The sequence below is a fragment of the Microvirga zambiensis WSM3693 genome (assembly GCF_016735695.1).
GTDB lineage: Bacteria > Pseudomonadota > Alphaproteobacteria > Rhizobiales > Beijerinckiaceae > Microvirga > Microvirga zambiensis.
This window is the reverse complement of record NZ_JAERQD010000017.1, coordinates 1-57,147: the sequence shown is the minus strand read 5'-3', so window position 1 is coordinate 57,147 and position 57,147 is coordinate 1. Positions and strand designations below refer to the sequence as shown.

General features: G+C 64.8%; 54 protein-coding genes and 1 tRNA gene (1 of these 55 only partly in view). 20 read left to right on the top strand and 35 right to left on the bottom strand.

From position 1 onward, the window contains the following. From nuoF to JKL46_RS14690, 13 genes are all read right to left on the bottom strand, one after another. On the bottom strand, positions 1–1,235 hold the 5' portion of the coding sequence (gene nuoF, locus JKL46_RS14750; RefSeq protein ID WP_201834056.1) for an NADH-quinone oxidoreductase subunit NuoF. Its footprint begins 67 nt before the window's first position; the window shows 1,235 of its 1,302 coding nt (coding positions 1–1,235); the start codon lies at positions 1,233–1,235; its stop codon lies beyond the left edge, outside the window. Between the two features lie 14 nt (positions 1,236–1,249). Beyond that, positions 1,250–2,302: an NADH-quinone oxidoreductase subunit NuoE gene (nuoE, locus tag JKL46_RS14745; protein ID WP_201834054.1), complete on the bottom strand. Its 1,053-nt coding sequence runs from the start codon at positions 2,300–2,302 to the stop codon at positions 1,250–1,252. A 114-nt stretch (positions 2,303–2,416) separates the two neighbouring features. Further along, complete coding sequence (locus tag JKL46_RS14740) at positions 2,417–3,607, bottom strand: NADH-quinone oxidoreductase subunit D (protein ID WP_201834052.1); 1,191 nt, start codon at positions 3,605–3,607, stop codon at positions 2,417–2,419. Between the two features lie 18 nt (positions 3,608–3,625). Beyond that, on the bottom strand, positions 3,626–4,228 hold the full coding sequence (locus JKL46_RS14735; RefSeq protein ID WP_201834050.1) for an NADH-quinone oxidoreductase subunit C: 603 nt from the start codon (positions 4,226–4,228) through the stop codon (positions 3,626–3,628). A 14-nt stretch (positions 4,229–4,242) separates the two neighbouring features. Next, positions 4,243–4,827, bottom strand: a complete 585-nt coding sequence (locus JKL46_RS14730) for a NuoB/complex I 20 kDa subunit family protein (protein ID WP_201834048.1) — start codon at positions 4,825–4,827, stop codon at positions 4,243–4,245. Further along, on the bottom strand, positions 4,818–5,183 hold the full coding sequence (locus JKL46_RS14725) for an NADH-quinone oxidoreductase subunit A (RefSeq protein WP_201834046.1): 366 nt from the start codon (positions 5,181–5,183) through the stop codon (positions 4,818–4,820). Before JKL46_RS14725 ends, JKL46_RS14730 begins: the two co-directional genes overlap by 10 nt. Before the next feature lie 437 nt (positions 5,184–5,620). Continuing rightward, a tRNA-Asp gene (locus JKL46_RS14720) sits at positions 5,621–5,697 on the bottom strand. 158 nt (positions 5,698–5,855) lie between these two features. Next, positions 5,856–6,359, bottom strand: coding sequence for a MerR family transcriptional regulator (locus tag JKL46_RS14715; protein WP_201834043.1), 504 nt, complete (start codon positions 6,357–6,359; stop codon positions 5,856–5,858). A gap of 22 nt (positions 6,360–6,381) precedes the next feature. Then, entirely contained in the window at positions 6,382–6,693 is a 312-nt protein-coding gene (locus tag JKL46_RS14710; protein ID WP_009491113.1) for an integration host factor subunit alpha, read from the bottom strand. 121 nt (positions 6,694–6,814) lie between these two features. Then, positions 6,815–7,792, bottom strand: coding sequence for a beta-ketoacyl-ACP synthase III (locus JKL46_RS14705; RefSeq protein ID WP_201834041.1), 978 nt, complete (start codon positions 7,790–7,792; stop codon positions 6,815–6,817). Between the two features lie 12 nt (positions 7,793–7,804). Then, positions 7,805–8,839 carry a phosphate acyltransferase PlsX gene (plsX, locus tag JKL46_RS14700; protein WP_201834039.1) on the bottom strand — a complete coding sequence of 345 codons (1,035 nt, stop codon included), beginning with the start codon at positions 8,837–8,839 and terminating at the stop codon, positions 7,805–7,807. 138 nt (positions 8,840–8,977) lie between these two features. Next, on the bottom strand, positions 8,978–9,493 hold the full coding sequence (locus tag JKL46_RS14695) for a YceD family protein (protein WP_201834037.1): 516 nt from the start codon (positions 9,491–9,493) through the stop codon (positions 8,978–8,980). Then, positions 9,490–10,035, bottom strand: a complete 546-nt coding sequence (locus tag JKL46_RS14690; protein ID WP_201834035.1) for a ubiquinol-cytochrome C chaperone family protein — start codon at positions 10,033–10,035, stop codon at positions 9,490–9,492. Before JKL46_RS14690 ends, JKL46_RS14695 begins: the two co-directional genes overlap by 4 nt. Positions 10,036–10,137: 102 nt before the next feature. Here JKL46_RS14690 and JKL46_RS14685 point away from each other — a divergent pair, with 102 nt between their 5' ends. Continuing rightward, on the top strand, positions 10,138–10,593 hold the full coding sequence (locus JKL46_RS14685; RefSeq protein WP_201834033.1) for an outer membrane protein assembly factor BamE: 456 nt from the start codon (positions 10,138–10,140) through the stop codon (positions 10,591–10,593). 123 nt (positions 10,594–10,716) lie between these two features. Here JKL46_RS14685 and JKL46_RS14680 read toward each other — a convergent pair whose 3' ends face one another. The 12 genes from JKL46_RS14680 to JKL46_RS14625 form a co-directional block, all read right to left on the bottom strand. After that, entirely contained in the window at positions 10,717–12,843 is a 2,127-nt protein-coding gene (locus JKL46_RS14680; RefSeq protein WP_201834166.1) for a sodium-translocating pyrophosphatase, read from the bottom strand. Positions 12,844–12,998: 155 nt separating this feature from the next. Continuing rightward, positions 12,999–14,231: an MFS transporter gene (locus JKL46_RS14675; RefSeq protein ID WP_201834031.1), complete on the bottom strand. Its 1,233-nt coding sequence runs from the start codon at positions 14,229–14,231 to the stop codon at positions 12,999–13,001. Next, positions 14,206–15,192, bottom strand: a complete 987-nt coding sequence (thiL, locus tag JKL46_RS14670; RefSeq protein WP_201834029.1) for a thiamine-phosphate kinase — start codon at positions 15,190–15,192, stop codon at positions 14,206–14,208. The genes JKL46_RS14675 and thiL overlap by 26 nt, the downstream gene beginning before the upstream one ends. A 311-nt stretch (positions 15,193–15,503) precedes the next feature. Continuing rightward, positions 15,504–15,986 carry a transcription antitermination factor NusB gene (nusB, locus tag JKL46_RS14665; protein ID WP_201834027.1) on the bottom strand — a complete coding sequence of 161 codons (483 nt, stop codon included), beginning with the start codon at positions 15,984–15,986 and terminating at the stop codon, positions 15,504–15,506. A gap of 2 nt (positions 15,987–15,988) precedes the next feature. Continuing rightward, a complete protein-coding gene (gene ribH, locus JKL46_RS14660) occupies positions 15,989–16,477 on the bottom strand; it encodes a 6,7-dimethyl-8-ribityllumazine synthase (RefSeq protein WP_201834025.1) in 489 nt (162 codons plus the stop codon). Positions 16,478–16,639: 162 nt separating this feature from the next. Next, entirely contained in the window at positions 16,640–17,275 is a 636-nt protein-coding gene (locus JKL46_RS14655; protein ID WP_201834023.1) for a riboflavin synthase, read from the bottom strand. Continuing rightward, positions 17,275–18,423 (bottom strand): bifunctional diaminohydroxyphosphoribosylaminopyrimidine deaminase/5-amino-6-(5-phosphoribosylamino)uracil reductase RibD, encoded by a 1,149-nt coding sequence (gene ribD / locus JKL46_RS14650; RefSeq protein ID WP_201834021.1) that lies wholly within the window; start codon positions 18,421–18,423, stop codon positions 17,275–17,277. Before ribD ends, JKL46_RS14655 begins: the two co-directional genes overlap by 1 nt. Further along, complete coding sequence (gene nrdR, locus JKL46_RS14645; RefSeq protein WP_201834019.1) at positions 18,420–18,929, bottom strand: transcriptional regulator NrdR; 510 nt, start codon at positions 18,927–18,929, stop codon at positions 18,420–18,422. The genes ribD and nrdR overlap by 4 nt, the downstream gene beginning before the upstream one ends. A 16-nt stretch (positions 18,930–18,945) precedes the next feature. Continuing rightward, positions 18,946–20,250: a serine hydroxymethyltransferase gene (glyA, locus tag JKL46_RS14640; RefSeq protein ID WP_201834017.1), complete on the bottom strand. Its 1,305-nt coding sequence runs from the start codon at positions 20,248–20,250 to the stop codon at positions 18,946–18,948. 434 nt (positions 20,251–20,684) lie between these two features. Further along, positions 20,685–21,950 carry a L,D-transpeptidase family protein gene (locus JKL46_RS14635; protein WP_201834015.1) on the bottom strand — a complete coding sequence of 422 codons (1,266 nt, stop codon included), beginning with the start codon at positions 21,948–21,950 and terminating at the stop codon, positions 20,685–20,687. 252 nt (positions 21,951–22,202) lie between these two features. Next, the gene (locus JKL46_RS14630; RefSeq protein WP_201834013.1) at positions 22,203–22,664 is read right to left on the bottom strand and encodes a DUF6163 family protein; all 462 of its coding nucleotides are present in this window, start codon (positions 22,662–22,664) and stop codon (positions 22,203–22,205) included. Next, a complete protein-coding gene (locus tag JKL46_RS14625) occupies positions 22,664–23,713 on the bottom strand; it encodes an enoyl-CoA hydratase/isomerase family protein (protein ID WP_201834011.1) in 1,050 nt (349 codons plus the stop codon). The genes JKL46_RS14630 and JKL46_RS14625 overlap by 1 nt, the downstream gene beginning before the upstream one ends. A gap of 363 nt (positions 23,714–24,076) precedes the next feature. On the opposite strand from JKL46_RS14625, the gene hemB reads away from it, so the two are divergent. The 5 genes from hemB to JKL46_RS14600 all read left to right on the top strand — a co-directional run bounded on the left by hemB (position 24,077) and on the right by JKL46_RS14600 (position 29,547). Further along, a complete protein-coding gene (gene hemB / locus JKL46_RS14620; protein ID WP_201834009.1) occupies positions 24,077–25,117 on the top strand; it encodes a porphobilinogen synthase in 1,041 nt (346 codons plus the stop codon). Positions 25,118–25,372: 255 nt separating this feature from the next. Further along, entirely contained in the window at positions 25,373–26,722 is a 1,350-nt protein-coding gene (locus JKL46_RS14615; protein ID WP_201834007.1) for a branched-chain amino acid ABC transporter permease, read from the top strand. A 9-nt stretch (positions 26,723–26,731) separates the two neighbouring features. Beyond that, on the top strand, positions 26,732–27,994 hold the full coding sequence (locus tag JKL46_RS14610) for a threonine ammonia-lyase (protein WP_201834005.1): 1,263 nt from the start codon (positions 26,732–26,734) through the stop codon (positions 27,992–27,994). Positions 27,995–28,004: 10 nt separating this feature from the next. Then, on the top strand, positions 28,005–28,487 hold the full coding sequence (locus JKL46_RS14605; RefSeq protein ID WP_201834003.1) for an RDD family protein: 483 nt from the start codon (positions 28,005–28,007) through the stop codon (positions 28,485–28,487). A gap of 313 nt (positions 28,488–28,800) precedes the next feature. Next, positions 28,801–29,547, top strand: coding sequence for an arginyltransferase (locus JKL46_RS14600; RefSeq protein WP_201834001.1), 747 nt, complete (start codon positions 28,801–28,803; stop codon positions 29,545–29,547). A gap of 246 nt (positions 29,548–29,793) precedes the next feature. Here JKL46_RS14600 and parC read toward each other — a convergent pair whose 3' ends face one another. Together parC and recO are read right to left on the bottom strand one after the other, a co-directional pair. Further along, the gene (parC, locus tag JKL46_RS14595) at positions 29,794–32,040 is read right to left on the bottom strand and encodes a DNA topoisomerase IV subunit A (protein ID WP_201833999.1); all 2,247 of its coding nucleotides are present in this window, start codon (positions 32,038–32,040) and stop codon (positions 29,794–29,796) included. Between the two features lie 81 nt (positions 32,041–32,121). Beyond that, the gene (gene recO / locus JKL46_RS14590) at positions 32,122–32,853 is read right to left on the bottom strand and encodes a DNA repair protein RecO (protein WP_201833998.1); all 732 of its coding nucleotides are present in this window, start codon (positions 32,851–32,853) and stop codon (positions 32,122–32,124) included. Between the two features lie 199 nt (positions 32,854–33,052). On the opposite strand from recO, the gene JKL46_RS35510 reads away from it, so the two are divergent. Then, positions 33,053–34,843, top strand: coding sequence for an OmpA family protein (locus JKL46_RS35510; protein WP_246529328.1), 1,791 nt, complete (start codon positions 33,053–33,055; stop codon positions 34,841–34,843). Between the two features lie 39 nt (positions 34,844–34,882). Here the strand turns inward: JKL46_RS35510 and JKL46_RS14580 are convergent, their stop codons facing one another. Further along, complete coding sequence (locus JKL46_RS14580) at positions 34,883–36,655, bottom strand: adenylate/guanylate cyclase domain-containing protein (protein ID WP_201833997.1); 1,773 nt, start codon at positions 36,653–36,655, stop codon at positions 34,883–34,885. Between the two features lie 202 nt (positions 36,656–36,857). Here JKL46_RS14580 and JKL46_RS14575 point away from each other — a divergent pair, with 202 nt between their 5' ends. Beyond that, a complete protein-coding gene (locus JKL46_RS14575) occupies positions 36,858–38,606 on the top strand; it encodes a methyl-accepting chemotaxis protein (RefSeq protein WP_201833995.1) in 1,749 nt (582 codons plus the stop codon). On the opposite strand, the gene era is transcribed toward JKL46_RS14575, so the two are convergent. From era to JKL46_RS14550, 5 genes are all read right to left on the bottom strand, one after another. Beyond that, positions 38,603–39,520: a GTPase Era gene (gene era, locus JKL46_RS14570; protein WP_201833985.1), complete on the bottom strand. Its 918-nt coding sequence runs from the start codon at positions 39,518–39,520 to the stop codon at positions 38,603–38,605. The genes JKL46_RS14575 and era overlap by 4 nt on opposite strands. Next, positions 39,507–40,217: a ribonuclease III gene (rnc, locus tag JKL46_RS14565; protein ID WP_201833983.1), complete on the bottom strand. Its 711-nt coding sequence runs from the start codon at positions 40,215–40,217 to the stop codon at positions 39,507–39,509. The genes era and rnc overlap by 14 nt, the downstream gene beginning before the upstream one ends. A 4-nt stretch (positions 40,218–40,221) precedes the next feature. Further along, positions 40,222–40,998, bottom strand: coding sequence for a signal peptidase I (gene lepB / locus JKL46_RS14560; protein WP_425493272.1), 777 nt, complete (start codon positions 40,996–40,998; stop codon positions 40,222–40,224). Positions 40,999–41,159: 161 nt separating this feature from the next. Next, entirely contained in the window at positions 41,160–41,558 is a 399-nt protein-coding gene (gene acpS / locus JKL46_RS14555) for a holo-ACP synthase (RefSeq protein ID WP_201833981.1), read from the bottom strand. Continuing rightward, positions 41,555–42,313 (bottom strand): pyridoxine 5'-phosphate synthase, encoded by a 759-nt coding sequence (locus JKL46_RS14550; protein ID WP_201833979.1) that lies wholly within the window; start codon positions 42,311–42,313, stop codon positions 41,555–41,557. Before JKL46_RS14550 ends, acpS begins: the two co-directional genes overlap by 4 nt. Positions 42,314–42,870: 557 nt before the next feature. Between JKL46_RS14550 and rpsF the strand changes: the two genes are divergently transcribed. The 12 genes from rpsF (at position 42,871) to JKL46_RS14490 (ending at position 55,351) form a co-directional block, all read left to right on the top strand. Beyond that, entirely contained in the window at positions 42,871–43,278 is a 408-nt protein-coding gene (rpsF, locus tag JKL46_RS14545; RefSeq protein ID WP_201833977.1) for a 30S ribosomal protein S6, read from the top strand. 2 nt (positions 43,279–43,280) lie between these two features. Further along, entirely contained in the window at positions 43,281–43,541 is a 261-nt protein-coding gene (rpsR, locus tag JKL46_RS14540) for a 30S ribosomal protein S18 (protein WP_036353512.1), read from the top strand. Between the two features lie 256 nt (positions 43,542–43,797). After that, complete coding sequence (locus tag JKL46_RS14535) at positions 43,798–44,760, top strand: DUF2232 domain-containing protein (RefSeq protein ID WP_201833975.1); 963 nt, start codon at positions 43,798–43,800, stop codon at positions 44,758–44,760. Between the two features lie 23 nt (positions 44,761–44,783). Further along, on the top strand, positions 44,784–45,350 hold the full coding sequence (gene rplI, locus JKL46_RS14530; protein WP_201833973.1) for a 50S ribosomal protein L9: 567 nt from the start codon (positions 44,784–44,786) through the stop codon (positions 45,348–45,350). Between the two features lie 433 nt (positions 45,351–45,783). Then, positions 45,784–47,277, top strand: a complete 1,494-nt coding sequence (locus JKL46_RS14525) for a replicative DNA helicase (protein WP_201833971.1) — start codon at positions 45,784–45,786, stop codon at positions 47,275–47,277. Beyond that, on the top strand, positions 47,274–48,440 hold the full coding sequence (gene alr, locus JKL46_RS14520) for an alanine racemase (protein ID WP_210381361.1): 1,167 nt from the start codon (positions 47,274–47,276) through the stop codon (positions 48,438–48,440). The genes JKL46_RS14525 and alr overlap by 4 nt, the downstream gene beginning before the upstream one ends. Then, positions 48,440–49,852: a DNA repair protein RadA gene (gene radA, locus JKL46_RS14515; protein ID WP_201833969.1), complete on the top strand. Its 1,413-nt coding sequence runs from the start codon at positions 48,440–48,442 to the stop codon at positions 49,850–49,852. Before alr ends, radA begins: the two co-directional genes overlap by 1 nt. Before the next feature lie 145 nt (positions 49,853–49,997). Next, positions 49,998–51,224, top strand: a complete 1,227-nt coding sequence (locus JKL46_RS36305) for a cadherin domain-containing protein (protein ID WP_201833968.1) — start codon at positions 49,998–50,000, stop codon at positions 51,222–51,224. Positions 51,225–51,520: 296 nt separating this feature from the next. After that, positions 51,521–52,132: a CvpA family protein gene (locus JKL46_RS14505; RefSeq protein ID WP_201833966.1), complete on the top strand. Its 612-nt coding sequence runs from the start codon at positions 51,521–51,523 to the stop codon at positions 52,130–52,132. Positions 52,133–52,242: 110 nt separating this feature from the next. Further along, on the top strand, positions 52,243–53,730 hold the full coding sequence (purF, locus tag JKL46_RS14500; protein WP_201833963.1) for an amidophosphoribosyltransferase: 1,488 nt from the start codon (positions 52,243–52,245) through the stop codon (positions 53,728–53,730). A gap of 8 nt (positions 53,731–53,738) precedes the next feature. Further along, on the top strand, positions 53,739–54,482 hold the full coding sequence (locus JKL46_RS14495) for an SDR family NAD(P)-dependent oxidoreductase (RefSeq protein ID WP_201833961.1): 744 nt from the start codon (positions 53,739–53,741) through the stop codon (positions 54,480–54,482). Between the two features lie 248 nt (positions 54,483–54,730). Continuing rightward, positions 54,731–55,351, top strand: a complete 621-nt coding sequence (locus JKL46_RS14490; protein WP_201833959.1) for a LysE family translocator — start codon at positions 54,731–54,733, stop codon at positions 55,349–55,351. A 62-nt stretch (positions 55,352–55,413) separates the two neighbouring features. Here JKL46_RS14490 and JKL46_RS14485 read toward each other — a convergent pair whose 3' ends face one another. Continuing rightward, complete coding sequence (locus tag JKL46_RS14485; RefSeq protein WP_201833957.1) at positions 55,414–56,613, bottom strand: helix-turn-helix transcriptional regulator; 1,200 nt, start codon at positions 56,611–56,613, stop codon at positions 55,414–55,416. A 315-nt stretch (positions 56,614–56,928) separates the two neighbouring features. Further along, positions 56,929–57,147: hypothetical protein (locus JKL46_RS14480; protein ID WP_201833955.1), on the bottom strand; the 219-nt coding region annotated here is incomplete at its 5' end.

Sequence of the window (57,147 nt, the reverse complement as noted above, 5' to 3'; positions counted from 1 at the left end):
ATCTCGTGACGGAAGTGGCGGATCAGACCCTGGACCGGCCAAGCCGCCGCGTCGCCGAGCGCGCAGATGGTGTGGCCTTCGATCTGGGTCGAAACTTCGAGAAGCATGTCGATTTCGCGCTTCTGGGCGCGGCCCTCGGCCATGCGGTTGAGCACGCGCCACATCCAGCCCGTGCCCTCGCGGCAGGGCGTGCACTGGCCACAGCTCTCGTGCTTGTAGAAGTACGAGATGCGGGCGATGGCGCGCACGATGTCGGTCGACTTGTCCATCACGATCACGGCGGCGGTGCCGAGACCGGACTTCAGATTCCGCAGGGTGTCGAAATCCATGTAGGCGTCGGCGATCTCATGAGCCGGAACGATCGGCACCGAGGAGCCGCCGGGAATGACGCCGAGCAGGTTGTCCCAGCCGCCGCGGATGCCGCCGCAATGGCCGTCGATCAGCTCGCGGAAGGTCAGGCCCATAGCCTCTTCCACGTTGCAGGGCTTGTTCACGTGGCCCGAGACGCAGAACAGCTTGGTGCCGACGTTGTTGGGACGCCCGATGCCGGAGAACCACGCAGCGCCGCGACGCAGGATCGTACCGGCAACAGCGATGGACTCGACATTGTTGACCGTCGTCGGGCAGCCGTAGAGGCCCATATTGGCCGGGAATGGCGGCTTCAGGCGCGGCATGCCCTTCTTGCCCTCCATGCTCTCGATGAGAGCCGTCTCCTCGCCGCAGATGTAAGCGCCTGCGCCGTGGTGAACGTAGAGATCGAAGGGATAGCCGTGGATGTTGTCCTTGCCGATGAGCTTGGCCTCGTAGGCCTCGTCCACCGCCCGCTGGAGCGCGAGACGCTCCGCCACGTACTCGCCGCGGATATAGATGTAGGCGGCATGCGCGCCCATGGCGAAGGAGGCGATGAGGCAGCCTTCGACGAGAAGATGCGGATCGTTCCGCATGATCTCGCGATCCTTACAGGTGCCCGGCTCCGACTCGTCCGCGTTCACGACGAGGTAGTGCGGGCGGCCGTCCGACGCCTTGGGCATGAAGGACCATTTCAGGCCCGTGGGGAAGCCCGCGCCGCCGCGGCCGCGCAGGCCCGATGCCTTCATCTCGTTGACGATCCAATCGCGGCCCTGCTCGAGCAGGAACTTGGTCCCGTCCCAGTTGCCGCGCATCTTGGCGGCCTTAAGGTCAGGCGACTGGAAGCCGTAGAGATTGGTGAAGATACGATCTTTGTCCTGAAGCATTCCCGATCACTCCATCAGGACGACTTGTTGTCTTTGTCGACGGTAACGCCCGGCTTGCTCTCGCTGCCGTCGCGTCGGCCCTTGGCCTTCGAAGGCGGCTTGCCGGCCTCGGGCGTCGTAGGGCTGGCAGGCACTGCCTCGCCTTCCTTCTTCGGCGTCGCCACATAGGACTTGCCGCTCTGGGGGGCCGGCTGCGCACCCGCCTCCTTCGGCTCGACCTTGGTCGCCTTGGACGGATCCGCGGCTTCCTTCTGATCCGTGTGGCTGATCGGCCGCTCGCCTTCCTTGGCGCGCTTCGCCGGCGTGTCGGCGGCATCGGTCTCGGTGGCGCGGCCTGATGGCGGCTTGGCAGCCTTCCCGTCCTGCGGAACGCTGGCGACCGCAGCAGCGGCCTCACCGGTTTCGGCCTTCGCCTGTTCCTCGAAGCGCTTGCGCCAGGCTCCGACGACCGAACCGTCGTAGAGAGCCGGATCCAGCAGGGTGTTCACGCCCTCGAAGGGTTCGGACCGGTTGCGGCCGATCTGGGAACCGACATGAACGGGACGTCCGGCGGCGAGATCGTCGAGAAGCGTCTCGAAGTTCTCGGTCGTCAGGTCCTCGTAATAATCGTCGTTGATCTGCACCATCGGCGCGTTGGAGCATGCGCCGAGGCATTCGACTTCGAGCCACGAGAACGTGCCGTCCGGGGTGACGTGGTTCTGATCGCCGATACGGCGCTCGAGTACGCGTTTGATGTCACCCGCGCCACGCAGGACGCAGGGCGTCGTGCCGCAGAACTGGATGAAGTATTTTCCGACCGGCTCGAGGTTGAACATCGTGTAGAAGGTCGCCACTTCCATCACGCGGATGTCGGGCATGTCGAGCTTTGCCGCGACCGCCTCGATCGCCTTGCGCGGCAGCCAGCCGCCGGCCTGCTCCTGAGCCTTGGTCAGCAGGGCGATGACGGCCGAGGCCTGGCGGCCCGGCGGATACTTGGCGATTTCCTTGTCCGCGAAAGCTTCGGTCTCAGGGGAGAGAACGAAGCTTCCGGGCTGCATGTTTTCAGGCGCGAGCTTGCGAACGGCCATACACTCTTCTCCTCATCGTCATGGCCGGGCGAAGAGCCCGGCCACACGACTTGAACCAGTTCAGCACGCTTCAAAGAGCGTGACTTCCTGCTCCGGCTTCGGGGCAGGTATTCGTTAGCGGTCGACCTCGCCGAACACGATGTCGATGGAACCGAGAATTCCCGCAACGTCGGCCAGCATGTGGCCGCGGCACATGAAATCCATGCCCTGAAGGTGGGCGAATCCCGGGGCGCGGATCTTGCAGCGATACGGCTTGTTGGTGCCGTCCGACACGAGATACACGCCGAACTCGCCCTTCGGAGCCTCGACAGGCACGTAGACCTCGCCGGCCGGCACGTGGAAGCCCTCGGTGTAGAGCTTGAAGTGGTGGATCAGCGCTTCCATGGAGCGCTTCATGTCCTTGCGCGAAGGCGGCGCAACCTTACCGTCAAGCGTCGATACGGGCCCTTGCCCGTCCGGCGCCCGCAGTTTGTCGAGGCACTGGCGCATGATCCGCACGCTCTGGCGCATCTCTTCCATGCGGATGACCTGGCGGTCGTAATTGTCGCCGTTCAGGCCCACGGGGATGTCGAAATCCATCTCCTCGTAGAGCGAGTACGGCTGCGACTTGCGCAGGTCCCAGGCCACGCCGCAGCTGCGGACGATGGCGCCGGAAAAGCCCCATTTCCAGCAATCGTCCAGCGTGAGAACGCCGATATCAACATTGCGCTGCTTGAAGATGCGGTTGCCGATGACCAGGGTGTCGAGGTCGTCGAGCACCTGCATGAACGGATCGCAGAAGGCCTCGATATCGTCGATCAGGTCCGGCGGCAGATCCATGCTCACGCCGCCGGGACGGATGTAGTTGGCGTGCATGCGGGCGCCGGAGGCGCGCTCGTAGAAGATCATCAGCTTCTCGCGCTCCTCGAAGCCCCAGAGGGGCGGCGTGAGCGCGCCGACGTCCATCGCCTGCGTGGTCACGTTGAGGAGGTGCGAGAGAAGGCGTCCGATCTCGGAATAGAGCACGCGGATCAGCTCGGCGCGGCGGGGCACCTCGATGCCCAGCAGCTTCTCGACCGCCATGCAGAAGGCATGTTCCTGGTTCATCGGCGCGACATAGTCGAGCCGATCGAAATAGGGATTGGCCTGAACGTAGGTCTTGTATTCGATCAGCTTCTCGGTGCCGCGGTGCAGCAGGCCGATATGCGGATCGACGCGCTCGACCACCTCGCCGTCCAGCTCCAGCACGAGACGCAGAACGCCGTGTGCCGCAGGATGCTGCGGGCCGAAATTGATCGTGAAGTTGCGGATATTATGCTCGCCCATGGGTCGCCTTCCGCTCCTTTAAGTCTTGGCTTTCTCGTCGCCCGGCAGCACGTAATCCGTGCCTTCCCAAGGCGAGAGGAAATCGAAGTTGCGGAACTCCTGATTGAGCTTCACGGGCTCGTAGACCACGCGGCCCTGGCCGTCGTCGTAGCGGACCTCGACATAGCCGGTGAGCGGGAAGTCCTTGCGAAGCGGATGCCCTTCAAAACCGTAATCGGTCAGCATGCGGCGCAGGTCCGGATGGCCCGAGAACAGGATGCCGTAAAGATCGTAAGCCTCGCGCTCGAACCAGTTCGCCGCCGGCCACAGGCCGATGAGCGAGGGAACCGGGGTCACCTCGTCGGTCTCCACCTTGACGCGGATGCGCTGGTTATGATGCGGCGCAAGCAGGTGGTAGACCACGTCGAAGCGCTTCTCGCGGGCCGGATAATCGGCGCCGCAGATATCGATGAAGCAGACGAACCGGCAGAGCGGGTCGTCCCGCAGAAATGTCGCCGCCCGGACGATATCCTCGCGGCGGACGACGATCGTCAGCTCGTCAAAGGCGATGGCCCTGTCCTCGACCGCCTCGCCGAGGGACGAGGCGATGTGATCGCTCAGGGCTTGGAGATCAGCACTCATGCAATGACCTTTGCTCAGCGCTCGATGGTGCCGGTGCGGCGGATCTTCTTCTGCAGAAGCAGCACCCCGTAAAGGAGCGCCTCAGCCGTCGGAGGGCAACCCGGCACGTAGATGTCAACCGGCACGACGCGGTCGCAGCCGCGAACCACCGCATAGGAATAATGATAGTAGCCGCCGCCATTGGCGCAGGAGCCCATGGAGATGACGTAGCGCGGCTCCGGCATCTGGTCATAGACCTTGCGCAGCGCGGGGGCCATCTTGTTGGTCAGCGTGCCGGCAACGATCATCACATCGGATTGGCGCGGCGAGGCGCGCGGGGCGAAGCCGAAGCGCTCGACGTCGTAGCGCGGCATCGACAGCTGCATCATCTCCACCGCGCAGCATGCCAGGCCGAAGGTCATCCACATGAGCGAACCGGTGCGCGCCCAGGTGATGAGATCCTCGGTCGAGGTCACGAGGAAGCCCTTGTCGGACAATTCCTCGTTGAGCGAGAGGAAATAGGGGTCCGTCGCGCCGACCGGCTTGCCGGTATTCGGGTCGATGATGCCGCGAGGAGCGGGAGCGACCAGGGTCGACTGGTTATCGGAGATCAATCCCATTCGAGGGCTCCCTTCTTCCACTCGTAAATGAAGCCGATCGTCAGGACGCCGAGGAAGATCATCATGGAGATGAAGCCGAACCATCCCAGGTTCCCGAAGGTGATGGCCCAGGGGAACAGGAAGGCCACTTCCAGGTCGAAGATGATGAACAGAATGGCGACGAGGTAGAACCGCACATCGAACTTCATGCGGGCATCGTCGAAGGCATTGAACCCGCACTCGTAGGCGGACAGCTTCTCCGTATCGGGGCGGCTATAGGCGACGATGAACGGCGCCACGAGCAGCGCCACTCCGATCAGGAGCGATACGCCAATGAAGATTACGAGAGGCAGGTAGTCGGCGAGAAGATTCGTCATACGACACCTAGAAGGAACAGAGCTCGGGCCGAAGCCGGCAACAGAACGCATTTAAGCCGCAGAAAGGCCGGACAAAAGCCCCTGCGACAACGCGCTGATTGCGCGGGAGGCTTAGCCGAGTTCCCCTTCCGTGACAAGTGTTTGCACTGCCGCAAAAAGAACCATTCCAAACTGGTTTCTGGCCCCTTCTACCGCTTTCGCCGCCGTCCAATTGGCTGCTCCGCCCTCTCGGCCGGCAGCGATTCTCAAATCCAGGCCTCGTCCTTGCAACCCATCCCGATGAGTCGCTCCGATCACGCCGAGCTTGGCCGAGGACCGGGAACCGATGGGAAAATGCACATGCCGTCGAAAAGTGCCGCTTCCACGCGGCTATGCCGGCTGCCGACGGGCACCGAGACCCTCGAAGCAGTCGTCGAACTTTGACTTTTAGGGGAAAGTGGCGCGGGCGACGGGGCTCGAACCCGCGACCTCCGGCGTGACAGGCCGGCACTCTAACCGACTGAGCTACGCCCGCGCATCGGACCGCCGAAGCGGTGTGGGTGCGGTTTAAGGTTCACCCCGACCCCTGTCAAGGGTCCAACGCGCTCATTTTCCAAACCCTCTCGGAAACCCGATCTTCCAAGGCGAAAAAGGGTCGGCCGACAAGGGTGAATCCCTTGCGATATTGAGGTTTCATTCGGCCAGCGGCGGCCCGCTTGCGCCCTTCAAGGAGGTGAGCACCCGATCGCATTCATAGAGTTCGTCGAGCGCGGCCTGAAGACCCCGGAGGGCCTCCGGAGACAGGCTGCGCTCGAATGAGACACCCGCTACCTTGCTCTCATCCGCGAAGCGATCATCCTCGGGCGGTCCCACGGCCTCCGGCTCTGCATCGATGGTTTCCGGGTGAAGTGCGGCGACGCTCTGCTCACCGCGACCGATCGCATGAACGAAGCGGACGCCCTCCTCCTTCAGGATGCGCTGAACGCCCTTGATCGTGTAGCCTTCGCCATAGAGAAGATGACGGATCCCCTTGAGCAGGTCGACGTCGTCGGGACGGTAATAACGCCGTCCGCCGCCGCGCTTCAGCGGCTTGATATGGCTGAAACGGGTTTCCCAGAAGCGCAAAACATGCTGCGGGACGTCGAGATCCTCGGCGACCTCGCTGATGGTGCGGAAGGCATCGGGGCTCTTGTCCATGGCGCCGCTCGCCATAACGGGATCAATCCTCGCCTTCGAAGGTCTCACCGTTGATATGGGCCTTCAAGACATTCGAGGGCTTGAAGACCATAACCCGGCGGGGATCGATCGGGACCTCGACGCCGGTCTTGGGGTTGCGGCCGACACGCTCGCCCTTGCTGCGCACGATGAACGAGCCGAAAGAGGACAGCTTCACTGTCTCGCCCGCAGCCAGGCTATCGCAGATCTCGGCGAGAACGCGCTCCACCAGTTCGGCCGATTCGGTCCGCGAGAGACCTACCTTCTGGTATACGGCCTCGCTCAAATCCGCTCTCGTTATCGTCTTGCCAGCCATTGAGCTCCCCAGCGCGAATGAGTTCGTTGGTCGTCGTCGATAGACGCTATGCAGATGACCTCCAACGGTCAACCGCCAAGGTAGAACCGTTGGTTACCACCTGAGTCGAATTGCCTTTATCCTACCAGCGGATCAAGGCACTTCCCCAGGTGAAGCCGCCGCCGATGGCCTCGATCATCACGAGGTCGCCATCCTTGATCCGCCCGTCCTTGCGCGCAACGTCCAATGCCAGCGGAATCGAGGCGGCTGAGGTGTTGCCATGTCTGTTGACGGTGATGACGACCTTGTCCTGGGCGATACCGAGCTTGTCGGCGCTCGCGGTGATGATCCGCTTGTTTGCCTGATGGGGCACGAACCAGTCCAGCTCCTCGGCGCTCGTGCCCGTGGCAGCAAAGGCATCCTGCACCACATCCGCAACCATGCCGACGGCGAACTTGAAGACCTCGCGGCCTTCCATCTTCAGGACACCCGTGGTCTTGGTCGAGCCGGGGCCGCCGTCGACATAAAGCTTGTCCCGGTAGCGACCATCGGAGCGCAGATGGGAGGTCAGCACGCCGCGATCGGCAGAGGTTCCCTCCCCCTCCTGAGCTTCAAGGACGATCGCTCCGGCGCCATCGCCGAAGAGCACGCAGGTGGTGCGGTCGTTCCAGTCGAGGATGCGGGAGAAGGTTTCGGCGCCGACCACGAGGGCGCGCTTGTGCGAACCGGATTGCAGGAACTTGTCGGCGGTCGCCACCGCATAGACGAACCCGGTGCAGACGGCCTGCAGATCGAAGGCCGCACCGTGCGTCATGCCGATGCCGGTCTGGATCATCGTCGCGGTCGACGGAAATGTGTAGTCCGGCGTGGAAGTGGCGCAGATGACGAGGTCGATATCGCTGGCCGTCAGCCCGGCATCGGCAAGGGCCGCCTCCGCCGCCTTTATGCCGAGAACCGAAGTGGTTTCATCATCGTCAGCAATATGGCGCGCCTCGATGCCGGTGCGCTGCACGATCCATTCGTGCGAGGTTTCCACCTGCTTTTCGAGGTCCTGGTTCGTCAGCCTGCGCCTCGGCAGATAAGAGCCGATGCCGCGTACGATGGAACGGGTGCGTTTCAAGATGCGTCTTCCTCAGGCCGTCTGGCCAACCGGGTCCTGCTCAAGCATGGCCCGGATCGTGTTCATCAATTCAAAATGCGCCATGTCGTAAGCGACATCGATGGCGCTGGCGAAGCCGAGATCGTCCGTCCCGCCGTGGCTTTTCACGACCACCCCTTCGAGACCGAGAAAAACGCCGCCATTGACCTTGCGCGGGTCCATCTTGTCCCGAAGAGCGTTAAAAGCCTGTTTCGCGAACAGATAGCCGATCTTGGCCATCAGCGTGCGGCTCATGGCGGAGCGCAGATACTGGGCGATCTGCTTGGCCGTTCCCTCGGCGGTCTTCAGGGCGATATTGCCCGTAAAGCCTTCGGTCACCACCACGTCGACGGTCCCCTTGCCGAGGTCGTCGCCTTCGACGAAGCCGCGGTAATCGAGGTGCGGCAGGTTCGATTCCTTGAGAATGCGCCCCGCTTCCTTGACCGCCTCGATGCCCTTGATCTCCTCCGTGCCGACATTGAGAAGCCCGACGGTCGGGCGTTCCAGGTCGAACACGATATGGGCCATGGCAGAGCCCATGATTGCCATATCCACCAGATGACCGGCATCCGCGCCGATGGTCGCACCGACGTCGAGCACGATGCTCTCGCCCCGCATGGTCGGCCACATGCAGGCGATGGCAGGGCGCTCGATATGGGCCATGGTCTTCAGGCAGATCTTGGCTGTCGCCATCAGGGCACCGGTATTCCCGGCCGAGACCGCGGCATCCGCTTCCCCGTCCCGGACCGCCTGCACGGCGCGCCACATGGACGACTTGCCGCGCCCCATCCGAATGGCCTGGCTCGGCTTCTCATCCATGGAAATGGCAATATCAGTATGGCGCAGCTCGGTTGCCTCCTTCAGCTTCGGATGAGCATTCAGAAGAGGCGCAACGATCGCCTCGTTGCCGAACATCAGGAAGCGGAGGCCGGGATGGCGCTCCAAGGCCAAGGCCGCCCCCGGGACCACGACGGAGGGACCATGGTCGCCCCCCATCGCATCGAGCGAAATGCGCACCGGCTTCGGCATGAACGATTGTTCTTTCTTTTAAGTCATTCAACGGGGGCGGAAAATAGCGGTTTGCGAAGGCTCCGCAACTGAATTCTATGGCCCCGGAATCCGCCTCCGCATGCCTCACATATGCCCTATGGGCCGCCCCCGCCAGCCTTATTCGGTCCCCTTCAGCTTGCCCAGGGCTGCAAAGGGCGAGTCCTTCTCGTCCGAGGGTTCCTGATAGCTGAAGTCGATGCCCGGCTTGCGGGGATAGGGATCGAGCCCGAGGGCCAGGAATTCGGACGTCAGAGCCCCCAGGTCGATCTGGCCGTTTACGATCTCGTCGGGCGGATCGTATTCGTTGATGTCGGTCGGAGACTCGGCGGGCATGCCGGAGGGTTCGGCGAAATCCACCTCGACCTCCTCCTCGATGAGGGAATCGAAGGGTTCCAGGGTCATGACGCAGATCTGGGTGATCGACGCCTTGACCAGCCCTGTGACATTGATGCCCTTGGCCGAGGTCTTGAGCTGGTAATCGCCGGAAAGAGCCTGAATGGCGGGAAGACCGAAATCCCTGGCGAGAGCGGCACATTCCTCCGGCGTTGCGACGATCTGCACCTCCTGCCCACGCGGGGGAACTCTTCCCACGTCGACGAGCCGCGACAAGGGGCCTACGGTTTCGGGGGTCATCGGGTGCCTCCTTGCGCAAAGGTCTCGGGATCGGGGAATGTTGGCCCGGCCGTCAGCAGGCTGTCCAGATCGCCCGTCCGGAAGCCTTGAGCGGCTGCGAAAGCATAACGCGCCAGGGATGTGGCGGGTGCCTCGCCGCCATAGACATTGCGGCCGAGAGCAACAGCAAGCTCGGCTTCATCCTGGCCGTTAAGCGGCCCGTCATAGGCGTGAGCACGGCCGTAGAAGGACTCTGCGATCTTCTTCATCCGCTTCGGCACCACCGTATCGCCCACCCCCATCTCCCGTAAGGACGCATCCATGTCCCGGAAGAAAGCGTCAGTCAGGTCCTTGGCGACCTCATCGGCGGGTGCCGGCAGTTCGCGCAGCGCCCGCAGTGCCAGGACCATATGCAGGGAAAGGGCTTCGAAACGCCCTTCCAGGGTATCGGGAACGCCGAGGACCGCATAGAGACCGGGGGCACGCGACGCAGTGGCGATTCTCTTATAGAGAGACGCGATGGCGACGCGGCGGGGATCCTTGCGGAAGAGACTGAAGATCAAAGCTCTGCCCTTCCAAGCTTGTCAAAATCGTAGCCTCGGGTTACGCCATCACCATCGAAAGGCGCAAGCTCGTCAGCGCCGCATTTCTGGAAGAACCGTACGATGCGTCGATATCAAAGCCTCTTGGTGCGCCTGGCGTCCGCCGCCGCTCTCGCCTCGTCCGTCGCGGCCTGCAACGGCGTGGGCGAGGAGTTCCGTCGCGGCTATGTCGTAGATGAGCGGGCCATCGCTCAGGTCAAGAAGGGCATGAGCGCCGACCAGGTCCTGCAGACCCTCGGTACGCCTTCCACCGTATCCACGGTCGGTAATCGCAACTGGTACTACATCAGCCAGAAGTCCCGCCGCACGCTTCAGTTCATGGGCGAGCAGGTGGTGGACCAGCAGGTCACCGCCGTCTATTTCGACCCGGGCCTCAGGGTGGAGCGCGTGGCGCTCTACGGCCTGCAGGACGGCAAGGTCTTCGACTTCATCAGCCGCACCACGCCGGCCGGCGGTGAGGAATCCAGCTTCATCGGCCAGATTTTCAAGGGCGTGACGAGCTTCAATCCGTTCAGCTGATCGATCCGCTGACTGAATTCAAAAATGGCCGGGCCTGCCCCGGCCATTTTTCTTTCAAGTCATCGCACCAACGAAAAACCCGCGGCTTTCGCCGCGGGTTCGGATTGCTCTGAGCTGCCGCCCCTATGAATGGGCCAGAATCGCCAGAAGCAGAAGCGCGATGATGTTGGTGATCTTGATCGCCGGATTCACGGCAGGGCCTGCCGTGTCCTTGTAGGGATCGCCGACGGTATCGCCGGTCACGGAGGCCTTGTGGGCTTCCGAACCCTTGTGGTGGGTCGTGCCGGAGGCATCCGTGAAGCCGTCCTCGAAGGACTTCTTCGCATTGTCCCAGGCGCCGCCGCCCGAGGTCATCGAGATGGCGACGAACAGGCCCGTGACGATCACGCCGAGCAGCATGGCGCCCACGGCCGAGAAAGCCTCGGATTTGCCGGCCACCCAATAGACCACGAAGTAGGTCACGATCGGCGCCAGCACCGGCAGCAGCGAAGGAACGATCATTTCCTTGATCGCGGCGCGGGTCAGCATGTCGACCGCGCGGCCGTAATCGGGACGGTCCGTGCCGGCCATGATGCCCGGACGCTCGCGGAACTGCCGGCGCACTTCCTCAACCACCGACCCCGCCGCACGGCCCACCGCCGTCATGGCGATGCCGCCGAAGAGGAACGGGATGAGACCGCCGAACAGCAGGCCGACCACCACATAGGGATTTGTCAGCGAGAAATTCGGCGCCACACCCTGGAAGTACGGATATTGCGCCGCGTTCTGGGTGAAGTAGTTCAGGTCCGAGGTATAGGCTGCGAACAGCACCAGGGCACCGAGACCGGCGGAGCCGATGGCGTAACCCTTCGTCACGGCCTTCGTGGTGTTTCCGACCGCGTCGAGGGCATCAGTCGACTTGCGGACCTCCTTGGGAAGGCCGGCCATCTCCGCGATGCCACCGGCATTATCCGTCACCGGGCCGAAGGCATCGAGCGCCACGATCATGCCCGCGACACCCAGCATGGCCGTCACGGCGATGGCGATGCCGAAGAGGCCGGCGAGCTTGAAGGCGACGATGATGCCCGCGATGATGACGACGGTCGGCAGCGCGGTGGATTCCAGTGAAACCGCGAGGCCCTGGATCACGTTCGTGCCGTGGCCCGTCACGGAGGACTGGGCGATGGATCGCACGGGGCGGAACCCGACGCCGGTGTAGAACTCGGTGATCACCACGATCAGCGCCGTCACCGCAAGGCCGATGACCGCGCACCAGAACAGGGCCTGGCCCGTGAACTGGGCGCCGGCGACCGGCCCGAAGCCGATCATCTGCCATGTCACGAGACCGATGGCGACGGCCGAGAGAACGCCCGTCACGATCAGACCCTTGTAGAGCGCGCCCATGATGGACTCGTTCTGCCCGAGCTTCACGAAGAAGGTGCCGATGATCGATGTGACGATGCAGGCGGCGCCGATGGCGAGCGGATACATCATCATGGTGGTGAGGGTAGCCTGACCGGCGAAGAAGATCGCTGCGAGCACCATGGTGGCAACGATCGTCACCGCGTAGGTCTCGAAAAGGTCGGCCGCCATGCCGGCGCAGTCGCCGACATTGTCGCCTACGTTGTCGGCGATGGTGGCCGGGTTGCGCGGGTCGTCTTCCGGAATACCGGCCTCGACCTTGCCGACGAGATCGCCGCCCACGTCGGCCCCCTTGGTGAAGATGCCGCCGCCGAGACGGGCGAAGATCGAGATCAGCGAAGCGCCGAAGCCGAGGGCCACGAGGCTGTCGATGACCACGCGGTCGGAGGATGCCAGGCCGCCGATGCGGGTGAGATAGCCGTAATAGAGCGACACGCCGAGAAGGGCGAGGCCCGCCACCAGCATGCCGGTGACCGCGCCGGCCTTGAAGGCGACGTCGAGGCCGCCGCCGAGGGATTGGGTGGCGGCCTGGGCGGTACGAACATTGGCCCGGACCGACACGTTCATGCCGATGAAGCCGGCAACGCCGGAAAGGACCGCGCCGATGGCGAAACCGATGGCGACCCGGAGGCCGAGGAAATAGGCGATGACGACAAAGAGAACGACACCGACAATCGAGATCGTGAAATATTGCCTGCGGAGATAGGCCTTCGCGCCTTCGGCAATCGCCCCTGCGATTTCCTGCATGCGCTGAGAACCGGCGTCCCGCTTCATCACGTCGCTAATGGCCCAGAAGCCATAGGCGATCGAAAGAAGGCCGCCCAGGATAATTAGGGTAAGTGCCATCATGCCATCCTTGTTATGGGAAAGCAGAAAGCCGCTCATCAAGGCTGTTTCCCAGCCTTGATCGGCCCTACCCTCCAGCGAACGTCATATTTGGTGGCAAAAAACTAGGCAGTTCGCAATCATCCCCCAGGCCAAACTCACAGGAAGGCCTTAATACTTTAAGCGGGTACGATCCCCTTGGTCCTCTGCTGCCACGCTAGCAGAACTAGCGCGACCAGGACGGGCGGGAAGACCATCCAGGTCACGGTTTCCCAGCCGCCCGCATTCAGGAGCTTTCCCGAGGAAAACGAGGCCAGGGCGACCGAACCGAAGATCAGAAAGTCATTCGCCGCCTGGACCTTGGCGCGCTCTTCCGGGCGGTAGCAGTCGGTCACCATGGCGGTCGCGCCGATGAAGCCGAGGTTCCAGCCGAGCCCGAGAAGCACCAGCGAGATCCAGAAATGAGCGATGGTGATTCCCGACAGGCCGACGATCGCGGAGAGGGCGATCAGCACAAGGCCGGTCGCCGTTACACGTGCCTTGCCGTACCGGGAGATCAGGCGTCCGGTGAAGAAGCTTGGGCCGAACATGGCGAGGATATGCCATTGAATTCCCAGCGCCGCTGCGCCCACCGGATGGCCGCAGCCGATCATCGCCAGAGGCGCCGCCGTCATCATGAAGGTCATGAGGCTGTACGAGACCAACCCGGTGACGGCCGCAACGATGAAGCGGGGCTGCCGGAGGATCTGGCCAAGCGGCCTTCCGCCGCAGCTCGTCGAGGCCACGCTGACTGGGGCTGGTCTCAGGAATGAAACCACGATCATCGACAGGAAGGCGAGTGTCGCCTGCCCGAGGAAGGCACCGGCGAAGGGGGCCGCCGGCACGGCATCCCGGGTCCAGATCACGGTCTGAGGTCCAATGATTCCGGCCACCAGCCCCCCGGTCATCACCCAGGAAATTGCCTTCGCCTTGAAGGCGTTGGAGGCTGAATCCGTCGCGGCGAAGCGGTAGCTCTGGTTGAAGGAGCCATAGCTGCCGATGATCAGGGTGCCGAGGCAAAAGAGAACGAAGCTGTAGGAGGCGATCCCGAAGGCTGCAAGGCAGCCCCCTGAAAGGCCGATCCCGGCTCCGACCATATAGCCGATGCGCCGCCCTGCCTTGCGCATCAGCATGGCGGCCGGAACGGTGCCGAGGGCGAGGCCGAGATTCAGCAGGCTGACCGGGAGCGTCGCCAGTTCCTTGTTGGTCGCGAGAGCCTGCCCCACCAGGCCACCGAGAGAGACGACGATGGCGGGGCTCGAGCCGCCGAGCGCCATGGCGGCAGCGAGAACCACGGCGTTGTGCCTGGCGACCGCGTCGTTGCTGGCAGATGGCTGGAACGAGGTATCAGAAATGCTGGTAGGAGCCGACATCGAAGCGTCTTTCGCGACCGTTCATCCGAAAGACGGGCAAGTCGTGCCCTTCGACGACTCGACCGATGACGGACAGGGGGATGCCGACGCTATCGGCCTGTTCGCGAAATCTGTCGAGGTTCTTTTCCGGCACGGAACAGATAATCTCGTAATCGTCGCCGCCCGTCAGGACCAGGTCCAGAAGGTCCGGCGAGGCTCGAACCGCCTCGACCGCCGCCGCCGAGAGCGGAATCCGATCGGCCTCGATCTGCGCCGTGACGCCGCTCCCCCGCATCATCTTGGCGAGATCGCCGGCGAGGCCATCGGAGACGTCCATGGCGGCGCTGGCGTGATTTCGCAGCGCTTCTGCAAGCCGGTGACGGGGCCTCGGGTGGAGATAGCGGTCGGCGAGATGCGCTCGGTCTGCCGGCGAAAGGCCCTGCGCCCAGGCCGGGTCGTTTCGTAGCTTCAGGCCGAGCGCCGCGTCGCCGATGGTGCCGGTGACGCAGATCAGATCGCAGGCCTGGGCGGTGGTGCGCAGGACCATGCGGCCCGTCGGTACCTCGCCGACGGCAGTGACCGAGAGCGTCAGCGGCCCCTTCGTCTTGACGGTGTCGCCGCCGAGGAGCGGACAGGCGAAATCCCGCGCCGCCTCGCCGAGGCCGGCGGCGAAATCGGCGAGCCAGCCTTCGGTCCAGGTCTCGGGCAAGGCGAGGCTCAGCAGGAAGCCGGCCGGATCGGCGCCCTTCGCGGCGAGGTCAGAGACGTTCACGCCCAGCGCTTTCCGGGCGACGGAGCCTGGAGCGTCTTCGGGCAGGAAGTGGATGCCCTCGACCAGCGCATCGACGGTGAGGACGAGGTCGTGGCCTGGTTTGGGGGTGAGGCGGGCCGCATCGTCCTTGAGTCCGAGACCGCCCTCGCCGGCGATGGGCGCGAAGAAGCGGGCGATCAGGCTGTCTTCGGAGGGTCTTTGCACCTTCATGGACAAGCGCTGCTCCCACCCTCTCCCTTGTGGTGAGGGATCGAGCGCGGGGGTACGAGCACTAGAGCATGAGGATGTGGCGCTGTCTCACCTCTCCTTGAGGGAGAGGTCGCGCCGGAGGCGCGGGTGAGGGGTTGCGCCCTCTCCGGATAAACCTGTGCCCCCTCACCCTCGCTTTCGCTCGACCTCTCCCCACCGGGGAGAGGTGTAGCTGCGGGAGCCTCATTGCTGAACTGGAAAAGCGCAGCGCTCACACCCTCTCCTCCAACTCCTCCCCACAGGGGCGAGAGATCTCGACTACCGCGATTGTCTTACCGCTTGCCCTGCCCGGCTGATTTCTTCTCCAGCTCACCCGGACGGACCTCCCGGGCGAGCTTGTCGAGGACGGCGTTGACGAGACCGGGCTCGTCGTCGCCGTAGAAACCGTGGGTGACATCCACATATTCGGTGATCACGACGCGGGCGGGCACGTCCTTTCGGAACATCAGCTCGTAGCCGCCGGCGCGCAGGATGGCGCGCAAAACCGCCTCGACGCGCTTCAGCGGCCAGTCGGTCGCGAGCGCGTTGTCGATCTTCACGTCGATCTCGCGCTGGTTCTTGACCACGCCCGAGAGGATATCGCGGAAGAAGGTGTTGTCCGAGGGTTGGAACGCGATGCCCTCGACCTCGCGGCCGATCCAGAAGGTCTCGAACTCGGCGAGCGCGTCGAGGACGCTCTTGCCGGAAATGTCCATCTGGTAGAGAGCCTGGACGGCAGCGAGACGAGCGGCCGAGCGCTCTGCTGGCTTCGTCATGATCAGGCCTCCAGCTTCTGTTTGATGCGCAAAACGGCGAGCGCCGCTTCCACCGCGCCCCCGCCCTTATTCAATTCATTCACGCGCGCGCGGGTCCAGGCCTGCTCGTCGTTCTCGACGGTGAGGATGCCGTTGGCCAGCGGAATGCGACGCGCGATCGACAGGTCCATGAGGGCGCGGGCGCTCTCGCCGGCGACGATGTCGTAATGGCCCGTCTCGCCGCGGATCACGCAGCCGAGCGCGACGACGGCATCGTAGGGCTTGCCCGCCTTCTCGGCCGCATCGAGCGCAATTGCGATAGTGCCGGGGATTTCGAGCGCACCGTCGAGGGTCAGCACGTCCATGCTGGCCTGCGCCGCCTCGACGGCGGCCCGAACGCCGCGCAGGAGCTCATCGGCGATATCGTCGTAGAACCGGGCCTCGACGACCAGGATGCGGGCGCCGGGAACCGGCGGACGGGGAGTTTTGGGCTTATCGGAAGGCGCGACCATGGGGACCGTTCTGATTCAAAATGCCTCCGCCCTCATCCTGAGGAGCCGCGCAGCGGCGTCTCGAAGGAGGTTCCAGAGAGCACTGGAAACGCCCTCGTCCTTCGAGACGGACCTTACGGTCCTCCTCAGGATGAGGGCTTTGTTGAGGAAAGTTGAAAGTCCCTACTCCCCCCGGCGCGCATCCGCAAGCCGCGCGGCGTAGCGGGCCATGAGATCGACTTCGAGGTTGAGCTTGTCGCCGACCTGCCGCTCACCCCAGGTGGTGACGGACAACGTGTGCGGGATGATCAGCACGGAGAACATGTCGTCGTTGACCGAATTCACGGTGAGCGAGGTGCCGTCGAGGCAGACGGAGCCCTTCTCGGCGATGAACTGCGCCAGGGCCTGGGGCGCCTTGAGGACGAAACGGGCGGTCGGGCCCCATGGGTCGTCGCCGGCCGTGATCGCCTCCTTGGCGACGATGGTGGCGATGCCGTCCACGTGCCCGGTCACGATATGCCCGCCGAGCTCGTCGCCGATCTTGAGCGAGCGCTCGAGATTGATCTTCGTGCCTGCCTTCCAATCGCCGACCGTGGTCCGCTCCAGGGTTTCGGCGGCGGCGTCGACGTCGAACCAGCAGCCGCCCTCCCGCGGACCGACGGCGACGACGGTGAGGCAAGGCCCGCCGCAGGCGATGGACGCGCCGAGCGCGATGCCGGCGGGGTCGTAGGAAGCATGGATGCGCAGCCGCTTGAGCGTCCCCTGGGAGCCCTCCGCCGTCGCAATCTCACCGACATCGGTGACGATACCCGTAAACATCAGGGTCTCTCCCAGAACATGAAAAGATCGGGGCCGATCTGCTCTTCGGCCCGCACATTGAGAGCATCCATGCGGTCCTGCAGCGCCGGCCCGAGGGCGGGCATGTCGCCCTGCCCGCGCGCGGACCGTCCGGTGATCAGGACCAGCTCGTCGATGAGATCGGCATTGGCAAGCGCATCCGCCAGAGCGGGACCGCCCTCGCAGAACACGGTCGTGATGCCGCGCGTGCCGAGAAGCCGGAGCGCTTCGTCGAGATTCACCTGTCCGCTCTCGTTCGCCGAAACGCGCATCACCTCGACGCCCCGTGCTACGAGCGCCCGCTCCGGCTCGACCGGCGCATCGATCGTGGTCACGATCCAGGTCGGGACCTCGCGGGCACCGGCGACGAGACGCGCCCCGGCAGGCGTGCGCAGATGGGAATCGACGACGATGCGAACCGGAGAGCGGTCTTCCAGGCCGGCCAGGCGCACGTTGAGCAGCGGATCGTCGGCGAGCACGGTTCCGGCGCCGACCATGATCGCGTCCGCATGGGCGCGCATCAGGTGGACTCTCGCATTGGCCACCTCGCCCGTGAGCATCAGCCGAGGCCCTTGGCGCGAACTGGCGAAGCCCTCGGTGCTGCGCGCGAGCTTGACGGTTACCGCAGGCCGCCCCTTCGAGACGCGGGTGATGTGGCCGCGATGAAGCCGCGCGCCGTCTTCGGCGAGGCAGCCGCCGCTCATCGGAATGCCGGCACGAAGAAAACGCTCCGGTCCCTGCCCGGCCGCATGGGGGCTGGGATCCTCGACGCTGACCACGAGCCGGCCGATACCGGCCGCCACGATGAGATCGGTGCAGGACGGGCCATGATCACGGCTGCTGCGTGTGGCGCAGGGCTCGAGGGTCACATAGAGGGCAGCGCCCCTGGCGCGCTCACCTGCCGCCTCCAGCGCCATGCGCTCCGCATGCGGCCTGCCGCCGGGCTGGGTCATGCCCTGTGCGACGACGACCGGAGCCGCGCCGCTCTCGTCCACCACCACGGCACCGACGGACGGGTTCGGCCAAGTCAGGCCGAGGTGGCGCGAGCCAAGAGCGATCGCCAGGCGCATGAAGCGCTCGTCCTGAAAGATCCGCTCGGATTGCTGCCCTGTTGCCCCCGAGGAGTTCATTGCTCGCTCGGGGCACGCTTCTTCTTGGGCGGAGGCAGAAGATTCTCCTCGCTCTCGCCTTCAGCCAGCTTGCCAAGAATCTCTTCGAAGTCTTTGGCCTCACGAAAATTTTTGTAGACGGAGGCGAAGCGCACATAGGCCACGTCGTCGAGGCCCTTGAGGCCTTCCATGACGAGTTCGCCGACCGTCTCGCTCGGCACCTCGCCTTCGCCCATGCTCTCGAGCTGGCGGACGATGCCGTTGATCATCCGCTCGACGCGCTCGGGATCGACCGGACGCTTGCGCAGCGCCACATCGACCGATTGCTGGAGCTTGTCGCGGTCGAACGGCACGCGCCGCCCCGAGCGCTTCATGACCGTCAGCTCGCGCAGCTGTACGCGCTCGAAAGTCGTGAAGCGGCCGCCGCAATCCGGGCAGATGCGGCGGCGGCGGATGGACGAGGAATCGTCCGTGGGGCGGGAATCCTTCACCTGGGTGTCCAGGCTCCCGCAATAGGGGCAGCGCATGGGTTCGGCCTAAACCTCAGGCATAGATCGGGAAGCGACGGGTCAGCTCGTGGACGCGCGTCTTCACCGATGCCTCGACCGACGCATTGCCCTCCTCGCCGTTCTTCGCGAGGCCGTCGAGGGTCTCGACGATCAGCTCGCCCACCTTCCTGAACTCGGCGATTCCGAAGCCGCGCGAGGTGGCGGCGGGGGTGCCGAGGCGGATGCCGGAGGTGACCATCGGCTTTTCCGGATCGAAGGGAACGCCGTTCTTGTTGCAGGTGATGTGGGCGCGGCCGAGAGCGGCCTCCGCCGCCTTGCCGGTGAGCTTCTTCGGGCGCAGGTCGACCAGCATCAGGTGGTTATCGGTGCCGCCGGCCACGATCGCGTAGCCGCCGTCCAGCATTGTGTCGGCGAGCACCTTGGCGTTGTCGACCACAGAGCGGGCATAGAGCTTGAACTCGGGGCGCAGGGCCTCGCCGAAGGCCACGGCCTTGGCCGCGATCACATGCATCAGCGGGCCGCCCTGAAGGCCGGGGAAGATCGCGGAATTCACCTTCTTGGCGATGTCCTCCTCGTTGGTGAGGATCATGCCGCCGCGCGGGCCACGCAGGGTCTTGTGGGTGGTGGTGGTGACCACATGGGCGTGCGGGAACGGCGAGGGATGGGCACCGCCGGCGACGAGGCCCGCGAAATGGGCGATGTCGACCATGAAGAAGGCGCCGACCTCGTCCGCGATCTCGCGGAAGCGGGCGAAGTCCCAGAATCGGGAATAGGCCGAGCCGCCGGCGACGATCACCTTCGGCTTGTGCTCGCGGGCAAGGCGGGCAACCTCGTCCATGTCGATGATCTGGTCGCTCTCGCGCACCTTGTAGCTCACCACGTTGAACCACTTGCCGGACATGTTCACGGGCGAACCGTGAGTCAGGTGGCCGCCGCAGGCGAGATCGAGGCCCATGAAGGTGTCGCCGGGCTTCATCAGCGCCATGAACACGGCCTGGTTGGCCTGGGAGCCGGAATTGGCCTGGACGTTGGCGAACTTGCAGTCGAACAGGCGCTTGGCGCGCTCGATTGCGAGCTCCTCGGCGATGTCGACGAACTGGCAGCCGCCGTAATAGCGGCGGCCCGGATAGCCCTCCGCATACTTGTTGGTCATCACCGAGCCCTGCGCTTCCAGCACGGCGCGGGAGACGATGTTCTCGGAGGCGATCAGCTCGATCTCGTCGCGCTGGCGACCGAGCTCGAGCCCGATGGCGCGGGCGATCTCGGGATCGCTGTCGGCGAGGCTTGCCGAGAAAAAGCTGTTGGAGAGATGGCTTCGTGCCGCTTCACTCGCGCTCATGGGTAACCTCGCCTGCTGTGAGCCCGGCAGGAGCCGGCCGCTCGGTCCGAATTTGCCAGGGCTTTATCATGGCTGGCTCAAGGGCGCCAACCCACGCTTGAGACATGCCCACGCTGCTTTGGAAATGCAACGGTCTGCGGGAGGGCTAGCGCATCTTCCCTCCCCCTTGCGGGGAGGGATCGAGGGTGGGGGTCGAAAAGTCGGAACGGTGCGCTGAATCGATCTGGAGACACTCTTCCTACTACGTCATCACCGGCCTTGTGCCGGTGATCCCGATCCGAAAAATGCCGCGGTTCACCGTATCGGGATGGCCGGGACAAGCCCGGCCATGACGTAAGTATGCGAGGGCGGTCTCACCTATTCGCGCCACCCGAAAACGAAATCACCGGCACAAGGCCGGTGATGACGTGGGGATTGATGTAAACCGAAGAACCTCAGTTCTGCAGGAACATCTCCGCATCCGGCTCGGTCGGAGTGCGGCTTGCAACCGGGATGGCGCTGCCGAGGCCGTCCTTGTTGTAGATGTCGTCGCGGAACTGCACGAGACCGTCCGGCGTCGCCCAGGCGGTGACGTAGACCCAGTGGATCGGAACCGGCTGGGTCAGGCGCGCGTCGATGCGCTCTCCTGACTTGAAGGCGGCGTCGATCTGCTCGCGGCTCCAGCCGGGGGTGTCCTTCAGCAGGAACTCGATATAGTCGCGCACATTCTGCACGCGGATGCAGCCCGAGGAGACGAAGCGGAAATCGTCGCCGAAGATGCCCTTGGACGGCGTGTCGTGCATGTAGACCCCGTGCTGGTTCGGGATGTTGATGCGCACGAAGCCCATGGAGTTCAGATCGCCGCCCGGATCCTGGCGGAAGCGATAGCGGGTCGCCTCGTCCGAGAACCAGTTCACCTGCGACGGCGACAGCTCGGTGTTGCCGTTGAAGATACGGATCTTGTTGTCCGTCAGGTAGTTCGGCTCCTTCTGCATCTTCGGGATCAGATCCTTCTTGATGATCGAAGCGGGCACGGTCCAGAACGGGTTGAAGTTGACCTCGACCACCTTGGAGTTCAGCAGCGGCGACTGACGGTCGATCTTGCCGACGCCGGCAGCGTGGCGGGTGTGGACGACGCCGCCTTCGATCGTCTCGACGAGGGCAGCCGGGATGTTGGCGACCACGTATTTGTTGCCGAGCCCGCCGACGAGGCTGCGCAGGCGGCTCACGTTGATCTCGAGCTGGCGGATGCGCATCTCGACCGGCACGTTCATGGCCTGGACCGTCGGAGCGGTCACGGTGCCGGTGGAGCTGATGCCGTGGCGGGCCTGGAAGCGGCGCACGCCGGCCTCGACGTAGGAATCGTAGATCGGCGATTCGCCGGCACTCTGGTCGAGATCGCCCGTGATGATGAGGCGCTGGCGAAGCGCGATGACCGCCGGGCTCTTCGAGCCGACGCGCAGGCCCTGGACGCCCTGGACGGGCTGCCAGCCGCCGCGGGCGGCGATGTTCCGGTAATACTCGATCATCTGCTCGGTCGCGGCGAGCGCGTCCGGGGACAGCATCGGGGTCGCGGTCCGCTGCACGCGGGTGCGGGAGACGGCCTCGTAGTTCTGCGACCACTCGGCCTGGCTCTGGGCGAATTGCTGGGCCAGGGCGCCGGTAGCGGGCGTGAAGATCAGGGCAAGCGATCCGGTCAGAAGGGTACGGCGAGAGAACATGAGCGCAGGCTCTTCCCGGTTAGATGTTGTCGACTTAAGGAGCCGGCGGACGAGCGCCCGCATCTGCCCCTCTCCCAGCGATAAGTGCCGGGATAGGATTAAAGAACGGTATCGAAAACGAGGAACATCGGGGCCGTTTTATGGCAAACGGCCTGACACCGCGCACCTTGCGCCTCGGAACCGCCTTCTGAGCCTATGTAACTTTGAACTGTGGTGTTGAGGATACACTTCTGCGTGAGCAGCTTGGCCGGTTCAATGCCCCTCCCGCGCAGCGAGCCACGCGACGGCGAGATAGACGGCGATCAGCGTGAGGAAGAAAGCCACGGTGACGAGACCGCCGGAGACGATTCCCGGGAAGAAGGCGGCGAGAATCAGGTGGCTCATGATGGCGAGGAGCCACATGATTCCGCCCCAGGTGCTCGCCATCCACAGGCCCACGGCCGCGATCAGATCGATGAGCGCGAAATAGATCACGGTGGCCTGATAGCCGGTCGACCGGGCCTCGAACTGGCCGACGGGGGTCCAGATCCCGAGGATCACCGCCCAGGAGCTCAACCCCTTCATGATCCAAAGAATTGCCAGAATCCGCATGAACCCGGTGAGGACCAGGCTCCAGCGCAGGCCGGAGGGCGCCGAGGGGCGCTCCTCGATGCGGTCCGAAAGGTACTCCCGGGCCGAGTGGCCGGTGGCGCTCTGAGAGCCGCTGCGTGCCATCAGATGGCCTCCAGTTCCTGCGGCCCGAGGCTCGCGAAGTGGTGTTCGATCACGGCCGGGTCGATAGCCTCGATCGAGGCCGGCCGCCATTGCGGCCGGTTGTCCTTGTCGATCAGCACGGCGCGGACGCCCTCGTGGAAATCATGCCCCTCGCCGATGCGCGAGACGATGCGGAACTCGGTCTTCATCGCCTCTTCGAACTCCATGGCCACGCCGCGCCGCACCTGCTCGAAGGCGAGGCTCATGCTCGTCGGCGACTTGGCGCGCATGCCGGCCGCCGTCTTTTCTGCAAATGCAGAGCCTTTCGCCGCAGCCTCGTCCAGACGATCGAGGATCGCGGCGACGCTGTCGGCCGAGAAACAGGCATCGATCACCGCCCGTTCCGCCTCCAGCGGGGCGGGGCCGGGATCGGCCGAGAACCGGGCCAGAGCCGCGTCGACCGGCTCGCCGGCGAGCAAAGCCTCACGCAGAGCGGGAATGCTTTCGCTCGCGGCCGAGTGGGTGGCAAGGCCGAGCATGACCGCATCGGCGCGCTTCACCCTGTCGCCCGTGAGCGCGAGATACATCCCGAACCGACCGGGCAGTCGCGGGAGCGCATAGGTCGCGCCGACATCGGGAAAGAACCCGATCCCGACCTCGGGCATGGCGAAGAGATAGCGCTCGCCCGCAACCCGGTAGGCGCCATGCAGGGAGATGCCGACCCCGCCGCCCATGACGATGCCGTCGATGAGGGAGACATAGGGCTTGGGATAGCGCTTGATCGCGATGTTGAGCTGGTACTCCTCGCGCCAGAAGGCGAGCGCCGCCTCGCGATTGCCGGCCTTGAGGTCCTCCGTGAGCTGCCGGATGTCGCCGCCGGCGCAGAAGGCCTTCTCGCCCGCGCCCCGGACGACGATGCGAGTGACCTCCGGATCGTCCACCCAGGCATCGAGAGCGCGGCGCATCTCGCGGACCATGCCGAGCGTCAGGGCGTTGAGCGCCTTCGGACGATTGAGCGTGATGAGGCCCGCCTCGCCCTGCTTCTCGCAGAGAACTTCGCTCTCATCCATGAAACGCTCCTTCATCTCTTCGCGGCATAAAACAAGGCCGGGGCCGGCCGTCAATGGACACTGTGTCATTCCCGGCCGGCGGCCGCCGAGAACTGCAACCTCATCGTCATGGCCGGACTTGATCCGGCCACCCACGTCTTGGGAACTACTGCGGTTCAAAGACGTGGGTCCCCGGGACAAGCCCGGGGATGACGGCGGAGAGGACATGACAAACGCGCGCAGCCGTCAATGCATGGCTGGATTGACGCCAATCTTCCACGGATCCCGGCAATGTGCGACCTCGAACCCTTTTTTAGAGCATTTTAAATGTGCTAACGCTCTGGAGACGGGCCGGCGCATCGAAGCCGGCTTTGGATGAGGATGATGTCGAAACTGTCGCCGTTCCCCCGCCCCGCTTCAGAGGAAGCCCCTGCCCGCTCCCTGAACCTGTCCCACCGCCCGCGGCGCAACCGCAAGGCCGAGTGGTCGCGGCGACTGATGCGCGAGAACGTGCTGACGGCAAACGACCTGATCTGGCCGATCTTCGTGGTCGAAGGCACCAGCGGACGCGAGGCCGTGGCTTCCATGCCAGGCGTGGAGCGGCTGACCATCACTGAGGCCGTGCGCGAGGCCGAGCGGGCCGCAGCCCTCGACATCCCGGCCATCGCCCTCTTCCCCTACACCGATCCGTCATTGCGCGACCCGACCGGCTCCGAATCCCTCAACAGCCGCAACCTCGTCTGCCGCGCCGCCCGCGAGATCAAGAAGGCGGTGCCGCAGATCGGCATCATCTGCGACGTCGCCCTCGACCCCTATACCAGCCACGGCCATGACGGCGTGATGGACGGCGAGCGGATCCTCAACGACGAGACGGTCGCGCTCCTGGTCCGCCAGGCGGTGCTCCAGGCCGAGGCCGGCGCCGACGTCATCGCGCCCTCCGACATGATGGACGGGCGCGTCGCCGCCATCCGCGAGGGCCTCGACGAGGCAGGCTTCCTCGACGTGCAGATCATGGCCTATGCGGCGAAATACGCCTCGGCCTTCTACGGCCCGTTCCGCGACGCCATCGGCACCAGCGCGTGCCTCGTCGGCGACAAGCGCACCTACCAGATGGATCCGGCGAATTCCGACGAGGCCATGCGCGAGGTGGCGCTGGATCTCGAGGAAGGCGCGGACATGATCATGGTCAAGCCCGGCATGCCCTATCTCGACATCGTGCGCCGGGCGAAGGACACCTTCGCCGTTCCGACCTTCGCCTACCAAGTCTCCGGCGAGTATGCCATGATCCAGGCAGCGGCCATGAACGGCTGGATCGACGGGGAGCGGGCGATGATGGAAAGCCTTCTGGCCTTCAGGCGTGCAGGCGCGGACGGCATCCTCACCTATTTCGCCCCGCGGGTGGCGGAGAAGCTGAAGCAGGGCTGATTTCGCGCGAAGACATCAACGAACGCCCCCCGTGTCAGGCTCTCAGCTCTTCAGGGACTGGTCGGTCGAGCGTGCCCCGCGTATTTCCCTCCCCCTTGCGGGGAGGGATGAAGGGTGGGAGTCGGAATGTCGGAGCTCTGTCCCGAGTTCTGAAGCCGTGAGGGCTGCTACACCCACTAAATCTCTCACCCAGCCAAACCACCCCCACCCCTACCCCTCCCCGCAAGGGGGAGGGAAAAACGGTGCATGACTTTCATGAGCCCATTTTCGAGGTTCGTACGGTTCGCACCCCACCTGCTCGCTCTTTCCCTCCTCGCCGCCTGCGGGATCTCCATCGACGCGGACCAGGCCCGTGTCTGCCGCTCCGCCCTGCCCGCCCTCAATCCCGACGCGGTCGTCACCGTGGAGCGTGTGCGCGAAGGCCCGGTGCCGCGCAGCCTGCGTGTCGACTATGTGGCGCGATATCCTGATCGCCCCGTCCTCGAACGCTACGCCATATGCCAGTTCGCGGCCGAAGGGCTTGCGGTCAGCAAGGCCGATCTCATCGGCCTCGCCACCGAAGAAGGCCCGATGTCCGGCGCCAGCCTCTACCTGCTCAAGCGCTATTATCTCGACACTCCGGAGGGAGCCGCCGGCGATCCCGGCAGCCGTGCCGAGGCCGATGTGGTCGATATCCCGTCGAGCCTTGCCTATTGGCTGCAGCAGATCCTGGTCAGCCTCCCGCGGACGGCGATCTACGCCCTGCTGTCCGTCGCCTTCGCCCTCGTCTTCGGCTTGAGCGGGCGGATCAATCTCGCCTTCGGCGAGCTCGCCGCCATAGGCTCGGCGGCAACGGTCGCGGGTGCCGCGATCCTCCTCACCCACGGCATCGGCTCGCCGATCCTCGGGCTCGCGGCCGGTCTTGCAGGGGCGCTCTTCGCCGGTGCGATCCACAGCGCGGTCAGCGGATATTTCACCATCGGCCGCATTACGGCGGAAAGCCCGCAACCGAGCCTGATCGCGACCGTCGGCATGTCCCTGTTCCTGATGGAATACCTGAGGCTCGTGCAGAGCCCCGTGACGGTCTGGCTGCCACCGATCTGGGCGGAAGCCCGACCGCTTGCCCGCGCCGGCGACTTCATCGTCAGTTTGACGCCGATTACGGCCATCACAGCGGGAATCGGTGTCGTTGCGGCATCCGGCCTCCTCTGGCTCGTACAGGCGACCGGCTTCGGGCGCGCTTGGCGCGCCTATGCGGACGATGCCCGAGCGGCGGCGCTGCTCGGCGTCGACGGACCCCGCCTCCTATTGCAGACCCTGGCACTTGCCGGCGCGATGGCGGGCCTGTCCGGCATGCTGATCGTCGCCCAATATGGCGGCCTGGGCTTCGCCGGCGGGTTCCAGTACGGGCTCAAGGCCCTGATCGCCGCCATCATCGGCGGCATTGGCTCGATCCCCGGAGCAATGCTAGGAGGCTTGGCCGTCGGATTGTTCGAAACCCTCTGGTCCGCCTATCTGCCGATCGAGATGCGCGACATGGCGCTTTACATTGCCCTCGTCGTGTTCCTGATCTTCAGGCCCGGCGGCCTCCTGGGTTTCAGGGATCCGACGCCAAGACCGGTTTAAAGGTCTATAATGACAAGTCCGGAGGACGACGTGGCCGAATACGCCATCACCATCGAAGACGTGCAGCGCGCAGCGGAGACGATCCGGGGCAAGGTCCTGCGGACGCCCCTCGTGCCCGCTCCTCGCCTGTCGCAGCTCACCGGCGCCACCGTCTTCGTGAAGCACGAGAACATGCAGCCGACCGGCTCCTTCAAGGAGCGCGGGGCCGCCACGAAGCTCGAAAGCCTGAGCGAAGCGGAGCGCTCGCGCGGCGTCATCGCCATGTCCGCCGGCAATCACGCCCAGGCCGTCGCCTATCATGCCCGCCGCCTCGGCATCCCTGCGACCATCGTCATGCCTGAGGGCACGCCCCTGGTGAAGGCGGAGAACACGCGCTCCTACGGCGCGCGGGTGATCCTTGAGGGCGAGACGCTCTACGAGTCGGCGGCCCGCGCCCGCGAGATCGCGGAGGCCGAGGGGCTGATCTTCGTCCATCCCTATGACGATCCCAAGGTCATGGCCGGCCAGGGCACCATCGCCATTGAGATGCTGGAGGATGAGCCCGACCTCGACCAGATCGTGGTTCCCATCGGCGGCGGCGGGTTGATCTCCGGCATCACGGTGGCCGCGAAGGCGATCAAGCCCGAGATCGAGATCGTCGGCGTCGAAGCGGCCCTCTATCCGTCCTTCCGCAACGCCATTCGCGGCGAGAACCGTCCCATCGGCGGCGCGACGCTGGCGGAAGGCATCGCAGTCAAGACCGTGGGACAATTGCCGCTTCCCATCGTGCGCGATCTCGTCCCCGAGATCATTCCCGTCGAGGAGGCCCTGATCGAGCGGGCGGTGAATGCCTATGCCACTCTGCAGCGGACCATGGCGGAGGGCGCAGGCGCTGCGGGCCTTGCCGCCATGCTGGCGAACCCGGAGCATTTCCAGGGCAAGCGAGTCGGCCTCGTGCTCTGCGGCGGCAATATCGACGCGCGCATCCTCGCCTCGGTGATGGTGCGTGAACTGGAGCGCGACGACCGCATCACCTCCTTCCGCATCACCTCCAACGACCGGCCCGGCCTGCTCGGTCGGGTGGCGAGCCTGCTCGGCAGCCTCGGCGCCAATATCCTGGAGGTCTCCCACGGCCGTCTCTTCCTCGACGTGCCCGCCAAAGGCGTTTCCATCGACATCACTATCGAAACTCGGGACAGACAACATACATTGGAGGTGTTCGAGGCCCTGTCAGTGGAGGGACTCGCACCGCAGCGGATCGAATCCCGCAGCCTGCCCGAGACCGCCTTCTGAGGAGACACCGATGGTCAACCGACCCTACCCGCCGACCCTGAACTACCCGTCCTATGAGGCGGACACCCGGCTGACGGAAGGTGTCATCTCGCGGCGTTTCTGGGCCTATCTGATCGACCTCGTGGTCATCGCGCTCTGGGTCGTGCTGATCTCGATCGCGATCTTCTTTCTCGGGCTCATCACGCTGGGACTGGGCTGGGGCTTGTTCTTCGCCCTGCCGCTCACCGCTCTGATCTTCATCGTCTACAACGCGGTGACCATCGGCGGCTCATCGCAGGCGACGGTCGGCATGCGCTACATGGGCCTTCGCGTCATCGACCCGCGCACAGGCCGCGGCCCCTCGCCGCTCGCGGCGGCGGTGCATGCGCTGTTCTTCTATGTCGCGATTTCGACCTTCCTGCTCTGGCTCTGCGACGTGCTCGTCGGCTTCGTCCGCGACGACCGCCGCTTCATCCGCGACCTGCTCACGGGCATGATGGTGGTTAGGGCGTAATGTCAGCTTCTTCCCTCCCCCTTGCGGGGAGGGATCGAGGGTGGGGGTTGCAAAGTCAGAGCGCGGCGCTTCTTTCAGAACCCATGAAGACTGCGACGGTGTCTGACTGGTTTAATCACGCACCCTGTCGTACCACCCCCACCCTTCATCCCTCCCCGCAAGGGGGAGGGAAACACGCGGTTCATTTTCCAGCCAATCCCTCGCACACAAACCCCTGTGACATTCCCCCTTCTTTTCCTGGACGCCACGGACACCAATGTTATCCTTCGAGCGTTGACGAAGCGCTCAAGGTTTCTCCACGAGGCTTTCCCGATTGACGAGCCAGCCCCGCGACGCCCCGCAATTCTACCTCACCTCCCCGTCCGCGTGCCCCTATCTGCCGGGCAAGGAGGAGCGCAAGGTGTTTACGCATATCGTCGGACGGCGCGGGCGGGAGCTGAACGAGATCCTCACGCAGGGAGGCTTCCGCCGGTCGCAGACCATCGCCTACCGGCCGGCCTGTGACACCTGCCGGGCCTGCGTCTCGGTGCGGGTCCTCGTCGACGAGTTCGAACCTTCGGGCAATCTGAAGCGGGTTCTCAAGGACAATGCCGACCTGATCGGCCAGGCGCTGCCGAACAGGCCGAGCTCGGAGCAATATTCCCTGTTCCGACGCTATGTCGATCTGCGCCATGCCGACGGCGGCATGGCCGACATGTCGGTGCTCGATTATTCCATGATGGTCGAGGACAGCCATGTGGACACGAGGCTGATCGAATACCGCCGGCGCGGCATCGACAGCGGCATCACCGGCAGGGGCTCGGGCGATCTCATCGCCGTCTGCCTCACCGACGAAATGAGCGACGGCCTGTCCATGGTCTATTCGTTCTACGAGCCGGACCAGCAGGCCCGCAGCCTCGGCACCTTCATGATCCTCGACCACATCCGCCGCGCCAAGGCGATGGGCCTGCCCTACCTCTATCTCGGCTACTGGGTCGAGGGCTCCAAGAAGATGGCCTACAAGGCCCGCTTCAAGCCGCAGGAGCGGCTTCTCGCGCATGGCTGGGTGCGGGCGGAGTGAACGCGCTACGGCAGCCCGACTCTCAACATGTCATCACCGGCCTCGTGCCGGTGATCTCGCTTTCAATACACATTCACCTCATCCTGAGGAGCCGCTGAAAGCGGCGTCTCGAAGGAGGGTTCGGTGTTCTCTGGAGGCTCCTTCGAGACGGTCGCTCCGCGACCTCGTCAGGACGAGGGCAGTGTTTCTTAAAACGTGGATGGCCGGGACAAGCCCGGCCAGGACGTGGGAAAAGAGGATTGATCCTCACTCCCCGAACTTGTTCGACTTCGGAAAACCCTTCGGCGGCAGGCGGCCCGCCTCGGTCCGGTCGCCCATCCAGTCGCGGAGGTCCTCCTTGGCCACCGTCCAGGTGCGGCCCGAGGTGTCCTTCCAGGTCAGGCCCTCCTTGAGCTTGAAGACCTTGGCGTCGGAGACGCCGCCGTCCTTGTAGCGCTGGAGGCGCACGCCCTTGCCGCGGGTCATTTCCGGCACCTGCTTCGACGGGAAGATCAGGAGCTTGCGGTTCTCGCCGATGATCGCGATGTGATCGCCCTCGGCCTCCGCGCAGACCACCATCTTGGCGGGTGCATCCAAGTTGAGGATCTGCTTGCCCTTGCGGGTGTTGGCGGTCGTATCGTCCGCCGGCACCACGAAGCCGCGTCCGTCGGTGGCGACCACCAGAAGCTTCGAGCCGGCCCGGTACGGGAAGGCGGCGACGAAATCGGCGCCCTCCTCCAGATCGACCATGAGGCGGATCGGATCGCCGAAGCCGCGCCCGCCGGGCAATTTGGAAGCATCGAGGGTGAAGAAGCGGCCGTTATCCGCCACCACGACGATCTTCGACGTGGTCTCGGCGAAGAAGGCGGTTTTCAGCGCATCGTCGCCCTTGAACTGCACGCCGGAGAGATCGGCCTGATGGCCCTTCATGGCGCGGATCCAGCCCTTTTCGGACACGATCACCGTGATCGGCTCGCGCTCGATCATGGCTTCCGCAAAATCGATGTCGGAGGTGTCCGGCGCCTCGGCGAAGGTGGTGCGGCGGCGGCCGAGAGGCGTGTCCGGTCCAAAAGTCTTGCGGACCTCCTTGATCTCGGCGGAGATCGTCTTCCACTGCACCTTCTCGGAGCCCAGAAGCTCCTCGATCTTCGCCTTCTCGTTCTGCAGGTCCTTCTGCTCGCGCTTGAGTTCCATCTCCTCGAGCTTGCGCAGGGAGCGCAGGCGCGTGTCGAGGATGGCGTTGGCCTGGATTTCGGTGAGCTTGAAGAAGCGCATCAGCTCCTGCTTCGGCTCGTCCTCCTCGCGGATGATCTTGATCACCCGGTCGAGGTCGAGATAGACGATGAGCAAGCCGCCCAAAATCTCCAGGCGCCGGTCGATGGCGGCGAGGCGGAAGCCGGAGCGGCGGATCAGCACCTCGCGGCGATGGTCGAGCCATTCGCGCAGGCACTCGGCGAGGCTCAAGACCTTCGGCACTTTGCCGCCGGCGAGCACGTTCACGTTCATCGGAATGCGGCTCTCGAGCTCGGTGAGCTTGAAGAGCGATTCCATCAGGATGATCGGATCGACCGTTTTCGCACGCGGCTCGAGCACGACGCGGATGTCCTCGGCGGATTCATCGCGCACGTCGGCGAGCAGCGGCAGCTTCTTCTCCTGCAGCAGCTCCGCGATCTTCTCGATCAGGCGCGACTTCGGCACCGAATAGGGAATCTCGGTAACGACGATGTGCCAGTTGCCGCGGCCGAGATCTTCCTTCGCCCAGCGGGCGCGCACACGGAACGAGCCGCGGCCGGTGCGGTAGGTCTCGGCCATGGCGGAGGGCGTGTCGACGATGATGCCGCCGGTCGGCAGGTCCGGGCCCGGCACGAACTGCATCAGCTGCTCGGAGGTCGCATTCGGCTTCGAAATGAGATGCAGCGCCGCGTCGCAGAGTTCGGCGGCGTTGTGCGGCGGGATCGAGGTCGCCATGCCGACCGCGATGCCCTGCGAGCCGTTGGCGAGCAGGTTCGGGAAGGCGGCGGGGAGCACCACCGGCTCCTCGTTGGTCTGGTCGTAGGTCTCGCGGAAATCGACGGAATCCTCGTCGATTCCCTCGAGCAGGAGGCGCGCCACTTCCGTCAGCTTCGCCTCGGTGTAGCGCATGGCCGCGGCGTTATCGCCGTCGATATTGCCGAAATTGCCCTGCCCGTCCGCGAGCGGATAGCGCTGGGCGAAATCCTGCGCCATGCGCACGAGGGCGTCGTAGATCGACTGGTCGCCATGCGGGTGGAACTGACCCATCACGTCGCCGACGATGCGGGCGCATTTCTTCGGCGCCGAGCGCGGATCGAGGCGCAGCAGGCGCATGGCGTGCAGGATGCGGCGGTGGACCGGCTTCAGGCCGTCGCGCGCATCGGGCAGCGCCCGGTGCATGATGGTGGAGAGCGCGTAAGCGAGATAGCGCTCCTCCAGGGCGTCCTTGAGATTGATGTTCTCGATCTCGCCCCCTGACGGCGGATTGACCGGCTTACCCATGGCTCGAAATCCTCAATCTCGAAATCCTCAACAGCGAATCGCTTCTTATCATCTGAAATGAGAACATAACAGAAACAAACATCATTCGTCCCCAGCGGTGGCCAGTGCGACGAAACGCGCTCGCTCCTCCGGCGCCCGCTGGCCCTGCGGGTCGAAGACGTTCTGATGCAGGAAGAAATCCGTCAGCGCAAATCCGGCCCGGATCTCCTCCTCGCCGGGCCGGTTCGACCGGCTCTGGCCGATCAGGAAGCCGGGAAGCTTGAGCAGGCGGTCCTTGTAGGGCTCCCCGGCCGCTGCCGAAACGGCCCTGCCGCTCCTCGGGGATACGTAGGTAAGATCCCGCTCGCTGCCGGTGGCGGCGCAGCTCGTGAGGTCGAGGCCGAAGCCGAGCTCGGTCAGCATGGCGAGCTCGAAGCGCACGAACAGCGCCGGAGCGAGGTCGGGATCGTCCAGGTGGTCCACGAGGACGGTCAGGGTCTCGAAGAGGGCGAAATGCGGGTCGCGCTCGGGAAAGTAGCGCATGAGATGGGCGAGCGTCGCCAGACCGTAGAGCGCCATCGACGAGCCCATGAGGCGCGCCGCCCTCAAGTTCAGGCCCTCGACGTGATAGGTGCCGAGATGCTCGTCGAGCCGCGCCCGCCAGGTTGCCTGGACCGTATTGCCGGGCTGGAGGACCGCCTGCAGGGTTTTCGAGCGGCCGCCATGGACGAGCCCCATATGACGCCCGTGGGCGCGCGTCATCAGCTCGAGGATGATGCTGGTTTCCCCGTGTTTGCGGACGCCGAGAACGACGCCTTCATCAGTCCATTGCATCCGTGTCGGGTGCCTTCGGCAAGTGTGTTTCCTGGACTCCTGATGTAAGCATTCAGGCGACATTCATCCATGTTTTTCAACGATATCCGCGAACTTCTAAAATTCTGTTTCAAAAGCAGAATCCCGCTTTCGGCGGAACAAACCCTACCCCCTGTCATTGTCGATCACCTTCAATCTGCCACTTGATGAATTGAGGATCATGAAGCTTTCCAGTCTGTTTCTTGCGAGTGCCGCTATTCCCCTGATGCTGCTGCCGGTGCACGTCTCCGCCCTCCCATCCGCCTCCGAAACGCCGCTCGTCCTGGCCCAGGCCGGGCCGGCAACCGACGAGGAATTGCCGCCCGGCGCCCGCCAGCGACGGCAGGGGCAGGATGGCGAGCGTGGCGGCCGTCCAGGCGGTGAGCGCCGCCAGGGCGGACAGGATCAGGGCGGCCAGGATCAGAGAGGCCCTGGCGCCTCCGAGGAGCGCGGCCCGCGTCCACCGCGAGGAGCAGGCCCGGGTGGGCCGGGTCCGGATGACGGCCCCGGGCGTCCGCGCCGCGAGCAGGGCCCGCCGGCCGAGCGGCCCGCACCGCCAGCCGAGCGGCCTGCACCGCCGGCCAGCACCGCTCCCGCGAACCCGGCCCGACCCACGCCTCCAGCCCCTGCCGAGCGGGCTCAGCCCCCGGCGGAGACGCCGGCGCGACCGCAACGTCCGGCCACACAGGAACGCGAGCGGCCGCCCGCGGAACGCCCGCGGCCCCAGGCTCCGGCCACACCGGGACGCCCTGCCGCACCTCCGCCGGCCGCTCAGCCCGCGGCTCCCCCGGCGCCAATCCAGCAACAGGCTCCCGCCGAGCGCGAGCGACCGGGCCGCTCGGACAATACGGAGAACCCGGACAGGACCCGCGGCCAGCGCCCGGTCCAGGTGCAGCCTGTTACGCCGCCTGCCCCGCCTCCGGCCGCGGCGCCTCCTGCGAGCCGTGCCCAGCCGACGCCTCCGGCACCCTCTGCTCCCTTCCAGCAGGCGCCCGGGCAACGTCCGCCGCAGCAGGCTTTTCCGGGCCGCGCCGCACCTCTCGACCCCTCGCAGGTGCGTATCGACGACCTGCGTCGCGATCGTCGCGAGCGCCGCGAAGGCAACCGCGTCATCATCGAGGAGCCGGGCAACCGCACGATCATCCGAGAGGGCAATCAGGTCATCATCCGCCATGACGAGACCGAGCGGTTCCGCCGCACGTATCGCGATGCCGACGTGCGCGTCGAGCGCCGCGGCGCTGATGAGGAATACACCGTCGTGCGCCGCCCGGATGGATCCGAGATCGTGACCGTGCGGGATTCGGACGGCAATCTCATCCGGCGGGTGCGGCGTGAGGCGGCCGGTCAGGAGGTCGTGCTGATCGAGAACCGTCGCGGCGGCATCGATCGCCGTCCGGGCTACGGCTATGTCCAGGAGGATGTGGTCCGCCTGCCGCCGCCGGTCGTGCGGATTCCGCGTGAGGAATACATCGTGGATGTGGAGGACGCCTCGCAGGAGGATCTCGTGGAAGCCTTCACCGCTCCGCCCGTCGACCGCATCGAGCGCTCCTATACGCTCGACGAGGTTCGCCGCAGCCAGCCGCTGCGCGAGCGCATGCGCCGGGTGGACGTCGACACCGTCACCTTCGAGTTCGGTTCGTGGGAGCTGGCGGGAGATCAGGCCGGTGCGCTGACGGGCATCGCCCAGGCCATCCGCTCCGCCTTGTCGCGAAATCCGAACGAGATCTTCCTGATCGAAGGCCACACCGACGCCGTCGGTTCGGATGAGGACAATCTCACCCTCTCCGATCGGCGAGCGGAGACGGTTGCGACGATCCTCTCGGAACGCTTCCAGATCCCTGCCGAAAATCTGACGACGCAGGGCTACGGCGAGCAATACCTGAAGGTGAACACGCAGACGCCGGAGCGGCAGAACCGCCGCGTCGCCATGCGCCGGATCACGCCGCTGCTTCAGGGACAGAACCAGCAGTAGGGTCGAAGGACCGGGAGGAGAAAATCCTCCCGGTCTTTTTCATTCCGGCAGCCCCGCCTGACGCAGGCCGTCCGCGAAGCGGTCCAGGACTTCTTTGCTGAAGGCCAGGGCCTGCAGGATGTGCGAGATCCTGATCTCGGGATAATCCTTGAGCAGTTCGCCGACACTGCCCCGCGCTTTGTCGAGTTCTCCCGCCAGGGCATAGGACGGCGCCAGGGTCCGGTGGATCCAAGTCGCCGACGGCTTCGACACCAAACCCTTTGCCATCCAGTGTGCCGCCGCTTCGTAGCGCTTCGCGACGAAGTGGGCGCCGCCGATGCCGAGTTCGCAGTTGAAGGCCATGGGATCGAAGGGGCTTAGGCGCAGCGAGCGTTCGAAATGTTCGATGGCGATCTCGGGCTCGTCCGTATAGTCGCGCAGCCATCCGCTGCGGTTCCATGCCCAGGCCGAGTTCGGATCAAGCGACAGCGCCCGATCGAGCATCGCTGCAGCCCGCTGATATTCACGGGTGATGGTCAGAGCCGCTCCAAGGACGGTCAGGATGAAGGGATCATCGTGGCCCAGTACCGCTGCAGCCTGCGCTTCGCGCAGCGTTTCACGCTTGTCCTCCGCAACATTCGAAGACCAGTTATAGACAATCCTTTGACCGCGGCACCATGCGGCGAGGGACAGAGCGAGCGGATAGTTCGGGTCGAGACGAAGAGCCTCCTCGAGCAGCCTCGTCGCCTCCTGATTGGCATCGTATTCGAGAGCCCAGACATTGGGCAGCGCACGCATGACGAGATCGTATGCATCAAGATTGTCGGGGCGCTTGCGCCTTGCTCTCTCGATCTCAGCCGCTCTGATCGAGGGCTGAATCGACCCGATCACGCTAGCGGTGATCTGATCCTGCAGATCGAACACGTCCGCGACGACGCCGTCGTAATGCTCGGCCCACAGATGCATGCCCGTCGCGGCATCGATCAGCTGCGCCGTGATGCGAATCCTGTCGCCGGAGCGCCGGACGCTGCCTTCGAGCACATAACGCACGCCGAGTTCGCGGCCGACCTGCGGTACGTTCACCGACCGTCCCTTGTAAGTGAAGGTCGTGTTTCGGGCGATGACGAGAAAGGTCCTGAACCGGGACAGGGCCGAGATGATGTCCTCGACGATGCCGTCGGCAAAGTATTCCTGCTCCGGATCCTTGCTGAGGTTCGTGAAAGGCAGGACCGCGATGGATGGCCCCTCGGTCGCAGGAGCTGAGAGCTTCCGCTCGCCATGAGCGAGCGCGCCATCCGTGCTCAGCAGGATGCAGTAGACCCGGATCGGTCGGCCGATGTTCTTGAACTGATGCTCGCCAAGGTCCTCGAATGCGAGGCGAAGCTTGTCGCGAACTTCCTCATAGACCTTGGCGGACAGGCAGATCCCGCCCGGCAACGCCATCTGTTCCAGGCGGGATGCGATGTTCACACCATCGCCGAAGATGTCGCCGTCCTCCTCGATCATGATGTCGCCGAGGTTGATGCCGATGCGGAGCCGGAACGGCTTGGCATCGCCGTCCGAAGAGGCGGCAACCGCCTCCTGCAGATCGACCGCACAGCGGATAGCCGACAGCGGGCTCGCGAACTCGACGAGAAATCCGTCGCCGACGGTTTTTACAAGCCGGCCGCGATGAGCCTGGATGCCCGGCTCGATCACCTGACGGCGCAGGTCCCTCAGCCGGGCCAGGGTGCCCTCCTCGTCCTTCGACATCAGATCCGAATAGCCCACCACGTCAGCGGCGAGGACCGCTGCGAGACGCCTTTGCGTCGTCTGATCGGTAGGGCTGCTCATCCACGCTCCCTAATGTCGACGTCGAACGGACAGATTACTTTAGGGAATATTTGGCTCCGGGACAAATCCCTGCACGAAACGACGGCCGGCAAAGGTCTCGCTGTCCGATTACGACCTTCGACGGAAACGAGCCAAGTATTTCGCCTTCATTAACCTTTTCAGGTGACGTTGAGTTAACAACATAAAGGACGAGAGCCCGGCAATGTTCGGTATTCTGCGGCGCGCTCCACAACAAGACGAGGCAAACGAGAACATTCGCCTCGTTCCGGAGGAATCGACACCCCCTGCCCCGCGCGAAGACCGCCTCAATACGGAGGTGGTGGACGCCCTGGAGGCAGATGTTCTGAAGGCGATCCTGGGCGTCACCCAGGCCATCGCGGTTGCGGCCGCGGATGTGGCATCGGTGGAAAAGGATCTCGCCGATATCCGCGCCCACGCCGGAGAACTGCCCTCAGCCGGCCGGACGGCGTCGCACGAAACCCTTTCGCTTGCCTCATCCACCGAGGAACTCGCGGTAACCTCGGCCGAGATCGGCCGTGCCATGAACCACGCCGGCGAGCGCGTCGACAACGCGATCCAGGCGGCGCAGAAGGCGAGCGATCTCATCGCGCAGCTTTCCGCCGCCACGGCGGAGATCGTCGGGATCGTCGACACGATCTCCTCGGTCGCGCGCCAGACCAATCTGCTCGCCCTCAATGCCACCATCGAGGCGGCGCGCGCAGGTGCGGCCGGGCGCGGCTTCGCGGTCGTGGCAAGCGAAGTGAAGATGCTTTCGACCCAAACCGGCAAGGCCGCCGACGACATCCGTCAGCGGATCGACCGTCTGCGCGAGACGGCCCAGGCATCGACCGGTGCGGTGACGGAGGTGGTCGAGGCGATCCAGAGCGTGCGCCCGGTCTTCGACAGCGTGCGCCACTCGGTCGGCGAGCAGAATACCGCCATCGCGGAGACGTCGCGGCTGGCGAGCGTCACCTCCGGCAGCGCCGGCAAGGTCAGCGAACGCGCCGGGGACGTGGATTCCATTTCCCTCGGCGCGAGCGAGCGCGCGCATCAGGCCGACAGCGCCACGAAAACGGCGGACGGCCTCGCAAAGGCGCTCGGACAGCGCTTCGTCACGGTCATGCGCCAGAGCGAGCTCGGCGACCGCCGTCAGGCCGACCGCCTGCCTGTCGACCGCCCGGCCACGATCCGGATCGGAGGACGGAGCGCCTCCTCGCGGCTGATCGATATCAGCACCGGCGGCGTGCTGCTGGCTCCGGCCGTCGACCTGACGGTCGCGGCAGGCGGCACCGCCGATCTCGACATTCAGAATCTGGGCCGGGTCCCGGTGCGGATCGTTGCCGCCAGCGCGATGGGCCTTCATTGCGCCTTCGGCCGTCTCGACGGCGAGGCCCAAGCGCGGATCGACGGCTTCATCGCCCAAGTGGAGGCCGCCTACAGGCCGCGCATTCTGCTGGCGCAGGAAACAGCCCGGCAGGTCGAGGGCCTGATCGAGCGCGCTGTGGACGACGGTGCGATCGCCCGCGATGCCGTCTTCGACACCGACTACAGGAAGCTGCCGGGCACGGATCCCGTCCAATACGGCACGGCCTATCTCACCGTCTTCGAGCGACTCCTGCCGGCGATCCTCGAAAAGGTGCTGGCGTCGGATGCGAGCATGGCGTTCTGCCTCGCCATCGACCGCAACGGCTACATTCCGGTTCACAACCGGATCTATGCCCAACAGCAGCGCGCAGGCGATCCGGTGTGGAACGCGGCGAACGCCCGCAACAAGCGTATCTTCGACGACCGCGCCGGCATCACCGCCGCTCGCTCCACACGCCCCTTCGTCGTCCAGGCCTACGCCCGCGACATGGGCGGCGGCAAGGTCGTGATGATGCAGGAGGTGGATGCGCCCATCCGCATCTTCGGCCGCCACTGGGGTGGCCTACGCACGGCGTACAAGAGTTAGCCGCCCCTCGGAAACTCCAGACCCATCTCGCGGTAGCGCTCGGGATCGTCGCTCCAGTTCTCGCGCACCTTCACGAAGAGGAAGAGGTGCACGGGCGATTCGGCGATCTCGGCGATCTCCTTGCGGGCTGCCTGGCCGATGGCCTTGATCGTCTGCCCGCCCTTGCCGAGCACGATCTTGCGCTGGCTGTCGCGCTCGACGAACACCGTCTGCTCGATGCGCACCGAGCCGTCGGGGCGCACCTGCCACTGATCCGTCTCGACGGTGGACTGGTACGGCAGCTCCTCGTGAAGGCGCTCGTAGATCTTCTCGCGGGTGATCTCGGCGGCGAGCATGCGCAAAGGCGCATCCGAGATCTGGTCCTCCGGGTAGAGCCAGGGGCCTTCCGGCATCATTGCGGCGAGCTGGCGCTTCAGGGTCTCGATGCCGTCGCCCTTCAGGGCGGAGATCATGAAGGTATGGGCGAAAGGCACCATCTCGTTGACCTTCGCGGCCATCTCCAGGAGCTTGGAGCGCTCGATCAGATCGATCTTGTTGAGAATCAGCACCTTCGGCCGCTTGAGTTCCGGGAGCTTCGCCAGAATCGCCTCGGCCTCCTCGTCGATGCCCTTGCGCGCGTCGAGAAGCAGGGCGATCACGTCCGCATCGCCCGCTCCGCCCCAGGCTGAGGTCACCATGGCCCGGTCGAGTCGGCGCTTCGGCTTGAAGATGCCGGGCGTGTCCACGAAGACGATCTGCGCCTCGCCCTCGATGGCGATGCCGCGGACCAGCGCCCGGGTCGTCTGCACCTTGCGCGAGACGATGGAGACCTTGGAGCCGACGAGGGAGTTCAACAGGGTCGACTTGCCCGCATTCGGCGCGCCGATGAGGGCGACGAAACCGGCCTTCGTGGCCGTCTGCTCAGGCTGCTCCATGTTCTTCCTCCGTCCATACGCCCTCTCTCATGAGAAGGCTTCGCGCCGCCGCCTGTTCCGCGATGCGCTTCGACGTGCCGGAACCGAATTCGTTGTCCGCACCCTTGACCTTCACCACCACGCGGAATTTCGGCGCATGGTCCGGCCCGACCTGTTCCACCACCGAATAGGTCGGCGGCGGCAGGCCTCGCCCTTGGGCCCATTCCTGCAGGGCGCTCTTCGGGTCGCGGAGCGGTCGGCGCGGGGCCTCGAGCAATTCCTGGAAGGACCGCTCGACGAGGTCACTGGCAGCCTCGTAGCCGCCGTCGAGGAAGACCGCTCCGATGATCGCTTCGCAGACATCCGCCAGGATGGTCTGGTTGCGCCGCTCCCCGGAATGCGCCTCGCCGGCGCCGAGCTTCAGATAGGGGCCGACATCCCAGGCGATGGCGATTTCGGCACAGCTTTCCCGGCGCACGAGTTCGGCCAGCCGCCGGGAGAGCTCGCCCTCCGGCGCGGTCGGAAAAGTCCTGAACAGCAACTCGGCGATGGCGAGACCGAGCACCCGATCGCCCAGGAATTCCAGGCGCTGGTAGCTCTGCCCGCCGGACTGGGGCGCGCTGACATGGGTCAGCGCCTCGTCGAGGAGCTCAGGTTTTTCAAAGCGGTAACCGAGCTTGTTCAGAAGCTCATCGAGGTTCGGTTTGCGTCGGGCCACGGCTTTACCGGATCCGCTCGAAGAGGCGGTTCCAGCGGATCTTCTGCGGCCATTCCCAGGGACGCCAGAGCGATGCGCTCTCGTCGATGGAGAAGAAGATGATCTCGGCCCGGCCGACGAGGTTCTCGAACGGCACCTGGCCGACGCTGGCATCATCACGGGAATCGGTCGAGTTGTCCCGGTTGTCGCCCATCATGAAGAAATGGCCGGGCTGCACCGTGTAGACGTTGGTGTTGTCCCAATAGCCGCGATCGTTGTCGCGCTCGATGACGAAGTGCGTCACGCCGCCCGGAAGGGTCTCGCGGTACTGCGGCACGCTGATGGTGCGGCCATAGAGGTCAGTGGTCTTGTAGTCCTCCACCCGCTCGCGCTGGACCGGCTGGCCGTTGATGTTCAGCACGCCGTTGATGACCTGGATCTTGTCGCCCGGCAGACCGATCACACGCTTGATGTAATCGGTCGAATTGTCCTTGGGCAGCTTGAACACGACGATCTCGCCGCGCTTCGGCTCCGAACCGAAGATGCGCCCGGAGAAGATGCCGGGGCTGAAGGGAATGGAGTGCTTCGAATAGCCGTAGGAATATTTCGACACGAAGAGATAGTCGCCGATCAGCAGCGTCGGGATCAGCGACCCCGACGGGATGTTGAAGGGCTGGAACAGCACGGTGCGGACCACGACCGCGATCAGGAGGGCCTGGATGATGACCTTGATGGTTTCCCAGAGGCCGCCTTCTTCGTTCTTCACGCCGGTACCTACGTATTTGCTGGTTTTGTCGCTCACGTCTTTCGACCTATGATCTTGGATGGACGGTGGATCCATCCTCCACCGTCGCGACCGTCGAGAGAGGATTGCACTCAGCTCCGAGTGCAAACCGCTTTCGACCGCATCTGCCGGGCCATGCTCTAACCTAAGGTGCGTCCCGCCGCAACGCAGCCCCTCCCTCAGATAGGAAGCGCCTCGATGATCACGAAGGCTTGAGCCATCGGCGGATCGTCCGTGAGGGAGATATGAACCACGGCCCTGTGGCCCTGCGGCGTCATGGCCTTCAGACGCTCCAGCGCCCCGCCGGTCAGGCGCATGGTCGGCCGGCCGCTCGGCAGGTTGACCACCTCCATGTCGCGCCAGAACACGCCCCGGCTCAGACCCGTCCCGAGCGCCTTGGCGCAGGCCTCCTTGGCGGCGAAGCGCCGCGCATAGGACGGAGCACGGGCGGCTCGGCGGTCGCTCCTTGCCCGCTCGCCCTCCGTGTAGATGCGGTGGGTGAACCGGTCCCCGAAGCGCTCGATGGAGCTTTCGATGCGCCGAATGTCGCAGAGATCGGATCCGATGCCCAGGATCATGCCCGCACCTGAGCCCGGCCTTCGTCCATGGCGGCGCGCATCCGGCGAACGGCCTCGTCGAGCCCGAGGAAGATCGCCTCGCCGATCAGGGAATGGCCGATATTGAGCTCGACGATCTGGGGAATGGCAGCGACCGGCCGGACCGAGTCGAGCGCGAGCCCATGCCCCGCATGGATCTCGAGACCGATCCTGGCGCCGTGCTCCGCCGCCCGGCGCAGGCGCTCCAGTTCATGGACGATCCGGTCCTGGTCCCCATCGACCACCGCCTCGCAATAGGTGCCTGTGTGAAGCTCGACCACGGGCGCCTGAAGGTCGCAGGCGGCGTCCATGACCTCGATCTCCGGCTCGACGAACAGGGACACCCGGATGCCCTCGCCCTTCAATTCCTTGATCGCGGGCCGCAGATGGGCATGGGAGCCGATGATGTCGAGCCCGCCTTCCGTCGTGCGCTCCTCGCGCTTTTCCGGGACCAGGCAGGCCGCATGGGGGTGCAGCTGCGTCGCAAGGCCGATCATCTCGGAGGTCGCCGCCATCTCGAAATTGAGCGGCACGAACAGTTCCTGCTTGAGACGCCTCATATCCGCATCCCGGATATGGCGCCGGTCCTCGCGGAGATGGGCGGTGATCCCATCCGCGCCCGCAAGGACGGCCATGTTCGCGGCTCGGACCGGGTCCGGATGGACACCGCCGCGGGCGTTCCGGATGGTGGCGACGTGATCGATGTTGACGCCGAGGCGTAAGGGAGGAGCGTTCATAAGGGTGTTTTAGCCTAGAGATGCTTATTGACCAGAGCGCCTTTGTCTTCCAGTGAGGCTATCAACGGCAAATCGCACAGTGTCATTCCCGGCCGGAGCGTTAGCGGAGGGGAAGGGAGTCCATGGCGCTGAGCGCGATAGTGGATCCCCTTCCCTCGCTTCGCTCGTCGGGGATGACACCCTCCGCCGTCATGGCCGCACTTGTTGCGGCTACCCACGCCTTGGAACCGCCACGCTGCAAAGGCGTGGGTCCCGGCACAAGGCCGGGGATGACGATAGAGGGCGAGGGGATGACACCGTACGTATCCCCACCCTTGCCTTCCCAACCCAAATCGACTATAGCCCCCGCTTCGCGTTCGCTCCGGCCGGGGGCTGAACGGACGGTATGGCTTGGCCATGCAGGGTTTTTAAGACCCGTCGTCCCGTGTCTCCGCCTTCGACAATCGCTCGGGCCTTGCAGGCTCGAAGGGCTTGGCGCCGATCGGATGCGCGAAACGGCCGAGACACTCTTCACCCAGTGCCGAGGCTTGACCCTCAAACCCTGAGAAAGGCCCATTATGCCTCTCTATGAGCATATCTTCATGGCTCGCCAGGACGTCACCCCGCAGCAGGTCGAGGCTATGGTCGACCAGTACAAGGGCGTCATCGAGCAGAACGGCGGCAGCGTCGACAAGACCGAGATGTGGGGCGTGAAGTCCCTCGCCTACCGCATCAAGAAGAACCGCAAGGCGCATTTCACGATGTTCAACCTCAACGCTCCGGCTCCGGCCGTGGCCGAGATGGAGCGTCAGATGCGCATCAACGAAGACATCCTTCGCTTCATGACCATCAAGGTCGAAGAGCTCGAGACCGAGCCGTCCGTGATGATGCAGAAGCGCGACCGCGACGAGCGCAAGGACCGCGAGCGCCGTGAGCGCGACGGTGGCAGCTTCGACGGCGCAGCCAGCGAAGGCGAGGAGGCTTAATCATGGCATTTGGTGCAACCGGTGGCGCCGCTGGCGGCGGCCGTCGTCCCTTCTTCCGCCGTCGCAAGACCTGCCCGTTCTCAGGTCCCAACGCGCCGAAGATCGACTACAAGGACACGAAGCTCCTGTCCCGCTACATTTCCGAGCGCGGCAAGATCGTTCCGTCCCGCATCACGGCCGTGTCGGCCAAGAAGCAGCGCGAGCTCGCCCAGGCGATCAAGCGCGCCCGCTTCCTGGGCCTCCTGCCCTACGTGATCCGCTAAGACTAACGGCTGCCCGGTCCCCGGATCGGGCAGCCTCCCGGATAGCCATCCTCATCCTGAGGAGCCGCCGCAGGCGGCGTCTCGAAGGGCCAGGATGGCGGTTCCAGCACTCTCTGGAATCTCCTTCGAGACGCAGCTTCGCTACTCCTCAGGATGAGGCGGAGAGTTTCTTTTCCGTAACCCGGCGGTGAAAACCCGTCAGGTCAGTTGAGGCGGAAGCCTCTAACCCTGCCACGAGCAGCGGGACAGCGAGACGATGAATTTTGTAGCAACAGGCATAGGCGCGGGCCTCGTATCGGCCCTTCTGACCGCGGTGATCGTCAAGGCGACGCCGCTGGCTGCCGTGCTGTATCTGCTCGCTCCCATTCCCGTTCTGATCGTGTCCCTCGGCTGGGATCACCGCTCCGGTCTCGTGGCGGGAATCGTCGGCGGCCTCGCCATCGCGCTGATCCTGTCCCCGCTCAGCGGCATCGGCTTTGCCCTCATCACCGCCCTGCCCGCCTGGTGGCTGTCCTATCTCGCCCTGCTCGGACGTCCCGGCCCCGACGGCACCATGGAATGGTATCCGGTCGGACGGCTGCTCGCCTGGACCGCGGCCACGGCCGCCTTGACGATCATTGCCGCCGGCGTGATCTCGACGGGCGGCGATTATGCGGCGTTCGACCAGAATGCCCGTGCGGTCTCCGAGGCCTTCGTCAATACCCAGTTCACCTCCTCCGGCCCCGGTGCCCTCGATGCAGAGACCCGCGAAGAGCTGGTCGGCCTCCTCGCCCGCGCGACGCCGCTTCTCTCGGCCCAGGGCTTCACCACCGTCCTGGTGCTCTATCTCTGGGCCGCGGCCCGCATCGTCCAGGCCTCTAAGCGGCTGCCGCGTCCCTGGCCTCCGGTTCCGGAACTCGTCATGCCACGCTCGGCTGGGCTGATCCTGGTCGCTGCGCTCGCGCTCGCCACGATCGACGGCTTCCTCGGCGCGCTGGGCATGGCGCTGGCGGGCGCCTTCATCATGGCCTTCGCCCTGCAGGGACTCGCCGCCATCCACGACCGGACGCGGGGCAAATCCGGCCGCGCCTTCCTGCTCTCGGCCCTCTACGTCCTCGTCATCATCACCCAGGGCATCCTGATGGTTGCCCTGGCCCTCTTCGGCCTCGCCGATTCCGTTTTCGGCCTGCGCCGCCGCGTCGGCAGGCGGCCGGGTCCGCCGACTACCCTTTCCACCTGATCACGAACCTAAAGGAGACAACCATGGAAGTGATCCTTCTCGAGCGCGTCGCAAAGCTCGGTCAGATGGGCGAGACCGTTAAGGTCCGCTCCGGCTATGCACGCAATTTCCTCCTGCCGCGCGGCAAGGCTCTGCGCGCCACGGATGCCAACAAGAAGCATTTCGACGCCCAGCGCGCTCAGCTCGAGGCCCGCAACCTCGAGCGCCGCAACGAGGCTGAGGGCGTCGGCGAAAAGCTGAACGGCCAGAGCTTCACCATCCTGCGCCAGGCCGGCGAGACCGGCGTGCTCTACGGTTCGGTCTCGACCCGCGACCTCGCCGAGATCATGACCCAGAACGGCTTCACGGTGGATCGCAACCAGATCGCCATCAACCAGCCGATCAAGACCATCGGCCTGCACAAGGTGCCGGTCGCCCTCCATCCGGAGGTCGAGGTTCAGGTGACCATCAACGTCGCCCGCAGCCCCGAGGAAGCCGAGCGCCAGGCTCGCGGCGAGTCGGTCACGACCCGCGAAGAGACCAACCTCGACGATCTCGGCCTCGAGGTCGGTGCTGCACTGGCCGAAGCCGGCGGCGACGAAGAGCTCTGAGATCTCTCCACCCTTCCCGGCGACTCGCGAGAGTCATCGGGAAAGTATCTCTCCACGTCATCACCTCCCCGGACTTGTTCCGGGGATCAGTGCCGGTGATCCCGATAGCTTGAAGCGCCGCGCTTCATCGTATCGGGATGGCCGGGACAAGCCCGGCCATGACGTGAGGGTCGGGTTAAGCTCGAGCGCTTGTTCAAGTTCTCGCTTTGTTCTAAAATCGCGCTCTCCGTCGATTCGACGGGGAGCGTTTTTTCTTTGCGTTCCGGGCTTGCCGGAGAGTCAAGCCAGGAGCCTTCCGAAAAGATGAACTGTGAGAATCGAGGACAGCGAGGACAGATTGGGAAGAGTCCCGGCTTCGTGTCCACCCGGCAACCTTTAGGACACGAATTCCGGTCTAAGAGACTCTAACCCTTCCCTGTTTTCGGAGCGCCAGATGGCCACCGCCAACGCCCTGATCGCCCGTCTCGAGACCGCCGAGCCGCAGTTTCGGACGCCCCCCAGCAACATCGAGGCCGAACAGGCCCTGCTGGGTGCGATCCTGGTCAATAACGATGCCTATTACCGCGTCTCCGACTTCCTCGAGGCCGGCCATTTCATCGAAGACCTGCACCGGCGGATCTATGAGGTGGCGACGAGCCTGATCAAGGCCGGCAAGATCGCCACTCCGATCACCATGAAGACCTTCCTGGGCGATCAGGATCTCGGCGGCATCACGGTGTCCCAGTACCTTGCCCGTCTCGCGGCCGAGGCGACCACCGTCATCAACGCCGAGGATTACGGCCGCACGATCTACGACCTCGCGATCCGCCGCAACCTCATCAATATCGGCGAGGACATCGTCAACAGCGCCTTCGACGCCCCCGTCGAAAATTCACCGCGCGAGCAGATCGAGGAGGCGGAACGGCGTCTCTACGCGATTGCGGAAACCGGCCGCGCCGACGGCGGCTTCCAGCGTTTCTCGGACGCGCTGACCGCCGCCATCGACATGGCGGCCGCGGCCTACAAGCGCGAGGGCGCCCTGTCGGGCGTCTCCACGGGGCTGATCGACCTCGACAAGTCCCTCGGCGGTCTGCAGCCGTCGGATCTTGTCATCCTCGCCGGACGTCCGGCCATGGGCAAAACCTCGCTGGTGACGAACATCGCGTTCAACATCGCCAAGGCCTACCGGGCTGAAAAGCAGCAGGACGGCACCCTGAAGACGGTCAACGGCGGCATCGTCGGCTTCTTCTCCCTCGAAATGTCCGCCGAGCAGCTCGCGACCCGTATCATCGCCGAGCAATCCGGCGTGCCGTCCTACAAGATCCGCCGCGGCGACATGCGCGAGGACGATTTCTACAAGATAACGGAAGCCGCCCGCGAGATGCAGTCGATCCCCTTCTACATCGACCAGACCGGCGGCATCTCCATTGCGCAGCTCACCGCCCGCGCACGCCGTCTCAAGCGTCAGCGCGGCCTCGATATCCTGATCGTCGACTACCTCCAGCTCCTCTCCGGCTCCTCCAAGAAGGGCGAGAACCGCGTGCAGGAATTGACCGAGATCACCACCGGCCTCAAGGCGCTCGCCAAGGAGCTGTCGGTACCGCTGGTGGCCCTGTCCCAGCTCTCCCGCCAGGTGGAATCCCGCGACGACAAACGGCCCCAATTGTCGGATCTCCGTGAATCGGGCTCGATCGAGCAGGACGCCGACGTGGTCATGTTCGTTTACCGCGAAGAGTATTATCTGAAGAACAAGGAGCCGAAGCCCGGCACCGAGGAATACTTCAAGTGGCAGTCGGAAATGGATCAGGTCCACGGCAAGGCCGAGGTCATCATCGGCAAGCAGCGTCACGGACCGACCGGCACCGTGCAGCTGGCCTTCCAGGCCGACATCACACGCTTCACCGACCTTGCGGATGAAGACAAACTTCCCGAACGGATTGGCGATTGACCAAGCATACCTCTCAGACCAACACCCTTCGCGAGATCCCTGAAAACGCCGCGGGTGGTGTCCTCCACATCGATCTCGATGCACTCGCCTCGAACTGGCGCACCTTACGCGACAATGCCGGCGGCGTGGACACCGCCGCCGTCGTCAAGGCGAATGCCTATGGCATCGGCATCGAGAAGGCCGTGCCCGCGCTCGGCAAAGCAGGCTGTAGCACTTTCTTCGTCGCACACCTGAGCGAGGCGATCCGTGCCCGCGCTGTCGCGCCCGATGCGGCGATCTATGTGTTGAACGGGCTCTTTCCCGGCACCTGCGCAAGCTATGCGGAGTTCGATCTTCGCCCGGTGCTCGGCTCGTTCGAGGATATCGAGGAATGGGCTGCGTTCTCTCGCGCCGAAGGGCGGCGGTTCAAGGCCGCGATCCATGTCGATACCGGCATGAACCGGCTCGGCCTCACGGTGCCGCAGGGCCTGACGCTCAAGGACTTAAAGGAGCTGAACGATTTCGAAACCGCGCTTCTGATGAGCCATTTCGTCAGCGCCGAGGAGAGCGACAACTCTCTCAACCTCCAGCAGATCGAGGCCTTCAATGCGGTGCGTGCCACTTTGCCGGACGTTCCGGCATCGCTCGCCAATTCCTCCGGCATCTTCCTGAAGGAGAAGCCGCATTTCAACCTCGCCCGTCCGGGCTATGCGCTCTATGGCGGCAATCCGACGCCCGACCGGACGAACCCCATGAAGCCCGTCGTCGGGCTGGAAGGACGGATTTCGCAACTGCGCTGGGTCGAGGTCGATCACACGGTCGGCTATAACGGCCGCTGGCTCGCTCTCACCAGGCGCCGCATCGCGACGCTGTCAGTCGGCTATGCCGACGGCTATCCCCGCGCGGCGAGCGCTCACGGCAAGAGCGGCGACGAGCTGCTCGCCGGCATGGCGATCGTGGCGGGGCAGGCCTGCCCCTTCGCCGGCAACGTCTCCATGGACCTGATCACCATCGACGTGACCGATGTGCCGGAGGATCAGGTGAAGCGCGGCGATACCGTCACCCTGATCGGCGGCGATCTGACGATCGACGAGGTCGGCCGGCGCGCCGGCACCATCGGCTACGAGATCCTGACCAATCTCGGCGCACGTTATGCCCGCGTCTATCGCGGCGGAGACGGCTGATGGCGAAGCAGCGTCACCCCTCCTTCGTCTGCCAGGAATGCGGCGCGGTCTACAACCGCTGGAAAGGCAAGTGCGAGGCCTGCGGCGGCTGGAACAGCATCGTCGAGGAAACCGGCTCCGCCAGCCCGATGGCAGGGCCGGTCGCCACACGTCCATCGCGCGCCAAGGGCCGGATCTTCCCGCTCGAAGGTCTTTCCGGCGAGACCAAGGAAGCACCGCGCACGCCCTCCGGCATCGCCGAGCTCGATCGCGTCACCGGCGGCGGCTTCGTGCACGGCTCGGTCATCCTGCTCGGCGGCGATCCGGGCATCGGCAAGTCGACGCTTCTCATGCAGGCCACCGCCGCTCTCGCGAAAAGGGGCGAGCGCGTCGCCTACATTTCCGGCGAAGAGGCCGTGGCGCAGGTACGCCTGCGCGCCGAGCGCCTCGGCCTCGGACAGGCGCCGGTCGAGCTCGCGTCAGAGACCAATGTCGAGGACATCATCGCCACCTTGAGCCAGGGCCGTCCGCCGGCGCTCGCCATCATCGACTCGATCCAGACCATGTGGACCGAGACGGTGGAATCGGCGCCGGGCACCGTGACCCAGGTGCGCGGCTCGGCCCAGGCGCTGATCCGCTTCGCAAAGACCACCGGCACCGCCGTGATCCTCGTCGGCCACGTGACCAAGGACGGCCAGATCGCCGGACCCCGTGTGGTCGAGCACATGGTCGATGCAGTGGTTTCCTTCGAAGGCGATACCGGCCATCACTTCCGCATCCTGCGCGCGGTGAAGAATCGTTTCGGCCCCACCGACGAGATCGGCGTGTTCGAGATGTCGGACCAGGGCCTGCGCGAGGTGCCGAATCCGTCCGAATTGTTTCTCGCCGGCCGCGACATGGCGACGCCGGGCACGGCCGTCTTCGCCGGCATGGAGGGCACGCGCCCGCTCCTCGTCGAGATCCAGGCCCTCGTGGCGCCGACCTCCCTCGGGACGCCGCGTCGCGCCGTCGTCGGCTGGGACCAGAGCCGTCTGTCCATGGTGCTGGCGGTGCTCGAGGCTCATGGCGGGCTGAAGCTCGGCATGCACGATGTCTATCTCAACGTCGCCGGGGGCCTGCGCATCACGGAACCTGCCGCCGATCTGGCGGCCGCTGCCGCGCTGATCTCGTCCCTGTCAGGGAATGCCCTGCCGCCGGACACGGTCTATTTCGGCGAGATGGGCCTCTCCGGCGCGATCCGCCCGGTGGCCCAGGAGCAGGCGCGCCTGAAGGAAGCGGCCAAGCTCGGCTTCGCGAGCGCGATCTCGCCCCAGCCGAGGCTCGACAAGGCCAAGGGCTCGAAAAACGAGCGTCTCCCGCTCGCCACCTCCGCCATCGGCCACATCACCGACCTCGTCGCGAATATCGCGGTCCGGCGGCGCAAGGCGTCATAATAGTCCGTGAATCGTTGCAAGCACCCAGACGACGATTTGCGTGAATTGACAGTTTAGAACAATTCCATAACAGTGCTCGGCCTCTATCCTTCCAAGGTACCTCTAAAGAGGTATCGAGCTGATCAATGAGCGCTTAAGGACTTCCATGGCTACGATCGATATTCTGTCCACCATTGACATTGCGGAGAACCCGGAAGCTGGCGATGTCGTTGCCACCCTAGGTGTCATTGATGGTGCCGACGGAGAAAGCTTCGTCTTTCAGCTTGCCGGAGGCTTCGCCCAGTATTTCGAGATCGTCGGCGACGAACTGCGCATCAAAACGGCCGGCTTCTTCGACTTTGAAAGCGTCCTGAATTCCTTCGATCTCGCAATCACTGCCACGAGTACTTCCACGGTAGATCCGACAGAAGTCGATCCCGCGTCAGTCGCGATCAACGTCACCAATGTGAACGAGTACGCTCCAACGGATATTCTCGTTACAGGCGGAACAATCGCCGAGAACAGCCCTCTCGATGCAATCGTAGCGACCCTGTCCGCCATCGACCAGGACCGGAGCGAGACCTTCACCTATAGCTTGGTGGACACCAATGGTGCGACCTACACTGATCCATATTTCACAATCTACGGAGGCGCGATCAAGCTGAAAGCCGGCCTCGACAACGCTCAAGTCGGAACACATACACTCAATGTGAAAGTAACCGACGCCGGCGGGCTCTCCTACATCGAGCAGGTCGTGATTACCGTCACCAACTCGGCTGAGGTAATTAACGGTACAAATTGGAACGACAACAAGCTCTATGGCACCGCCGACGATGACATCGTCAATGGCTTCGGCGGCAACGACAAGATTTATGGCCTCGGCGGCAACGACACCATCAATGGCGGCACGGGCAAGGACAAGCTTTACGGCGGCGCGGGACAGGACACTTTCGTGTTCGATTCGCCGCTGAAGAAGGGCCATTTCGACCATATCGAAGATTTCAAGGCCTCAGACGATACGATACAGATCAGCATCGCAGCTCTGAAGGCCTTCAAGGTGAAGGGATCGAAGCCGAACGACGTCCAGGCCAAGAAAAATTCGGACAGCGATGGCAAGCCCGATGACAAAGGTGGCCGCCCTGACAAGAACCCGAACAAATCGGTCGGCTTCGATCAGATCTTCAAAAAGGGCCAAAAGCTCGAGAAGAAGTTCTTCGATATCGGCACGAAATTAAACGATACGCCCGACGGCTCGAACGACTACATTTTCTACAACAAGAAGAATGGCTTCGTTTATCTCGACATCGACGGCTCCGGCAAAAACAAGGGCATCGAGATCTTGAAGCTTAAGCCCGGGACGACGCTGAGCGCTGACGACTTCCTGTTTATCTGACATTGTCCCAATGGCCCCGACATGTGTCGGGGCCTTGCCGTTCCGGTTCGCTGTCAAAGACCGGCACGTCGATGAAGCAAGATCTCCAGGGGCAGCCCCTAAGCGGCAGGAACCAGCCGACGTCCCCGAGGCCCGCTGTCCTGCCCCTCAGCCAAGTGCGTATGAGCGTCGCAACGTCGCTCACGCACAGGCCGCTGGACTTCCAAGGGTGACGAAAGCCTTTCTTAACGCTATAGAGCCAGGCTTCGAACCCGCAAAGGCGGCTCCATTCCTGTCATTCGCGTAGGCCCGGCCCCATGCCCGTTTCCGTTCTGGACCTCGTCGTTATCGGTATCGTCCTGATTTCCGCCCTCCTCGCCGCCGTACGCGGTTTCACCCGGGAGGTGCTCGCCATCGTCGCCTGGGTCGTCGCGGCCGCAGCCGCCTGGTACCTGCATCCGACCGCTCTGCCGATCGCGCAGCAATATATCAGCAGCAACACGGTGGCCCTCGTGGCGGCCATCGGCGGCATCTTCGTCGTGACCCTGATCATCGTCTCGATCATCACGGTGCAGATCTCCGACCTGATCCTCGATTCCCGCATCGGGGCGCTGGACCGGACGCTGGGCCTCGTCTTCGGCGCCGCCCGCGGCTTTCTGATCTGCGTCATCGGCTGGGCCTTCCTGGGCTGGCTGCTCCAGGGCAAGGAGCCCCCGTGGGCGACTGCCTCCAAGACCCGCCCGGCCATGGAGAACGCCCGCGACAGCATCATCGCCATGCTGCCGGAGAATGCCGAGGCCCTGATCCAGCGGCTGCGCAACAAGGAAGCACCGACGGAAGCCGAGCCGGCCGAGCCCGATCCGCAGCGCCCGGCAACGCCCGCGCCCGCTGCTCCGGCGGCACCCCAGACGCCGCAGCGGCGGAGCTGAGCTTTTCCGCTCACGTTTCCGACAGCGGCAACATAGCCATTGGCGTTCGGCCCAAGGCCGACTACATAAGGGCCGGCGCCGGTGGGGGCGCGAATCCCAAGGTGATAACGATGTCTGCTTTGTCTGAGACGTGGCAGGTCACCCCGAAGCAGGTGAACCTGGACCTCGACGGCGATACTCTGCGTGAAGAATGCGGCGTCTTCGGCATCTACGGGCATCCGGACGCCGCCGCCATCACGGCACTCGGCCTCCATGCCCTGCAGCACCGCGGCCAGGAGGCGGCGGGCATCGTCTCCTTCGACGGTTCGGTCTTCCATTCCGAGCGCAAGCTCGGTCTCGTCGGCGACAACTTCTCCGACCGGGCGACCATCGAACGCCTCGACGGCCTCTCGGCCATCGGCCATACCCGCTACTCGACCACCGGCGAGACCGTCCTGCGCAACGTGCAGCCTCTCTTCGCCGAACTCGATGGCGGCGGCTTCGCGGTCGCTCATAACGGCAACCTGACCAACGGCCTCACTCTTCGCCGCAGCCTCATCCGCGACGGCGCCATCTGCCAGTCGACGACAGATACGGAGGTGATCGTCCACCTCGTCGCCCGCAGCCGCAAGGACCGGGTCGTCGACCGCTTCGTCGAAGCGATCCAGAAAATCGAAGGCGCCTACGCCCTGGTGGCGCTCACCAACAAGAAGCTGATCGGCGCCCGCGACCCGCTGGGCATCCGTCCGCTGGTGCTGGGCGAGCTCGATGGCCGCTACATCCTCGCCTCCGAGACCTGCGCGCTCGACATCATCGGCGCCCGCTTCGTCCGCGACGTCGAGAACGGCGAATGCGTGGTGATCTCGGACGAGGGCATCGAGTCCTTCCGCTTCGCGCCGGAAGTCGCTCCGCGCCCGGACATCTTCGAGTACATCTACTTCGCCCGCCCCGATTCCATCGTGAACGGCCGCAGCGTCTACGATGTGCGCAAGGGCATGGGCCGGGAGCTGGCCCTCGAATCCGCCGTCGATGCCGACGTGGTGATCCCGGTGCCGGATTCCGGCGTGCCGGCGGCTTTGGGCTTCGCGCAGACCTGCGGTCTGCCTTACGAGCTCGGCATCATCCGCAACCATTATGTCGGCCGTACCTTCATCCAGCCGACCCAGTCGGTGCGCGAACTCGGCGTGCGCATGAAGCATTCGGCCAACCGCGCCGCCATTGCCGGCAAGCGTATCGTGCTCGTCGACGACAGCCTCGTGCGCGGCACGACCTCGGTGAAGATCGTGCGGATGATGCGTGATGCCGGCGCGAAGGAAGTGCATTTCCGCATCTCCAGCCCGCCGATCACCCATCCCGACTTCTACGGCATCGACACGCCGGAGAAGGAGAAGCTCTTGGCCGCTACCCACGATCTCGAGCAGATGCGGCAGTATATCGGCGCGGATTCGCTCGCGTTCCTGTCCATCGACGGCGTCTACCGCGCCATGGGCGAGGAGCGCCGCAATCCGGAGCGCCCGCAATTCACGGACCATTGCTTCACGGGCGATTACCCGACGCCGCTGACGGACCTCGCGGTCGCAACTCCGCGCCGTCTCGCCGTTCTCGCCGAAGCGGACTGAGCACGACTATGGACAAGCCCCTTCAGAACCGCGTCGCGGTCGTCACCGGCGCCTCACGCGGCATCGGCCGCGCCGCTGCGCTTGCTCTCGCCGAGGCCGGTGCGCATGTCATCGCGCTCGCCCGCACGCAAGGGGCGCTGGAATCCCTCGACGACGAGATCCGCGAAAAAGGCTCCTCGGCCACCCTCGTGCCGGTGAACCTGAAGGATTTCGATGCCCTCGACCGGCTCGGCGCCGCGATCTACGAGCGCTGGGGCAAGCTCGACATCCTGCTCGGCAATGCAGGCCAGCTCGGGGAACTTGCGCCGATCACCCATGTCGACCAACCGGTCTGGGACGAGGTGATGGCGGTCAACGTGACCGCCAATTACCGCCTGATCCGCTCCCTCGACCCGCTGCTGCGCGCCTCCGATGCCGGCCGCGCGATCTTCATCACCTCCGGCGCCGCCCACAGGCACAGGGCTTATTGGGGCGTCTATTCGGTCTCGAAGGCTGCCCTCGAGGCGCTCGTGCGCACCTATGCCGCCGAGACGGTAACGACCCCGGTCAAGGCGATGCTGCTCAATCCCGGTCCCCTGCGCACCGCCATGCGCCGCGCCGCCATGCCGGGCGAGGATCCGCTGACCTTGAAGACGCCGGAAGATCTCGCGCCTCACATCGTGAAGCTCGCCCTGCCTTCCTGGAACGAGACCGGGAAGATCTATGACTTCACGCAGGACGGGAAAGTCATCGAGCCGCAGATGCCGGCCTGAGGCCGGCGTTCCATTCCCATAAAAGACTGAACACCTGCCTTCCCCGATAGTTGTGGAGGGCGACGGACGCTCCTGCCCTCCCCCGAATTTTCCACTTCTGACTGAACCCGCACGCCTCGCCTCCACCAAACGGTGGACGCGGCGGGGAGACCTGCGGCGCTAGCCTCGCTTCACCTTCGAAAGAGCGCAGTCCCGGCCTGCTCGCACCAGGAAGGACCGGCGCCCCGAACGGCTCGGCGAGGCAGGTCATGAACGGCATGTCGGCATTTCTGTCGGGAGCGACGGTGGGTTTCGTGATCACGGTGCCCATCGGGCCGATGAGCGTGCTCTGCATCCAGCGGGCGCTGGTCTATGGAGCGGCGGCGGGCTTTGCCACCGGTCTCGGGGCCGCGACCGTGCTCGCGGCCTATACCACCTGCGCGGTGCTGGGCATCGGGCCCGCGATCACGCCGGTTCTCGGCAACAGCCAGGCCTTCGTCTCCGTGGTCTCGGCGTGCCTCCTGCTCTGGTTTGCCGCTCGCGTCCTGCGCCGGACGGTCTCCATCGCCGGATCGGTGGCGGAGCGGCGCAGCGCCGTATCGTCCTATTGCAGCGCGGTCGCCTGCGCCGTTCTCAACCCGCTGACTCCAGCGCTGCTGGCCGCCGTGCTGCCGACCGTTGCGGCGCCGGCTCCGACGGCGGCCTCGACGATGATCGCCGGCGTGATCTGCGCCTCGGTGAGCTGGTGGCTGATCGTCAGCGGCAGCGTCGCGGCCCTGCGCTCGAAGCTCAACGTGACGGTGCTGAACCTGATCAACCGGGCCTCCGGCCTGATCCTCGGCGGGCTCGGAGTGCTGATGGCCGCCAAGGCTTGGGAGATGAGCATCTAGCTTCGGATTGTTCCCAAAAGTGGATTTCCGCTTTTGGGATGCATTCGATGCGGTCTCTGGGACTAACTCAGGCCGCTCATGCGTCCCGTCTCGGATCGGGAATACCCGAAATCGCGCGGCGGGCCGTGGACGGGCTGGGTCAACTGCATGGTCAGGCGGACGAGCTCGGTCTGCCGCGAGACGCCGGTCTTGGCGAAGATGTGGTCGAGATGGGTCTTGGCGGTCGAGCGGGCGATGCCGAAATGCCGCGCGGTCTCGGCCAGCGTATGCCCGGCCATCAGGCTTTCCATGATCCGGATCTCGGCCGCCGTGAGGTTGAAGGCGCGGGCGAGGAGGCCGATGCCGTTATGTTCGTCGGGCACGCCGATGAAGATTGCCGCGACCGCATTGGGCTGCAGCCGCGTGCGCAGCTCGCCGGTCGCCATCGGCAGCACATGGGCATAGGCCGGAGGCTGGTCGGTGTCGGTGAGGCGGATGGCGGCGCTCGTCTCGCCGGGCCGCGCCTCGTGCCGGGCGGCGACGTGGATCGCCCTGCGCAGGTCGCGGCTGGCGGAAGACGCGCTCGCCGCAAGCACCCGCCGGACGCTGCGGATCGGGCTGCCCTGGCCCATCATCCGCTCGGCCGAGCGGTTGGCGTGCAGGATCCCGCCGCGCGCATCGGTGAGCACGACGCCGCAGCGAAGGGCATCCAGTGCCTCTGCCATGTGCGCCCGCTCGATCGAGCGCACGTCCAGAATGTCGCTGATCGTCACCGCCTTGCGCAGATGCGGCAGGAGCAGGCGTCCGAGCTCGATCTCCCGCTCGGTGATGATGCCCTGGCTCTCATGCCGGCCGAGGCCGATCTCCGCGAACTGCCGGTGGGTGTGCATCAGGAACATGTGCATGATGTCGACGATGCCCTGCGGCTTCAGGCATTCTTCCGCATAGGCCGAGGTCCGGACGTAGTCGTCGCCCAGGTGATGCGACGTCACGAACATCTCGTCGATGGAGGATTGCAGGGTCAGCCATTCGGTCAGCCGCGCATTGATCTCACCCACATGCCGCTCGGACTTGAGCTGCAGCAGATCCGGCTGCCAGCCGGCGGCCTTGTTGATGAGAAAGCGGTTCTTGTGCAGATCGTTGAGGGTCAGCGAGACCACCGCGCAATCGAAGGTGTCGGCGACCTCCGCCAGCGTCGGCTCCCAGCGGCCGGGATCGAGGGCACAATCGTAGATCGCTCCGATGAGTTCCGACAGTCTGCGCTGCGACAGCACTTCACCCATCGGTCACCCCTCCCGGGCTGGACCTTTTCCCAATCCGGCACATCCATGCCCCGGATGCCGTCGGGGAGCGAAATTATTCCAATGAAACCCAAGCTGCGCAAGGCGTTTGGCGGCTTTGTACCCCTTCCGAGCCACCCCTTGGTGGGAAAGCCGTGCGGCGGGTGCGGAGAGTCGCAATGCACGGCTCCCACCGAAGCGGCGTGGACAGCGGCGGGATCCGGAACCACGTCGTCTCGGGACCAGGCGATCCACGTTGCGCATGGTCCTGCAGCGTCGGCGGTTATGGATCCCGGCCTGCGCCGGGATGACAGCGCTTTATTCGTCCAGCGATCCCGACTCGGCTGCGCCGTCCGGGATGACAGCGCCACGCTCCTCCCGGGATGACGTTTCCCTCGCCGTCATCTCACCCTGCGCCGTCATCCCACCCTGCGCCGTCATGATCCCCTCCACCGTCATGCCCGCCCCCTCGCCGTCATGCCCGGGCTTGTCCCGGGCACCCACGTCTTGCAGCGGCGCGGCTCCCAAGGCGTGGGT

Coding starts and splice junctions, on each gene's coding strand:
- radA (WP_201833969.1), top strand. CDS start 48,440: ATGGCGAAGCAGCGTCACCCCTCCTTCGTCTGCCAGGAATGCGGCGCG.
- parC (WP_201833999.1), bottom strand. CDS start 32,040: ATGGGTAAGCCGGTCAATCCGCCGTCAGGGGGCGAGATCGAGAACATC.
- JKL46_RS14740 (WP_201834052.1), bottom strand. CDS start 3,607: ATGGGCGAGCATAATATCCGCAACTTCACGATCAATTTCGGCCCGCAG.
- purF (WP_201833963.1), top strand. CDS start 52,243: ATGTCTGCTTTGTCTGAGACGTGGCAGGTCACCCCGAAGCAGGTGAAC.
- JKL46_RS14505 (WP_201833966.1), top strand. CDS start 51,521: ATGCCCGTTTCCGTTCTGGACCTCGTCGTTATCGGTATCGTCCTGATT.
- nuoE (WP_201834054.1), bottom strand. CDS start 2,302: ATGGCCGTTCGCAAGCTCGCGCCTGAAAACATGCAGCCCGGAAGCTTC.
- JKL46_RS14680 (WP_201834166.1), bottom strand. CDS start 12,843: ATGATGGCACTTACCCTAATTATCCTGGGCGGCCTTCTTTCGATCGCC.
- JKL46_RS14575 (WP_201833995.1), top strand. CDS start 36,858: ATGTTCGGTATTCTGCGGCGCGCTCCACAACAAGACGAGGCAAACGAG.
- JKL46_RS14485 (WP_201833957.1), bottom strand. CDS start 56,613: ATGGGTGAAGTGCTGTCGCAGCGCAGACTGTCGGAACTCATCGGAGCG.
- rplI (WP_201833973.1), top strand. CDS start 44,784: ATGGAAGTGATCCTTCTCGAGCGCGTCGCAAAGCTCGGTCAGATGGGC.
- JKL46_RS14675 (WP_201834031.1), bottom strand. CDS start 14,231: ATGTCGGCTCCTACCAGCATTTCTGATACCTCGTTCCAGCCATCTGCC.
- JKL46_RS14605 (WP_201834003.1), top strand. CDS start 28,005: ATGGTCAACCGACCCTACCCGCCGACCCTGAACTACCCGTCCTATGAG.
- recO (WP_201833998.1), bottom strand. CDS start 32,853: ATGCAATGGACTGATGAAGGCGTCGTTCTCGGCGTCCGCAAACACGGG.
- JKL46_RS14610 (WP_201834005.1), top strand. CDS start 26,732: ATGACAAGTCCGGAGGACGACGTGGCCGAATACGCCATCACCATCGAA.
- glyA (WP_201834017.1), bottom strand. CDS start 20,250: ATGAGCGCGAGTGAAGCGGCACGAAGCCATCTCTCCAACAGCTTTTTC.
- nrdR (WP_201834019.1), bottom strand. CDS start 18,929: ATGCGCTGCCCCTATTGCGGGAGCCTGGACACCCAGGTGAAGGATTCC.
- JKL46_RS14625 (WP_201834011.1), bottom strand. CDS start 23,713: ATGGATGAGAGCGAAGTTCTCTGCGAGAAGCAGGGCGAGGCGGGCCTC.
- JKL46_RS14730 (WP_201834048.1), bottom strand. CDS start 4,827: ATGGGATTGATCTCCGATAACCAGTCGACCCTGGTCGCTCCCGCTCCT.
- JKL46_RS14685 (WP_201834033.1), top strand. CDS start 10,138: ATGCGTCGATATCAAAGCCTCTTGGTGCGCCTGGCGTCCGCCGCCGCT.
- JKL46_RS14580 (WP_201833997.1), bottom strand. CDS start 36,655: ATGAGCAGCCCTACCGATCAGACGACGCAAAGGCGTCTCGCAGCGGTC.
- JKL46_RS14655 (WP_201834023.1), bottom strand. CDS start 17,275: ATGTTTACGGGTATCGTCACCGATGTCGGTGAGATTGCGACGGCGGAG.
- JKL46_RS14710 (WP_009491113.1), bottom strand. CDS start 6,693: ATGGCTGGCAAGACGATAACGAGAGCGGATTTGAGCGAGGCCGTATAC.
- ribD (WP_201834021.1), bottom strand. CDS start 18,423: ATGAACTCCTCGGGGGCAACAGGGCAGCAATCCGAGCGGATCTTTCAG.
- JKL46_RS14495 (WP_201833961.1), top strand. CDS start 53,739: ATGGACAAGCCCCTTCAGAACCGCGTCGCGGTCGTCACCGGCGCCTCA.
- acpS (WP_201833981.1), bottom strand. CDS start 41,558: ATGATCCTGGGCATCGGATCCGATCTCTGCGACATTCGGCGCATCGAA.
- JKL46_RS14550 (WP_201833979.1), bottom strand. CDS start 42,313: ATGAACGCTCCTCCCTTACGCCTCGGCGTCAACATCGATCACGTCGCC.
- era (WP_201833985.1), bottom strand. CDS start 39,520: ATGGAGCAGCCTGAGCAGACGGCCACGAAGGCCGGTTTCGTCGCCCTC.
- nusB (WP_201834027.1), bottom strand. CDS start 15,986: ATGACGAAGCCAGCAGAGCGCTCGGCCGCTCGTCTCGCTGCCGTCCAG.
- plsX (WP_201834039.1), bottom strand. CDS start 8,839: ATGCCGAAGCCGGTGCGCATTTCGCTCGATGCGATGGGGGGCGACCAT.
- JKL46_RS14535 (WP_201833975.1), top strand. CDS start 43,798: ATGAATTTTGTAGCAACAGGCATAGGCGCGGGCCTCGTATCGGCCCTT.
- JKL46_RS14630 (WP_201834013.1), bottom strand. CDS start 22,664: ATGGCACGCAGCGGCTCTCAGAGCGCCACCGGCCACTCGGCCCGGGAG.
- JKL46_RS36305 (WP_201833968.1), top strand. CDS start 49,998: ATGGCTACGATCGATATTCTGTCCACCATTGACATTGCGGAGAACCCG.
- thiL (WP_201834029.1), bottom strand. CDS start 15,192: ATGAAGGTGCAAAGACCCTCCGAAGACAGCCTGATCGCCCGCTTCTTC.
- rpsF (WP_201833977.1), top strand. CDS start 42,871: ATGCCTCTCTATGAGCATATCTTCATGGCTCGCCAGGACGTCACCCCG.
- JKL46_RS14715 (WP_201834043.1), bottom strand. CDS start 6,359: ATGGACAAGAGCCCCGATGCCTTCCGCACCATCAGCGAGGTCGCCGAG.
- JKL46_RS14725 (WP_201834046.1), bottom strand. CDS start 5,183: ATGACGAATCTTCTCGCCGACTACCTGCCTCTCGTAATCTTCATTGGC.
- JKL46_RS14635 (WP_201834015.1), bottom strand. CDS start 21,950: ATGTTCTCTCGCCGTACCCTTCTGACCGGATCGCTTGCCCTGATCTTC.
- JKL46_RS14490 (WP_201833959.1), top strand. CDS start 54,731: ATGAACGGCATGTCGGCATTTCTGTCGGGAGCGACGGTGGGTTTCGTG.
- JKL46_RS35510 (WP_246529328.1), top strand. CDS start 33,053: ATGAAGCTTTCCAGTCTGTTTCTTGCGAGTGCCGCTATTCCCCTGATG.
- JKL46_RS14735 (WP_201834050.1), bottom strand. CDS start 4,228: ATGAGTGCTGATCTCCAAGCCCTGAGCGATCACATCGCCTCGTCCCTC.
- JKL46_RS14695 (WP_201834037.1), bottom strand. CDS start 9,493: ATGACCCCCGAAACCGTAGGCCCCTTGTCGCGGCTCGTCGACGTGGGA.
- hemB (WP_201834009.1), top strand. CDS start 24,077: ATGTCGAAACTGTCGCCGTTCCCCCGCCCCGCTTCAGAGGAAGCCCCT.
- ribH (WP_201834025.1), bottom strand. CDS start 16,477: ATGGTCGCGCCTTCCGATAAGCCCAAAACTCCCCGTCCGCCGGTTCCC.
- JKL46_RS14525 (WP_201833971.1), top strand. CDS start 45,784: ATGGCCACCGCCAACGCCCTGATCGCCCGTCTCGAGACCGCCGAGCCG.
- rpsR (WP_036353512.1), top strand. CDS start 43,281: ATGGCATTTGGTGCAACCGGTGGCGCCGCTGGCGGCGGCCGTCGTCCC.
- JKL46_RS14615 (WP_201834007.1), top strand. CDS start 25,373: ATGAGCCCATTTTCGAGGTTCGTACGGTTCGCACCCCACCTGCTCGCT.